Here is a 56,350-nt window from a genome sequence, read left to right as displayed (position 1 = left end):
GGTCGATCTCGACGGAGATCTACAACCCGACTGGGTTCTGAATGAATCTGGATTCGCGTGTTCGAGTGCTGCATCTCTTTATTGCGGAACTGGTGGATGCATGTCGCACTTCTTGATTGAAGAGGAAGTTCACTCCTTGCTCAATCGAGGCTGGACGGTTGTCGAATTCGGGCGTCAACGCATTGTCCTTGCAGATGTCCACGGAACTAATTGTGACGGAATAAACCCGACGCCTTGCGCAACAGCCAGTGTTTGGGATGCGGAAGCAAAGACGTGGCGCTCGTCTGCTGGTGATTGGGAGTAAACTGTAATTGGGCACCGCATATAAGCCTGAGAGCCTGTATGTTCGGGTTCCTCAGTGGCATGCAAACCTGTTGGCAAACTTCCAAGCTTTTCTTTTATGAAATCAATGTCAGAAACGCAGCGTTATGAGCGCACCCACATCCGGTCTCGGAAATTGCAACGTCTTGTTACGAAGGTCCGCTTTGGGCTGATTGTGGTCCTTTAGAGCAAGAATGCGGATGGCTGCAAAGTCCCGCACAGCAGACGCTCACGAGTAATTTGCAAATGACCGCATCGAGCCCAAAGCGGACTGAAATGTGCTCACCAAAAATGAAGTGCGGCGATAGACATTCTCTTGAGCGGTCTAACCCATCACTAAATGCATTCACCGCCATCGATAACCAAGGCTTGCCCCGTCATAAAAGCGGATTCATCTGAAGCTAAATAGACGATCCCATGGCCAATCTCTTCAACTGTCGCCCACCGACTCATAGGGATCGCCTGCTCGATGTAGCTTTCCAGTTTGGCACGGCCACCCATCTGCTTTTCGAAGCCTGCATTGAAGGGGGTGTCTACAAATCCTGGACAAAGGGCATTGAAACGGATTGCATGGACAGCGTAGTCGGCTGCCATCTGCCGGACCATCGCAACAGCTGCGTGCTTTGTAGTCGCATAGGCGATCATGCCCCGGTCGTATTGAACCCCAGAATTGGAGGCCGTGACGATCACGCTGCCTCCACCTTGTGATTTCATATGGGGGACGGCTGCGCGCGCGGCAATGAAGTGAGCGCGGACATTCAATGCCCAAGAAGCATCCATTCCATCTGGTTCCACTTCTTCCAGCGTTCCTTCGATCTGCAACCCAGCATGAGAGTGCAACACGTCAAGCCGACCGAAGTTTTTTACTGCTTCGTCTATGGCTTTGGTAAGGGCACCGTCATCGGTCACATCAAGCTGTATGGCAGATGCTTGATTCCCCTGCGCAACGATCGCGGCCACAGTGGCTTCAGCAAGTGTTGCATCGCGATCCGTTACCACAACATGCGCACCCTCTTGTGCCATTGCCATTGAACCCGCCCGACCAATTCCTGATCCCGCGCCCGTCACGAGCGCGACTTTACCTGCAAGCCGCATTTCACTTGGCTCCTTTATTTAACTATTCGATTTTGAGGCGCCTCGGCGCAAAAGCAGTTGCGCTGCAACGAGCAACAAGAGCGACGCGCCCATAACCATAGTGCCGATGGCATTGATCTCGGGCGTTACGCCGCGCCGGATGGATGAGAATATGTAGATAGGCAGGGTTGTTTCTGAGCCAGCTACGAAGAACGCTATGATGAAATCATCAAATGAGAAAGTGAAGCTGAGCAGGAAGCCCGCCAAAATTGCCGGTGCTATCAACGGCAGGGTCACCTGCCGAAAGGTGCCCCAGGGCGTCGCAAAGAGGTCAGCCGATGCTTCCATGAGGGCACGGTCCATACCCGATAGCCTTGCACGTACGATGATTATGACCAGCGCCATTGTGAACATGGTGTGTGCGGCGACAAGCGTGGGCATCCCCATGGAAAGTTGCGGGGGATTTGCTCCATCGGGCCATAGGCTCGCAAGAAGCGGGTTTAGCCAGCCAAATACGGTGACCAGGGCAATGAGTGTCGCGATACCGATGACGATACCTGGTATCATTATCGCAATATAAATCATCGCATCGAATAAAGTTCGGAGCCATCCCTTAACCCCTTGTAAAGCGATGGCCGCCATGGTTCCGAGTGTGGATGCGAGGCAAGCAGTTATGAATGCCGCAAGCAGACTGGTCTCGAGCGCGTCCATAACAAATGGGTTGTTGAGCGCTTTGCCATACCATCGGGTCGAGAACCCCATGAACTGGCTTGCGTGTCGTCCGGCATTAAAGCTGAAAAGCGCGATGATGCCGATTGGAATATAGAGAAAAAGGTAGACGCAAATCGCGTATAAGCGCATCGGACCCTCACATCAGCGAGACATCTTCGCGCTGGCCACCCAGGCGCGAGATGAATTTCATGTAAATTGAGACAGTGACAAGCATTACGACAACCAGCGTCATTGCGACCGCCGATCCGTACGCCCAGTTTCGAGACTGCAGGAACAGGTCCACCAGCGCATTTCCGACGAAAAACACTTTTCCGCCACCTAAGATCGCTGGGATCAGAAACTCGCCCATGAGCAGGATGAAGACCAGCATGCAGCCAGTTGCGATACCTGGTACTGACAAAGGAAGTGTCACCTGACGGAACGTACGCCATGGGGTAGAGCCGAGATCAGCTGAGGCTTCCAGAAGGCGTTTATCCAGTTTGTCCAAGCTTACAAAAATTGGGAAAACCATCAAAGGTAGATACCCATAGACAATTCCCACAAGCACAGCGAATGGCGTATTTATCAGGCGGACATCGTCGATGCCGATCGACTCCAGTAGAGCGGGCAAGCCACGCCCCCCAAGGATGAAAATCCATGCGTATGATCGGATCAGGATCGATGTCCAGAACGGCACGATCACCAGGATCAACAGCGAAGTTCTCCACTTTGGTGAACAACGCACCGCAAGAAAGTAGGCGAGCGGGTAGGCAATTACCAACGCAGCGATAGTCCCCAGAGGTGCAAGGATCAAGGTGTTCTTAAACGCCGTCCATCGCGCAGGAAGGTTGGCATATTGTTCCAAAGTGAACGCTGGAACATAGCCTCCGGCGGCACCCCGTTCGCCAAAGGAAAAGACGAAGACGACCAGTAGTGGAAGGGCAAGCATTACCAAAAGCCATATTCCTGCCGGTGCCAGCAACAGTGCTTTTCTGCCTCGTTCGGTCATATTGTCCTCGTCTTTTCCGATATTGCGGCCTTGCCGCTTAGGCCGACTTGAAGCGGGCGAGCAACTCGGCACGGTTTGGATCGGTTAGCGTAGCCGCCGCGCCAAACTCGAGCGCATTCAGAAGGTCAGCTGCCGGATAAAGGATCGGATCTTCCAGCAATTCCTTCGGCAGCAACGCATTGGTGCGAGCATCAGCCGATGGATAGCCATGAGCGAGGACTTCCTTCGCATTAACTTCCGGGTTCAGCAGGAAGTCGATCAAGGCATAAGCGGCATCCATATGGGGTGCGCCCTTAGGAATAGCGTAGTAGTCGGACCAGAGTTCACCGCCCTCGGCTCCCAGAACGTAGGCGATTTCAGGCATGTCGACATTCATCTGCTTGCCGTCACCTGTCCAGCACATCGTCATCCACGCGTCACCGTTACGCATCGGTGGCTGATAATCCGACGAGATTGCAAACAGATGCGGTTTAGCATCCAGCAACAATTTCTCGGCATCCGCCAGTTCCTTCTCATCGACCGAGTTGAAGGAGTAGCCGAAGTATTTCAGGGCATTACCGATGGTGGTGAGTTGGTAATCATGCACCATTGTCCGACCTGAGTAACCTTCCATAGTAAGGTCCCAGAACTCTTTCCAAGTGGTTGGAGTCGGAGCGCCGTCAAGCTTACTAGTATTCACTGCAAAGCCGGTCGTGCCCCAGTTTTTCGGCACCGCGTAAAGCTGGCCATCGACAGAGCCGGCATCTGAAAAGCGCTGTTCGAATGAACCTGCGTCGTAGTTTGGCAGTTTGGACGTATCGAGCGGGATGATCAGATCTTCACCCACATACGTAGTGATCGTGTAGTTGGTTGGAACGAAAACGTCCCAGCCAGACCCTCCAGCCTGTAGTTTTGCCAACATCTCTTCGTTCGAGCCAAAAACATTTACCTGAACATGGGCGCCAGTGGCTTCCGTGAAGGCTTCGAAGTTCATCTCGTCATGGTAGTTCGGCCATGTGGCGAGGATCACTCGGTCGCCAATGTCCCCGGCAGCAAATGCCGGGCGTGGACGCAACCCAGGAATGGCCGTGCCCAGAACGGCCGTTGCCATCCCAAGACCTGTCACGCCTAAGAAATGTCGCCGTGTAACCGAACCCTTTTGGTACCGGCGAAGCTCTTCCATGAACTTTTGCTTGGAAATAGTCCCATTATCCTTAGTCATTGTGAACCTCTCTGTTGTTGGATTGCGGGATTTGTTATTTTTCCAGGATCAGCAGTGCGCCTTCGCCCCATGAAACAAAGGCCTGCTCTCCTGCATTGAACGTCCCCTCGCTCAATTCCGCTTGCCTTGGCACAAGTACGTGGAAATCACCCAGTGCTTCGTTGCGCGCAAGGTATTCTGTGTGCTCCCCAAGGAAGATCCGATTTTGAATGGTAACTGGCAGAGCGATTTCAGCTGTGGGTAGCGCGCGGGTCAGCGTGATCTGTTCAGGACGGATACTAACGCACACTTCCTGCCCTGCATCTATTGGAATCTCCGGAGTTCCGTGCACCTTTTGGCCACTCGCTAAACGCACAGTGATTTGGTCGGCTACTGCGTCAGTTACAGTTGCATCAAAGAAATTTGAGGTGCCTACAAATCCAGCCACGTAGCGGCTGCGGGGCATGTCATAGAGTTCGCGTGGGCTGCCAACCTGCACAATACTGCCGCCTTCCATCACACAAATTCGGTCGGACATTGAAAGCGCTTCTTCTTGGTCGTGCGTGACGAGGACAAAAGTTATTCCCAGTTGTCGTTGCAGGTTCTGCAGTTCAAACTGCATTTCTTTTCGAAGCTTTCGATCCAGAGCAGCCATTGGTTCATCAAGCAGCAAAAGCTTGGGCTCGTTTACGATCGCACGCGCCAAAGCGACGCGTTGCTGCTGACCACCAGACATCTCCCAGATGCGACGTGGGCCAAACCCACCAAGACGGACAGTTTCCAGCGCTTGCTCAACCTTTGTCGCGATTGTTTGTTTGTCTACGCGTGGTCGTCGTTGGCGCAGGCCGTACGCGATGTTGTCGAACACGCTTAGGTGAGGAAAAAGAGCGTAGTGCTGAAACACCATGTTGACTGGGCGATGGTGCGCATCCAAGTCGTTGACGACTTCGCCATCGAGCAACACCTGACCTTCGGTTGGTTTCTCGAAACCCGCCAGCATCCTAAGTGCAGTGGTTTTGCCGCAACCAGATGGGCCTAAGAACGACAGGAACTCTCCTTTCCCAATGGAAAGATTCAGGTCTTTGGCGGCGACCACATTCCCGAAGGTCTTGGTCACTCCTCTGAGTTCCGCAATCGTCTGCATGGTGACGCTCATGTCAAAGCTCATATACTGCTGTTTTCCTTTTGCTTGATTTTTTGGCATTTGCTGGCATACCACTCAAACAAGGAAAAAGTAACAATAACTCGGATTAACTGTATATACCACAATTAGGGTATAGAGGTGCTTTTCGAAAATCTGGAGCGGCGTGTGTACGATTGGATGGAAGAGGCCGGCAGGGTCGTAGAGAAGATCGGAACCCCAGAATTTCCATGTGCTTTGGCAGATGGCTTACGGCAGGTCGCACCATTTGATTTTACGGTGGTGTTTGGCCATGTCGGAACCGAAGCACCAATAGACCTTCACGACGATTTTCCCAAAAGCAAACGGCGTATTTTTGTTGAGGATTACCAAGCAGGGCCCTACGTACTTGATCCATTTTTTTTGGCCGCGACAAAACCGATAACACCGGGTCTGTACCGCATGCGCGATATCGCACCGGACAGGTTCTATCAGGGCGAATACTATCGCAGCTATTACAAAAGGACTGGGTTAGCAGAGGAGATTGGCTACTTTATCGATATCCCAAGCACTGGGATGGTTGTGGTCTCGCTCATGCGATCAGCGAAGCCTTTTTCAGCCAAGGAAATTCGTCATTTGCACGCTCTATGGCCGCTCGTTCGGGCAGCCTGTTGCAAACATTGGAGTGACTTTCCAACGATGGCCCGCGGCGCCGCAGCGAATGGCGTTAGTCGTCGCGTTGATCTAGCATTCCAGGCATTTGGCGATGGCGTTCTGACGCCACGAGAACGAGAAGTCGTTGAGTTCACATTGAAGGGCCATTCGGCAGAAGCTGTTGGCACAATTCTCGGCATCTCTCCAGGCACAGTCCGCATCCACAGACGCAACATTTACGCGAAACTTAGGATCAACTCGCAGGGTGAGCTTTTTTCAAAATTCATTGAAAAGGCTCTTTAAAAGGTTCCTTGAACACCCACTTTATCCGTTTTGCCGACCTTGCTACCTTGTGACCCGGAAAGCACCAAACATTTGGACGGCACTGTCTGATAGCCAAGGAACCCAAAGTGAGAGGATTGGGACGCCCGGGACCCGTGTCGGGCTAAATTAATACCCGAAAACGCTTTCGGGCCATTGTCTATCTAACCGGATCAGCCGTTTTAAAAATGGCGTCAAGATTCGAAAGGCAAAATTTCATGGACGCACCAGTTATCCAGTTGATTTTTATGTTCATCTTGCTGGTTGTCGTGATCTGGCTTTATATCCTGCCGATCACGATGGCGGGACGGCGCAACCGATCTAGTTTTATCTGGTTCCTGATCGGTTTGGTTGGATCACCCCTTTTGGCTATCCTTTTGCTGCTGGCTCTGGGTGACGCACCCGAGCAACCAACAACCTAATTTTGCGGACGATACCGTCTGACACCCAAAAGGGCTTAACCGGAGGGTATCTAGACGCTCGTGAGCCATAAAGGACTGCTCAGCATGCAACGAGGGTGCCAATTGAGACCCTATACTTCCGAAAGTGAAGACTACTAGTCCTTCTCACTCTCCACAACCGTGTACTGTAAACCCAAGGATGGCCGATTTGTTTGGAGAACCATAGACCGCTTTGCCCGTATTGCTGCCGCTCGCGACATTTCAGCGAGCGTCTGTCTCGAGCCCAAACCGACACTTTAGGTTCAGTGATTTAGAGGTCATTGCGATGCACCCTTCCATCCTTCATGACAAAACGGATGACCGACGGGAATAACCTAGATTCGGTTAGGATTTACACAATCCAGAATTTTCTGAGCAGCTAACTGAACCGACTTTCTCAACTGCATGATCTCTGAGTTCGCAGCCAGCCGGGCCTTCATCTCCGCGTCCCCAAGGAGTTGGTTAATCGAATTATCCAACTGCTCCGGTGTCCAATCCCATCGATTTACCCTGAGTCCGACACTGGTCTCAACTGCCCGCTGGGCGTTATCGTGTCCGTCCCAGCAATAGGGAAGGATCAGCGACGGGACCCCGAAATACAGCGCTTCGCAAAAGCTGTTGTTGCCGCCGTGGTGAATAAACAGATCGCATTGTTCAACCACGGAAGGCTGCGGGAACCATTCCTGCAGATGAACATTGTCTGGGACTCTGGAATAGGCGTCGATTTGGGCCCCGACATTGACCAGAAACCTCATGTCCATTGTCTTGAATACGTCGAACAGGCTCTCAAAGAATGGGACATCCATGGCACCCAGACTGCCAAAACTCACGTACACCAGAGGCCCGTCGTTACGGGGCATTTGAGGTACACGGTAAGGACCTTCCTGGCGAACGCAGCCTTCGAGAAAGGTGAATTGTCCAGAGTCCAGTACCTGATAACGATCATGGCGAATGATAGATGGCGCTAAAAGAAGGTTTTGATGCGGTGATGTTTCTAGGAACTCACCTTCAGGCAATAGCTCAAGCCCCTTATCCAGGCGAAATTTGTTGTAGCGAGCATGAATTGGGCCAAGGGTCTCCAGGTACTGGTCTCGGAATGCCGCACACCCGGCGGCGTCAGATGCCGGCAGACCGGACAGGTACGGCGGTAGGCAGTTGTCTGGCAACTCGGTTTCCGCGCAAGAAATAACCCTGACCCATGGGCGCTCGGATCGTACGATGGCCGGGAACATGATGACGTTGTCGAGGACGACGACATCTGGGTTGGTCCGCTCTAGCGCCGTTTCCAACCCCTGTTCGACCGATTCCGCTGTCTCGACGATTGCGTTCCAAACGGGCTCTACATAGGTGATCAGTTGGTCAGTTGGATGCATGTTAAAATGCGGCAGATGATGGCTCAGGAATTCCTGCCAGTAGGTCTGGGTTTCCTCTTCTGTCAACTCTGATTGAACAGGGACGGCGAACTCGTCAAAACCGTAATCTGCGAATACGCCACCAAAGCCACCGTGGGTCAGGAAAACGGGGTGTGCACCCATTGCGCGAAGTTCCTGAGCGATCCCCACACAATTCAGTGCAGCCCCAAAACTAGCTTCGGGGAAAAACGCGATTACGGGTGCTTCCTTGCGGTTCATCATTCACTCACCGGATTGACCCGCAGGTTGCTTGGACTAGCGCCGGAGCACCACGATTGGCGACGCTGGGCCTTTGGTGCATTGAAAGCCGCAAGTGCACCCTCATCTGATCCGCCGCAAGATCGAAATGATCTTGTTCGATGAAATCAAGTATACGCAGATGTTCATCGAGCGCCTGCCTCATCCGAAAGTCGATCATACCGAATGATCCGCCCGGCAGGTGGCGCAACCCATGATGGGCCATGAGAGCAGAAGCTAGATACTGGTTTCCGGACGATCGAGCGATGAGCTTGTGAAAGGCAAGATCCGCGTCTTGAAAATCCTGGCTATTGAAAGAGTTTTCCGACTGCGCCAGAAGCGCTTCGGTCTGGCTGCGGACCAGATCGGCGCGCTTGGTGTCCAACTTGAAACCGTCGGACAGAATGGCCTGCGGTTCCAGTATCAGACGAAATTCGTAGCTCTCTATTCGTCCGGAGCGGTCTCCCGGCATGCGCGTGAAAACCCAGGATTGACCTTCGGCTTTCTGAATCACGCCTTGGGCCAGGAGGGCTTCGAGCGCACGCTGTGCAGCGCTGCGGGAAACCGAATATCTGCGGATCAGGTCTGTGACATTGATGGCACCGTCCAGGCGTCGGGCGCCGCGATCTCGTAGGATGGCACCAGCGAGATCCACACCTGCTCCGACCGCATGCTGGTTGAGTATCGAATGCCCCTTTTCGGGTTCGCATTCTAGGACAAACCCGCCTTCTGCCGCTTTGCGTGCCATCCCCTCCTTTTCCAGCAGCCTCAATGCGGATCTAACCGGAGTGCGAGAGACGCTGCACGAATCAGCAAGGGTTTTTTCCACCAGTCTGTCGCCCTGATGCAAATCGAGATCCATCGCAACATCCAGTATTTTTTGAGCAAGTTTCAAGTATTTGCTTGGTGGCATAAGAAGACGGCTTTCGTCATACCTAGTTAATATACAATAAAAACGGTATCTTAAATGGCTTCTCCGGGCCATACAAAAATGATTAAAAAAAATGTTGAGTTTTATTTCATCAAAAAATACCGTGATTGCATCATATATCTCGCCCCAGAAGCGAGCGCGGATGTCAAGGGAGGAAGACATGACCAACAAGTTCACCAATTCGTTCCGTTTGCCATTTGCTTGGCTCACCACCGGGGCGGCCTGCGCACTCAGCTTATTCGCCGGAGCGGCCCAAGCAGAAAAAATCGTGATCTCGAACTGGGACGGCTACATGCCGCCGGACCTGCTGGAGAATTTCACCAAGGAAACAGGTATCGAGGCCGAGCTCTCGGTGCATGGCACTAACGAAGAAATCATGGGCAAGGTCGTAGCCGGTGGAGGCAAGGGCTACGACGTTCTTTTCGTCTCGTCGCCTTTTGCCGAGGCGTTAAACAACCTGGGGCTGGTGGCTGCAATCGACCACGACAAGGTTCCGAATGCCTCTAACCTGTATGACGAAGCTAAAGAACTAGCCCATGATCCGGGCAACAACTATTCAATGCCATACGCTTGGGGCACGACGGGCTTATGCTACCGGTCTGACCTGATGGCAGAGCCAACTTCGTGGAACGATCTGCTCAAACCCTCTGAAGACCTTAAAGGCAAAGTGACAATGCTCTCGACGGATCGCTGGCTGATGGGGGCTGCTGCGCTAGCCCTCGGAAAGTCGCTTAACGATACGTCGGATGAGACGTTGGCGGCTGCAAAGGACCTGCTGGTTGCGGCGAAGCAGGATCTGCTGGCCTACGATGACGCAACTTTTTATCTGAAGTTGGTATCGGGCGAGGCAACGATGGTTCACGCCTGGGATGGCTGGTGCAACTACGGCATCGGTGAAAACGCGGACATCAAGTACACGATACCATCAGAAGGATCGGATCTGTGGGTAGATGCGCTAGTCATCGCGGATGCATCTGAAAACAAAGATGCGGCGCATGCCTTTGTGAACTATGTCTTGGGCGCGGACGTCGGTGTCTGGGTTGCCAGCAATATCCTTTACAAAACGCCGAACAAGGCTGCGATGGAGGCGCTGGACCCGTCCTTGATCGAAACCTTCCCGAACATGGGAATGTCGCCTGCAGACCTTACCAAGTACGAGCAGTTGCGCGATCTCGGCAATGGCCAGAAACCCTTTGCACGGACCGTGACCGAAATCATGGCCGCACAGTAAGTGATCAAACCCTGAGCAAAACCCGACCCGAACAAAGGGTCGGGCCTGTACGACATCACTCCACAGATTGCCAAGTATATGACCAATCGACTGAAATCGGTGATCTTGCTGGGGCCGGGCCTGGGCTGGCTTGCGCTTCTTATGGTGGTGCCGTGTGGCCTTATTTTTACCTATGCGTTCTTTGAACGCGGTATCTATGGCGGCATCGACCACGTCTTTACGTTTGAAAATTTTGTGCGGGCCGCCGATCCTCTTTACCTCGGGATCTTCTTACGCTCGGCCAAGATCGCGTTTCTGGCCACGATAATCGCGATCCTGATCGCCTATCCGGCGGCCTATGCCATCACGCTGGCGCCGCGCCGTTGGCAGACCGGTTTGCTGATCTTGGTGATCTTGCCGTTCTGGTCCAACTACCTAATCCGCACTTACGCCTGGATCGTGATGCTTAACCGCGAGGGCTTGATCAATAATACTCTCCAGGGGGCAGGCTTGATCGATGAGCCGCTGTCTCTGCTTTATAACAATTTCGCGGTGATCGTTGGGCTTGTCTACAACTACACCCCCTTTGTGGTTCTGGCGATCTATTCGTCGCTGAACCGCATAAATGTCGAAACCATAGAAGCCTCGGAAGATCTTGGAGCGCCCGCTTGGACCACTTTCTACCGGGTGATACTGCCACAGACCGTTCCCGGGATTGCGGCAGGTGGTGTCTTTGTTTTTGTATTGTCGATCGGCAATTTCATTACGCCCGATTTGCTTGGCGGCGGGCGACTTCAGATGGTTGGAAACCTGATCTATGACCAGTTCCTGAGCGCCCGCGACTGGCCGTTCGGAGCAACGCTGTCGATGTTCCTGATTGCGATTATGATGGGGCTTTTGTTCGCACAGGCGGTATTGGCCAATCGCGCAGCGGGACAGAGAGGGCAGGACTGATGCGGGACCGATCCAACATGGGCCTGAAGCTGCACCTGGTTTTGTTTTACACCTTTCTCTATGTGCCGATCCTTGTGCTCATGGCGTTAAGCTTTAACCGGGCCGGACTTCCAACTGTATGGACCGGGTTTTCGTTGGAATGGTACGGCAAGTTGTTTACCGCGGATCCAATACTGTCGGCGGCGCGCAACACGCTAATCGTGGCCTTAATCTCGACCATTCTGGCGACAATAATCGGCACGCTTTTGGCGGTCGGTGTCGAGACACGGCGTAATTCTTCAGTTCTAGACGCGGTTCTGTTCGCACCGATGATCATCCCCGACATAGTTCTGGCCATCGCGCTCTTGTCCTTTTTCACCCTACTCAACATGACGTTGGGGCTTCATTCGATCATCCTCAGCCATGTCGTATTTAACATAGCCTTTGTTGTCGCCGTGGTGCGTACGCGGATGCGCAATTTCGACCATTCGATACTTGAGGCCAGTGCCGATCTTGGGGCCAGCGAATTCACCACCTTTCGCCGCATCCTGCTGCCCGCCATCGCGCCGGGGGTTATCGCCGGGGCGCTGTTGTCTTTCACCCTGTCTGTGGACGAATTCATTATTGCCTTCTTTACCGCCGGTGCTGGGCAATCCTCGACCACGTTGCCGATGCAGATTTACGCAATGATCCGATTTGGCGTCACGCCGGAAATCAATGCGATGGCTACCATCGTCATGTTCGTTTCATTCACGCTGGTCTTCTTCGCACAGCGTACCGACAAAGAGGTTTTCAGCCGATGAACCAAGGGGTTCAACTCAGGAATATAACCAAGCGATACGGTTTGGTGACCGCGATCGACAATGTTTCACTGGATATTCGCGATAACGAGTTCTTTGCACTTTTGGGCCCATCGGGCTGCGGCAAGACCACACTATTGCGGACGCTGGCGGGATTCGAAACGCCACAGGAAGGACAGGTAATCGTTGCCGGGCAGAACGTGACAAACATACGTCCCAGCAGGCGGCCCCTGAACCTGATGTTCCAATCCTATGCCTTGTTTCCGCACATGAGCGTCGAAAAAAACATCGCCTATGGGTTAGAAATGGAGAAATTGCCTAAGGACGAAATTGCCACGAGAGTGGCCGAGGTTCTGGAAAGTGCGAAACTTTCGGGATTTGCCGGGCGCAAGCCGGATCAGCTTTCTGGTGGGCAGCGACAGCGGGTTGCTTTGGCGCGCGCGCTGGTCAAAAGGCCAAAAGTCCTGTTGCTGGATGAGCCCCTTTCAGCTCTGGACAAGAAACTACGAGAAGAGATGCAGCTGGAGCTCAAACGGTTGCAACACGAGGTGGGGATTACATTTCTAATTGTGACCCATGACCAGGAAGAGGCCTTGGTCATGGCCGACCGGATCGCGGTCTTGCATGATGGTAAGCTGGCGCAGGTCGGTACTCCTCACGAGCTCTACGAACACCCCGGATCGCGCTTTGTTGCAGATTTTATAGGCGTGATGAACTTTCTGGATGGTAACGCCGTCGACGGCGGTGTCGATGTCCACGGGGCGGGAATGCTGAGGGGCGTTTCCGAGCTGCGCGGTGCTGCCACGATTGCTGTGCGCCCGGAACGGGTCAGCCTGATGCAGACCGCCCCTCGAGATGGGCGCAACTGCCTTCCAGGCACTGTCGAAGAAGTCGCCTATCACGGATCAGACCTGGGTGTGCATGTGCGCGTTCGCGGTGGGAGGAGCACCCTTTCCGCCCGCGTTCCCGCCAGCCAAGCCGACCGTGAAAATATCCAGCCGGGTCAGGATGTCCACTGCGTATGGGACGCGAAACATTCCCGCATCCTTCCCAACTGCTAAGCCAAATCTAACCGGAGACCTACAATGTCACAGAAAACCATCGCCTTCTTCCCCGAAGCTGCCTTTGGCCCTGCGCTGAATTCGGTTGGCATCGCGCAGGCCTGCGAGAAACTGGGCCATAAGGCTGTATTTCTAAGCGATCCCGGCTTTGTCGAGGTATATGAAGGTTATGGGTTTGAGGCGCATCCTGTTGCCCTGTCCGAGCCGATGGAACCCGAGGCGATGGCAAAGTTCTGGGAGGATTTCATCAACGGTCACATCCCAAATTTTCGCAAAGCCCCGATTGACCAAATCGATAACTACGTCAAGGATTGCTGGGAGGCGATCGTCGACAGCGCAAAATGGGCGCAAAAAGATCTGCCCGAGGTATTGGCAAAAATCAAACCAGATATGATCTGCGTGGATAATGTCATTATGTTCCCAGCCATCAAGCAGTTCGGCGTACCGTGGGTGCGGATCATCTCATGTTCCGAAAACGAAATCCCGGACCCGATTGTGCCGCCGCACTTATCGGGCTGTCGGGTGGATGACCGCGAGGGCATGGAGGCCTATGAGGCAAAGTTCCACGATGTGATCAAGCCGATCCACGACGACTACAATGCGTTCCTAGCCAGATGCAACGAAGACCCCTATCCGATTGGAGAGTTTTTCGAAGCGTCGCCCACAATGAACCTTCTGCTTTATCCCGAGCCGGCAAAGTACGAACGGCAGAACCCACTGGACCCAAACCGGTTTCAGTATCTTGAAGGTTGCGTGCGCGAAGAAGAACCCTTTGAGGTGCCAACGTTTAAGTCCAACAATGACAAACCACTTCTCTATGTATCTTTCGGGTCGCTTGGCGCAGGCGACACCGACCTGCTAAATAGGATCATTTCGACCATTTCCAGGTTGCCCTACCGGGCGCTCGTAAATGTCGGGGATTACATTGACGAATACACAGACATTCCCGACAACGTGCACATACAGAGCTGGTATCCCCAGCCTTCGGTAATTCCGCAGGTTGACGCGGTGATACATCATGGCGGTAACAACTCGTTCACAGAGTGCCTATATTTCGGCAAAACAGCAATCATTATGCCCTATGTCTGGGACGGCCACGATAACGCCACCCGTGTTCAGGAAACCGGCCACGGGTTCGGGTTTCACCGATACGACTGGACCGATGATGAATTGTCTATTGCCCTCGACAAATGTATCAACGATCCAGGAATGCAGGCGAAGATGGCGGCAACCTCTGCTCACATGCAGTCACGGCATGGCCCGACCAAGGCAGCTGGCATTCTCGACGAAATCCTGAAAGCCGCGGAATGAGCAGCGCCCCGCATCTTTCGGAAATCTCGACCCGCACCGACCTCACGGACTGGGGGCTACAGCCGGACATGATTGAAGGCCAGTCGCATTCATCGGGTATGCTGGTTCACAAGGGTCCTGACAACCGGCCGGAGATCGGCGCATGGGTCTGCACTCCAGGCCGCTGGCGCCTAACGATACCGCGTGACGAGTTCTGCTATTTTGTGCAGGGCCGCGCGGTCTATCGGTCGGATGCAGGCGAAAGCATCGAAGTTACGCCCGGAACGGCCGTACTATTCCTCGCCGGTTGGGTAGGGGAATGCACGGTCGAGGAAACATTGCGCAACACCTACTACCTAACGGATCGCGAACCTGAAACATGACCACGCCACGTATGCAAAACCCGCTCCAGCAGACTGATCTTGTCGATTGGGGGGTAATCCCGACGATGATTGAAGGGCAATCCCGCACCTCGGGAAAGCTGATCCACAAGGGGCCTGACGGCCAGTCCGAATGCGGCCTTTGGGTCTGCACTCCCGGTAAGTGGGAATGTCACGTCACCAAGGACGAGTTCTGCCACTTTCTGGAAGGCCGCTGTACCTATATCCATGAAAGCGGCGAGGTAATTGAGATTACGCCCGATACGGCGGCCTTTTTTCCGCAGGACTGGAAAGGCGTTTGCACTGTCCACGAGACGGTCAAGAAAGTGTACATGATCCGCTAACGGCGCAATGCCTGTCAAACAAGGGGGCTGCCCAATGCGTGACCCGTTCAAATCTACCTACTACCTCAACCCCAAGCATGTGCCATTGGAGGGTGGTGGGACCACTCTGGTCAACCCGTCTACCTTGCAGCCCGTCGGGGTTTTTGGTGAGCCGTCGCCGCAGATCGTGAACCAGGTCCTGGACCGGGTCAATGCGGCGCAAAGGAGGTGGTCCGCGATGGACTGCAAATCTCGCGCGCGGGTATTGCACCAGATCGCCAACGACATCGAAAGCGGCGACATGACTGAGATCGCCCGCTTGATGACATTGGAAACGGGCAAACCTTACCCTGAATCGATCGGCGAGATTGCGAACATCCCGCCGGTTTTCCGCTACTATGCCGAGATGGCGCGCAATGACGCGGGCAAGATTGCCGGCACGATGCAAACTGGATCTTTTCAGTATCAGACATACGAGCCCTACGGCGTGTCCGTGCATGTGGTTCCGTACAATTTCCCCCTCATTCTTGGCTGCTGGTCGATGGCCGCATCACTTGCGGCAGGTAACGGTGTAGTGTTGAAAGCCTCACCTGCAGGAACTTTGTGCACGATGGCGTTCATGGAGTTTTTTCGGGCGTTGCCCCAAGACCTGATTGCTTGCCTGCCGGGTGGTGCAGACGTGGGCAAACAGCTGATTGCCAGCCCCAAAACCCATGTGGTCGCTTTTACAGGGTCCGTGCCGACAGGTCGTGCAGTCGCAGTGGCCGCAGCGGAGAACCTGAAACCCGCAGTGATCGAGGCTGGGGGAAGCGATCCACTGATCGTCAGTAAACACGCCGACATCGCGGTCGCTGCTGCCGGGGCGGTTACCGCTGCATTTTTGCAGTCGGGCCAGGTTTGCACATCGTCTGAACGGATTTTTGTAGTGGATGACGTGTACGACGATTTTGTCGATGAATTCGTGACCCGAACCCGGAAACTGCGCATCGGCGACGGAATGGGGGTGGCGGAAATCGGACCTTTGGCCTCCAAGGAGGCACGCGACAAGGTCGAGCGTCTGGTGCGCGATGCAACTGAGAAAGGCGCGGTGGTTGAGGTAGGAGGCGGTACCCCGGATCACGTCGGGCCGGGTTGGTTTTTCGAACCAACGATCCTGACCGGCGTGACGACGGACATGGCGCTAACTCAGGAAGAGGTTTTTGGGCCAGTCGCCTCGGTCATTCGGGTGAGCGACTTTGACCAAGCGCTTGAACTGGCAAACGCGTCACAATTCGGTCTTGGCGGATGCCTGTTTACCGGCGACTTGGACGAGGCATTTCAAGGGGTGAACAAGCTACAGGTGGGGATGGTCTGGGTCAACAACCCGCTCGTGGACAACGATGCCTTGCCTTTTGGCGGCGTCAAGAATTCTGGGCTTGGGCGTACGCTAGGCCTTCAAGGCCTCGAGGCTTTCAGACGACCCAAGATGGTCGTGATTGATCCGAAGGCGAAGGAGGCGGACTGGTGGTATCCATATCCCGACGACTGGTTCTATTCAGATGACGTACAGGGCGGGAGAAAGCACACCGGCTAGGGTGATGATCGGTGCGACCTGATCGACTCTACAACTGAAGATGAGCTAACGGCAGGATTGTCCGCAGCCTTGCCATCCGACACTGGAATTTGAACGTCCGGAATGTGCGGTTTTTGACCTACCGCATATGCGAAAGACCGACTCTCGCTAAACGGCAGGAACGGGCTCAACGAGCCTGTCGAGGCGCTGAATATTAGCCTGAAAAAATCTCTTATTTTCAATGATCCTATCAGGGCAAACACGCGCTGCAACCAAATGTTGAAGTACAAGTTCCAGGGAATGCAAATCCTAAGCCCGAGCGAAAGGCCGCAGCAGTCTGCAAATAAATCGATAGAACTAAAACTCATGCTTCCATCATACTTTTGAGGGAACCAGTCTATCCAGAAGCATCCGGACTTGAGTTCAAGATTAGATTTCTGTGTTCCAGATAGACTTGGAGAGAGGAGTTTTGCAGAAATTCAGAAGCATCATTGGTTGGGCGCGCAAGTCTTGCTTCTATAAACGCAAGAATACACACAACAACAAGCCCGGCTAGTATCCAAAGGTACGCGAAAAGCCCTAGTAGATCTGGGCTGGTAACTTGAACGGCTATCGGAGGGGTGAGAAGAAGAATTGTAAGCATCAAACCTTTTTTCAACTTCTTCTGCTTCTGCAAATAATCCGTAGATATTTCCTCAACCTCATGCTCCAGCCTACGCACCCATGACAAGTACTCGTCTTCTAGTTGGCCACGTAAATAATGGCCGCAACGACAAAACTCTCTAGAAAGATACTCAATCCCTCCGCAGGCCTCACATTCCGTGGCATTCGGGCAACCTCTAGTCGGCCTAACTCCGTTGGAGCTTCCAGGTTGGTACGGTGCATCAAGTTGGGTCTCTTCTAGGATGCTATCTACCTTGCCCAACACGCCCACTTTGCGCGGCCTCAATTGCTCGGCTTTTCGCAAAACTTCGTTCTCTAACATCAAGCGACTAACCTTAAGATGGTGTCAATTCTGGCTATATCGGGCACTTGGTTAAGGCCCTCAATCGTTTCGGGGCTCAGAGCTTCTTTGAAAAGAAAATCTATAGCGTCCCATTTCTTTTCGGGTGCTACAACAAGGCCGCGATTAATTATTCTGTGCTCAACTGCGATTCCAAGTTTACGATAGGCATGCGCCATTTCCGAATGTCGGCGGCTTTTGCCTTCAGCAGTGTCCCCTTCGAGCATCCAGAGCGGATCGACATCGAATTCTTCATAAACCTTCAGAAGTAGGGTGGCGGTTAGGTCGCGTTGGCCACGTTCATAGTACTGATATGCACTTCGACTGATGCTAAGTCGTTGCGCCATTTCTTCTTGTGACAGACGCGCCTCGGTTCGGACAGCCGCAAGGCGCACCCCTAGGTCAGGAACAGTCATGATGTACCTTTTTGTGGTTGCATTGACCACGATTATGGTTATCTCTATTCAATGTAACCGCTGATAGAGGCATTTGGTTCGTTTTAGGTAGCATTATCGTAGTTTTGTTTCGATCTGAACGCAAAACGAAAATTTTGCCTCGATATGTGTGCAGTCATTGAGGAGTTGAAATTGCAAAAAATTCTCGAGACACCAAGGGAATTAGCTGAACGAGTGGGCATCCCCGTTTCCAACGTTCGCTATCTAATCCGCGAAGACATGCTGGATCATATTTATACAGCCCCAGGCCGACGAAACCCCAAGATTCCCAATGGTGCGTGGGAACGATACCTCGATCAATTTACGGTGAAAGCATGCCCCGCAAACCGACCCCGCCCCGCCTTGCACGCGACCGAAAACGCCTCGCCGATGGCAATTGGTACATCTACTGGACCGAAGGGGGACGCAGCCGTGAGCACTCGACTGGCACTGGGGATCGCGACCAGGCTGAACTCTACTTCGCAGAATGGAAGCTAAGGCGCTTCAGGCCGGATCGCGCGGTCGAGCCACACGAATTCTATGTGACTGACGCAGTTTCGCACTATCTGGCGAAGCGATTTGACGACGTTACTGACCCGGAGCGTTTGGCCAATACAGCAAAGCCAATCATCAGGTTTTTTGATGGCTATGCCGTGGGCGATATCAACGATGTGCTCATTAAAGAATACTGCCAGAAACGCCGGAAGAGCCGTCGAGACAAGGGGCTGAAGGACGGCACCTTGCGAAGGGAGCTCAGTTTGCTCTCCACTGCTATCCGGCGTGCCGAGGAAGATCAGCTAATCACGCGCAAAATAACGGTCCGACTACCTCCGAAACCCGAGGGTGGTATCCGATTCCTGACATGTGATGAAGCGCTAAGGCTAATCCGGGTATCGCGGAGCTTCGATACGCCTCTGGAGGATGGCGTGCCGACCGAGTCAAAGACTGAGCACCTGACTCTGTTTCTTAGGATCGGATTGCTGACCGGCCAGCGAAAGGAGGCGATCCTATCCTTGCGCTGGTCTGATATCGATTTTCATAGCAACATCATCTACTGGAACCCCGTTGGACGGCGCCGCACGAAAAAGGAACGCCCGAGTTCTAGGCTGCCTGCGCGTCAGAAGAAGCACCTGCTATGCCGACGAAGGCGGTTTCCGGTAGACGAATTCGTAGTCACCCATCGCGGCAAGTCACTGCAGAACGTCAAACGCGCATTTAGGACTGCCGTTGTGGCGGCAGGCTTGGAGACCGAGGGGGACCGAAAAGTCGTTCCACACACTCTGCGGCACACCTGTGCGACCTGGCTAATGCAAAAGGGGGCGCCCAAGTGGGACGCCTGCGGCTTCCTGGGTATGACCCACGAAACGCTTGAGAAGAACTATGGGCATCATCACCCTGATCACCAGAGAGGAGCGGCGGATGCAATCTGATATCCAGATCATTTCCGGATATAGATCGGTACAAACGTGAACAAAGGAACAGTGAAATGATAGTACATTACAATAATTACAATGGGTTAAAGTCAGGCCCGTTCCTTCGGGAGGCAGGGGTCGGAGGTTCGAACCCTCTCACTCCGACCAATATTTTAAGGGCAGTCTGCCGTTTCAGCTTATGGTCAATTTGCTGGATTCTATGAGCCCTCACACTTTCAGCGATGAGCCGGTATGTATCCACTGCCCTTTTGGTGATTAGATGCCCCCCTGCCGCAAGATGCAAAGCGGCAAATCGAAGTGTCAGAGACCCTCCAGACAACCACTAGTTTCTGCGGCTGGATTTTCCGAAATCACCGATTTACAGACGGACTGTATATATATCACCCGCGATGCAGTGGACGTATTTGGTCCAACTGACTTCGCATTCAAAAAATTTTGGAGTGCCAAAAGGTGCTGCACCAGAGAACGGCCAGGGCGAATGGATGGCGATCAGCGATGCGCTGTCTACAGCCGAGGTTGTGTCGGTGCGATGCATGGGATAAGCAATCCCGCCATCTGCAATTGCGGGACCTACAGCGTGATTGGCCAAAACAATGTTCAACCGCTGAGAAATCTATCCAAGAAAGGCCTTCATGATGCTTGACCTCACCCGCTTTCGTCGTGACTTGCACACACACCCAGAGATCGGCTTTGACCTTGTCAGAACACCCCGCCTGATAGGCGAGCAATTGGAACAAGCTGGTCTGGAGGTCACGCGTGGCATAGGTAAGTCCGGCCTTGTTGCGACGCTGCGCCGAGGTCCTGGGGAAACCGCGTTTGGATTTCGCGCCGACATGGACGCGCTGCCAATAGACGAGGCCAATACGTTTGCGCATCGTTCAGAAACCCCAGGCAAGTTCCATGGATGTGGTCATGATGGGCACAGCACAATGCTGTTGGGTGCGGCCCTAAAGCTTGCGGATGACCCGACGCTTAAGCGAACCATACATTTCATATTCCAGCCCGACGAAGAGAACGGAAATGGAGCCGCCGCGATGATTGCGGATGGACTTTTCGACAGATTTCCCATGTCCGCGATTTTTGGACTGCATAATATGCCTGGTATGCCGCTTGGTCATTTTGCAACGCAATCCGGAGCGTTTTGCGCGTTCGAGGACAATTTTGAGATTCAGATTGCTGGCCAAGGCGGTCATGCTTCGATGCCGGACAAAGGAATTGATCCTATCGTGACGGGCTCGGCGATTGTGCTGCAGCTACAATCGATCGTATCTCGGTCGTTACCGGCAAGTGAACATGCGGTCGTTTCTGTCACTGAATTCCTCACAGATGGAGCACGTAATATCCTGCCAAGCAACGTGGTGTTGCGGGGGGATTGCCGTGGCTTTTCCAGCGAGGTGTCTGCCACTATCGAGACCAGAATGCGTGCTATTGTGGAGGGCGTGTGTGCCGCGCAAGGTGCCGCGGCAACGCTAAAACACTCAACATCTTTCAGACCGCTCGAGAACAACCCTGAAGCCACTGCAACAATCGTCAGCGCTGCGCGCGAGGTAGGTTCGGTAGATGCGGAATTTGGTCAAGTAGGTTTCTCTGAAGATTTTGCCGAGTTTCTGACACACCGCCCCGGCGCGTTCATCCTGATGGGTAACGGACTGGACGGTCCGGCTGCGATGCCCCTGCACAACGCGTCTTATGACTTTAACGACGATGCACTGGATCACGGTGTCGCGTTCTGGGTCAATCTCGCCCATCAGAGCACGTAATTTGATGGCGTCTTTTTAATAAGCCGCCACCCTTGGCTTGTGCTGTTCGACATCCTGACAATTAACGTATTTGGTTACGCTTGCGGATGTTCAGCCCAACCGCCTATTGGCAACGGTCGGACTGTTCATTGGATCACAGGCATTCAGCCAGTGAGTTTGCCAAATTGCGAATGACTTGCGGATAAAGCTCAACCCCGGGATCAAGGTCAGAGCCCAGCGGATCAATTACGGCAGTCTTTGCTTCTGTACCGTCTAAAACAGTTGCAACAATTCCTGGGTTGAATTGCGGCTCAGTCAAAACGCACTCAATACCTTCTTCCCGGATACGCCCCTGAATGTCCGAGATACGCGCCGGGCTGGGATCGGTTGCATCGCCAAGAGAAATTGCGCCAGAAGCACGGAAATCAAAGGCGTCCTCGAAATACTGATAGGCGTCATGGAATACGATAAAACGACCGCCTTGAACTGGTTTCAGTGTTTCAGCTACCTCGTCTGACAATGCTGCCATTTCTTCGCGCGCTGCAGCCGCATTTGCAAAATATGCACCAGCGTTGTCAGGGTCAGCGGCAGAAAGCTGGGCCGCAATGACATTCAGCCAGATTTCTGCATTCGCCGTTGAAAGCCAGGCATGAGGATCATGCTCGCCGTGCCCGTGATCGTCATGATCAGCATGATCGTCGTGGTCATGATCATCGTGATCCGCATGATCATTGTGATCTTCGCTATCGTGATCATCGTGGCCATGATCATCATGTGCGTGCTCTTCTTCATGATCGTGCTCATCGTGCTTTTCGTCTTCCGCATGATCATCATCATGACCATGGTCATCGTGATCCCCATGGTCATGTGCTTCGAATAATGCGTTCTCACGGAAATCAAGCAGAACCGTTCCATCCGATTCCAGAAGCGTTGTGACCGTGGCACCGTCGCTGAGTGTCTCGACAGCGCCTTCCAACCAGGGTGTCAGATCCTCGCCAATCCAGAACACCAGATCAGCCTCTTGCAGCGCAGAGGCTTCCGAGGGACGCAGGTTGTATTCGTGCGGCGATGCGCCCGCTGGGATGACCAGATCAGGTGTTCCAACACCTTCCATAACACGGGCTACCAACGAGTGGACGGGTGCAATGTCGACGGCCACCTTTGGGGCATCCGCCATGGCTGTTCCACCCATTAACGCAGCGGTGATCGATTGTAAGAGCAGCTTTCTGGACATCGGACCCTCAGTGTGATTGTATAACATTGCGAGCGACATACATGATATGGAATAACATGACAAGTGAAGCCACTCCCAATCCTGTTTGCGACGACGCACTTGTTGGGTTTCATAAACACGATCACAAAAATTGCGTTGAGACTGCGCTGACCACAGCCGAAGCTCGGTGCAAAAAAGAAGGGTTGCGGCTAACGCCTGTGCGGCGAAAAGTACTTGAGATGTTGCTGCAGGAGCATCGAGCCTTGGGGGCCTATGCCATTCTTGATGCGCTGCGCGAGGAAGGGTTTGGTTCGCAGCCACCAGTGGCTTACCGTGCGCTTGATTTTCTTGTCCAAAATGGATTTGTTCACAAGATCGAACGTTTGAACGCATTTGTCGCGTGTTCTCATCCCGGAGCAGACCATTCGCCGGCGTTCATGATCTGCCGAAAATGTGACGCTGTGGCCGAAGCGCAGTCTGCACCAGCCAAGGGGATACTCGGCGCAGCTGCACGTGCAACGGGTTTTGAAATAGAGCGAACGGTTGTAGAAGCCGAAGGGCTTTGCCCCAGCTGCACTGAAAAGGCGTAGAAATGAGCTTGATCTCCGTTGAGAATCTCAGCGTACGTTACGGCGCGAATACAGTTCTGCGACATGTAGATATGGTTGTCGAGGCCGGAGAGATAGTAACCATCGTCGGTCCCAACGGATCAGGCAAGACCAGCCTGTTGAGGGCCATCATTGGTGCAACAAAACCAGCCGCAGGACAGGTTTCATTGAAACCAGGATTGAAAATTGGATATGTGCCTCAAAAACTGCACATCGATCCGACACTGCCAATCTCAGTCGAGAGGTTCATGCGGCTGACCGATCGCGTTTCCAAAGTAGCATGCGAAAAAGCGCTCGAAACTGCCGGGGTGCCAGATCTGCTGAAACGACAGATGTCGCAATTGTCAGGTGGGCAATTTCAGCGCGTGCTGCTGGCGCGGGCCCTGATAAACCAACCAGATGTATTGCTATTGGACGAGGCAACGCAGGGACTCGACCAACCGGGATCGGCTGCGTTTTATCACCAGATCGAAGAAGTCAGGCGCGAAACCGGATGCGCCATTCTGATGATCAGCCACGAATTGCACGTGGTCATGAGCGCTTCAGATCGCGTGGTCTGCCTGAACGGACACGTGTGTTGCGAAGGCTCCCCCGCTGTGGTGGCCTCGGCCCCGGAATACCGCGCTCTGTTCGGGACCGGAACAGGCGGTGCGTTGGCCTTATATCGGCATGATCATGACCATGATCACGATCACGATCACTGTGAAACCTCTCAAGAAGCGGCAGAATAATGCTTGATGATTTTATGACACGCGCAACGCTGGCAGGCGTTGGCGTGGCTTTCGCCGCAGCCCCGCTGGGCTGCTTTGTCGTGTGGCGTCGGATGGCGTATTACGGAGATGCCACAGCGCATGCCGCAATCTTGGGGATCGCGCTTTCGCTGACATTTCAGTTGTCAGTCTTTACTGGGGCATTGGCTGTTGCGCTTGCGATGGCGCTTACCGTAACACTGTTGTCCGGGCGCGGGTATGCGATGGATACTCTGCTAGGTGTTATGGCGCATTCCGCCCTTGCATTTGGCCTCGTCGCCGTTTCCTTTCTGTCCGGCGTACGAATTGACCTTATGGCCTACCTCTTCGGCGATATCCTTGCCGTATCGCGTACTGATCTGCTTGTAATCTGGGGCGGCGCCGTCCTTGTCGTAGCGCTGATCGCGTGGCGCTGGTCTCACCTTCTGACGGCCACGTTAAACGAAGAACTGGCATATGCCAGCGGCTTCAACCCCCGACGCGAGCAGTTAATCCTGACATTGGCGCTTGCCGTAACAGTGGCAGTGGCAATCAAGGTGGTGGGTGTTCTTTTAATCGCTGCAATGCTGATCATACCTGCTGCAGCGTCTCGAAGTTTGGCGCGATCACCGGAATCGATGGCATTGATCGCCGCTGCTATTGGCGCATTCTCGGCGGTCACTGGTCTAAGGGCGGCCTATATGTTCGATACACCTGCCGGTCCGTCCATCGTCTGCGTGGCCGCAATTCTATTTGCCTGCCTCAGCGTCGTCGGATTGCAAACACGCAACCGATCCAAACTCAATTAGGTTCGACGCAAGATCTGCGCAGGCGTTTCATTCCTTTAGTCATGACGGACATGATGTATCCGGCACCCGCATTCGATAGAATTGTCCTACCGTAAAGAGAACTTAGTCACAGCCTGCCATTCAGGTCTGATTCAGGGCTATAGATGTCGGATTTGAGAGTATCCAATTCACCAAAATAAAGCGATTCTTTGGAAAAAGGTCTGATTCATGCGATATTCTGGTTTCACCGTCATCAAAGAAGCGCTTAGCGGTCACAAAGGATGGAAACCGGCGTGGCGTGATCCCGAACCCAAACAGAAATATGACATTGTCATCATCGGCGGCGGCGGTCACGGTCTGGCGACGGCCCATTACCTTTCCAAAATGTACGGCTTTCGCAATGTTGCTGTGATCGAGAAAGGCTGGATTGGCGGCGGCAATGTCGGGCGCAATACGACCATCATACGTTCAAATTATCTGCTGGATGGTAATGAACCTTTCTACGAATTCTCATTGAAACTGTGGGAAGGTCTTGAACAGGATCTGAATTATAATGCAATGGTCAGTCAGCGCGGGATTATCAACCTGATCCACTCGGACGCACAGCGCGACGCCTTCACGCGACGCGGCAATGCCATGATCCTAAACGGCGCGGATGCCGAACTGCTGGATGCCGAACAGGTACGCAAGGAGTATCCGTTCCTCAATTTTGACAACGCGCGTTTCCCGATCAAAGGCGGTCTGGCTCAGCGACGCGGCGGCACCGTTCGTCACGATGCCGTAGCATGGGGCTATGCGCGCTCGGCGGATAGTCACGGCGTCGATATCATTCAGAATTGTGAAGTCACCGGATTCCGCATCGAAAACGGCACATGCGTGGGCGTTGAAACTTCGAGAGGATTCATTGGGGCCGGTAAGGTTGGCTGTGCCGTTGCTGGGAATTCGGGGCGTCTGATGGGAATGGCGGGTATGCGACTGCCGATTGAAAGCCACGTTCTGCAAGCGTTTGTCTCCGAGGGTTTGAAGCCGCTTCTGCCGGGCGTCATCACTTTTGGTGCGGGACATTTCTATGTCAGCCAATCCGATAAAGGCGGCTTGGTATTTGGAGGCGATATCGACGGCTACAACTCCTACGCTCAGCGCGGAAACCTGCCAGTAGTTGAAGATGTCTGCGAAGGCGGCATGGCGCTGATGCCAATGATCGGCCGCGCGCGACTGCTGCGCATGTGGGGCGGGATCATGGATATGTCCATGGACGGGTCGCCCATTATCGACCGCACACATATCGACGGGCTCTATTTCAATGGCGGCTGGTGCTATGGCGGCTTCAAGGCCACTCCTGCATCGGGCCATTGTTTCGCGCATCTGCTGGCAAAGGACGAGCCACACCCAACAGCGACCGCCTATCGCTTTGACCGCTTTCGCACCGGTCGGATGATTGACGAAAAAGGTATGGGCAATCAGCCCAATCTGCACTGAGGAAGCCAAAAATGATCATCCAACATCCATTGCTGGGTCCCCGTGACAGTTCAGAGTTCGTGTATCTGGGCGACGCGTCCTTGATAGACCGTCCCGACTGGCAAGCTCAAAACGCAGTCGAGACATTCTATGATTACGCCTATCTGCGCGACAATCCAGCGGGCGAACACCGTGAGCTGTGGTTTCACGAAGGGGGGGATCGATCCTGGCTCGTCGTGACACGCAATACGGTTACGCATGAGATTTCGAAAGTGGAATTGGCCCGTGATGTAGCCCGGATGCAAGGACGTTCCAAATGACCCAAGTCAACCGGCTGAACGGCGGCCAAATCGACCGCACCAGAACTCTGAATTTCAAATTTGACAACCGCAACTTCACGGCGCATCCGGGAGACACTCTGGCATCCGCCCTTCTGGCCAACGGCGTGCGCCTAATTGGGCGATCATTCAAATACCACCGCCCCCGTGGTATTTTGAGCGCCGGGTCTGAAGAGCCCAACGCCTTGGTTGAACTGCGTACGGAAAATCGCAAAGAACCCAACACACGGGCCACGACGATCGAGATGTTTGACGGGCTCGAAGCGCATTCTCAGAACCGATGGCCCAGCCTCAGGTTTGACGCGATGGCGATCAATGATCGGTTTTCAAATTTTTTGACCGCAGGCTTCTACTATAAAACCTTCATGTGGCCCGCCGCATACTGGGAGAAGCTCTATGAACCTGTTATCCGCCGGGCTGCAGGGTTGGGCACCATGTCGATGCAGGAAGACCCTGATGAATATGACAAGGGATTTAGGCACTGCGACCTTCTAATTATCGGCGCGGGTCCAGCAGGATTGATGGCAGCGCTAACCGCCGGTCGTGCGGGGTCCGAAGTGATACTGGCGGATGAGGATTTTGCCCTCGGTGGTCGTTTGAATAGCGAAACTTACTCGCTGAACGACGACATCGCTGCAAACTGGATTACACAGACGGTGGCTGAGTTGTCCGCGATGCCGAATGTCCGCCTGATGCCGCGCACAACCGTTATCGGTGCTTTTGATCATGGAATTTACGGGGCAGTCGAACGGAAAGGCGATCATCTGTCCGCTCCATCCGAGGGCAAACCCCGTCAAATCCTATGGCGTATCTATTCTAGGCGCGCCCTCTTGTGCGCGGGCGCAACCGAGCGCCCGATTGCCTTTGAAAACAATGATCGGCCTGGCATCATGCTGGCCGGAGCGCTGCGCAGTTATGCTAACCGTTTCGCCGCCACCCCCGCGCAACGCGTGGCTATTTTTACCAACAATGACGATGGCCACCGCACCGCAGCCGATCTGCATGCCAAAGGGGTGAAAATCGCGGCCGTTGTTGACGTTCGGCTCGAGGCCCCACTGAACGGTGACTATGAGGTGCTGCGCGGCGCCGAGGTGATCGATACCAAAGGGCGTCTTGGCTTAACTTTCGCCGAGGTCAAATTGGCCGACGGCTCAAACCGGATATTGGATGTTGGTGCGCTTGGTATCTCAGGCGGATGGAACCCGAATGTGCACCTGACCTGCCACCAACGCGGTCGCCCGGTCTGGAATGAGACCCTGTCTGCCTTCGTCCCCGGCGATACGTTGCCTCCGGGCCTGACAGTCGCCGGAGCCGCAAATGGCATCATGTCCACCCATGGTGCCATGAAATCCGGTGCCGAAGCCGCCACCCACGCACTTGACTTGAAAAGCGATGCCATCGCGATACCAACGGCCGAAGATGCTCCGGTCGCTCAGACGCCATTCTGGTATGTCCAAGGCTGTTCGCGGGCATGGCTGGATCAACAGAACGACGTAACTGTCAAAGACGTAAAGCTCAGCCATCAGGAAGGCTTCCAGTCGGTCGAGCATCTCAAACGTTACACCACGCTGGGCATGGCAACCGATCAGGGTAAGACTTCGAACATGGGCGGCTTGGCAATTATGGCCGAGATCGCCGGGAAATCCATTCCGCAAGTCGGCACCACTATCTACCGCCCGCCCTATACGCCAGTGCCAATAGCAACCTTTGCGGGCCGTATGAGGGGGAAGGAATTTCACCCCACCCGTCTGACACCATCACACCACTGGGCCAAAGAGCGCGGTGCCGTGTTTGTGGAAGTCGGCAACTGGTTGCGCGCTCAATGGTTCCCGTTACCGGGAGAAACGCATTGGCGGCAATCCGTTGACCGCGAAGTGCGCCAGACTCGTGCCTCGGTCGGAGTGTGCGATTGCACCACGCTGGGCAAGATTGATGTACAGGGCACTGATGCTGCGGATTTCCTGAACCGGATCTATTGCAATGGTTTTGCCAAGCTAGCCGTCGGCAAAACCCGCTATGGGCTTATGCTGCGTGAAGATGGCATTGCAATGGATGATGGCACCGCAGCACGGCTGGCCGAAGATCATTTTGTGGTTACAACAACAACGGCCAATGCGGTAAAAGTCTACCAGCACATGGAGTTTGTCCGGCAATGCCTATTCCCGGACATGGACGTGCAATTGATCTCGACCACCGAAGCCTGGGCACAATACGCCGTTGCTGGCCCGAATTCACGTAAGTTACTGCAGAAAATAGTGGATCCGGAATTCGATATCTCGAATGACGGTTTCCCCTTTATGGCCTGCGGCAACATTACCGTTTGCGGTGGGTTACGAGCTCGTCTGTTCCGGATATCATTCTCGGGTGAATTGGCATTCGAGATCGCGGTCCCCTCCCGCTATGGCGATGCCCTCATGCGACGATTGATGGTCGAAGGCGAAGAATTCAACGTGGTGCCCTATGGCACTGAAGCACTGGGCGTTATGCGGATCGAAAAAGGTCATGCGGCGGGCAACGAACTAAACGGGACCACCACCGCACTGAACCTTGGCATGGGTCGGATGGTATCAAAGAAGAAAGATAGCATTGGCTCAGTTCTGTCAGAGCGTGAAGGGCTGAACGAGGCTGATGCGTTGAACATGGTCGGCGTCAAACCCGTGAACAGCGCGGATAAGATCACCGCTGGCGCGCATCTCATGGATGCATCTGGTCCGGTCGATGCCGCGCATGATCAGGGCTATGTCACCTCAGCCGCCTTCTCGCCTTCTCTGAACTGCTATATCGGTCTGGGCTTTCTGAAGAACGGAAGTGAACGTCATGGTGAAAAGATGCGCCTTGTGTCGCCGCTAACCGATCTGACCGTCGAGGTCGAGATTGTTTCGTCCCATTTTGTCGACCCTGAGGGAGAACGGCTCCGTGCATGATCTTATCGCGTTAACCGCACTTGGTGGAGCGGACCCGGAAACCTGCACTATTGGCAGCGTAACCTGCAGTGAAGTCCCCGATGTTGCGCTGGCTTCGGTCGCGGCGCGCCTGGGGCGTGAAGGCGAAACTCATTCGGCGTTGGCCGCTTTGATCGGGCAGAAGGCACCTGGCGTCGGTCAGTTTTCAGGACAAACCCTCATAGCCTTTTGGGCAGGGCCCGAACAATGGATTGTCGAGGCTCCCTTTGAAAGTCATGAGGGTCTTGCGGAATTGGTGAAAGATGGCACCAAAGATGCTGCTTCGGTGTCCGAACAGACGGATGCCTGGGCCCGGTTTGATCTAAAAGGTCCCGATGTTCAGTCGGTGCTGGAATTGTTGTGCAATCTGGACTGCAAAAATTTGGCGACAGGCGGCGCAGCACGAACCTCAATTCACCACCTGGCATGCTTCCTCCTGCGCCGGTCAACCGATTTGTTCAGTATATACGCTCCGCGATCTTCAGCCCAATCTCTGCAACATGCGGTTGTCACTGCAATGAAATCCGCACTGTGACACGCAGTTCAGCTTGAGGGCAGCGGAGCATTATCCTCAACTCGAAAGCGGTTAATCCGACGGCGGTCCTCGCTTGGGCTCAAGCCGAAGGCCGCGCGATAATGAGTCACCAACGGTGCGACAGAACTATATCCGACTGCTGCCGCAATTTCAGAGATTGGGTCTTTTGTATACACCACCATCTGCCGCGCCGCCTTCATACGCATCGCGCGAAAATAATGGCTGGGGCTTTGTCCGGTGGCCAGCTTGAATGCGCGTTCGATCTGACGCGGAGTGACACCCGTTTGACGCGCGACCTCGGTGATCGAAATCGGCTGACCGACGCTGCCCGCGAACAACTCGATCGATTTGGTAACAAGTGGCGGCAATCTGTCACCGGAATCCGATTGACGGACATTCGGAACCTGTTGTTTTACACTCGTTCCACGCATCATCGGGTGCTGGAACCAGCAAGCCACTTCATGCGCGACCTCACTACCCAATCGATCTTGGATCAGATGCAGAGCCAGATCAAAGGCTGCGGCTGCCCCTGCCGCGGTATAACGATTGGCACCAGATACAATCACCTCGCGCCGAGCCTCGATATCTGGAAACTCGGCCTCAAAAGCAGCCTCATAGCACCAATGTACGGAAACCGGACACCCAGTCATGACCCCTGAGCGGACCAAAGGGAAAACGCCACCACTGATACCCCCAAGAACTGCTCCATGTCGCGCGAGCGCGCGCAATGCACCATTGCCCTGCTTTGGGTCCCGGAACCCGGCGACGGGACTGCTGAGCATGAAGAGGATATCGATGGATTGACAATCAGATAGAGGCCGGTCGGCCTCGAACCCGACATTGGCGCTGGACCTGACTTTCTGCCCTGCCTCAGAAACCAGATGCCAGCAAAAAGCCTCCTGTCCCGCTATCTCGTTTGCTGCCCGCAGGGGTTCAATCACCGAGGTCAAACACGCCATCGGAAACCCATCAAATAGCAAAATGCCCAACTCGATTGTTTTTTCAGCCAGCATGATATTTTCACTATCAGAATATATTGTTGATATGTTAGCCCGTATGGAAGTTGCGATGCACGGTACATGTTTGCAGAAACAGGCAACTCAAGTATAGCAATAGGCTGAATGTCCAGAACAGAAAATCGCGACACCGAAATGCCTACCAATCTGACGCAAAATCCGCATTCCTTTCGGGCAGGCGAACGAGAGAAGGTGTTAGAAGTTGCGATCGGGCGCGAAGTTCGGGCCTTTCGCAAACAGCAAAACATCACTGTTGCCTACTTGGCCCAATTAACCGGTTTGTCGATCGGCATGTTGTCGAAAATCGAAAACGGCAACACCTCTCCTTCATTGACGACCCTGCAATTGCTGGCAGATGCGTTGTCGGTGCCGCTGACAAGTTTTTCCGACAGTTCGAAGAACGCCGAGAAGCCGTCCACACAAAAGCCGGAGAAGGGGTGGAGCTTGGACGCGAAGGGACACGCGCCAATCACCAATATAACTTACTGGGACACTTGGGTGCGAACGGATCGGGCGTAATCGTGGAGCCGTATTTGATCACGCTCACTGCCAAATCCGACATTTTTCCGACATTTCAACACGGCGGGATCGAAACAATTTACATGCTTGAGGGCGAAGTAGATTATCGCCATGGGGATCAGATCTATCCGCTGAAAGCTGGCGACACACTGTTTTTCGACGCCGACGCTCCACACGGACCAGAAAGATTGGTGAATCTGCCAGCACGTTATATTTCGATCATCAGTTACCCTCAAACAAACTGAACAATGGCATTTTTTAAAAATATCGATGCGTCCTGAGGGCATTTTCGCTATGCCGCAAGAATTGGATCTCCAATCCGACCAGCAAAAATGTTGGTCCGGTTACAACAGCTACGCTGCCTCTGATGATGAAAGAAACTTCGTTATGAACCCGTCAAATTTCAGACGACCTATCAAGTGTCCATCAACCGATATGCCTCCTTGGCATTTCCGCCCATGATCGCGCTTTTTTCCTCGGTATTAAGCTCTGATAGCAAAGAATCTGTTGCCTCGAGCCAACGCGCGTAGGTGCTGGCCAAAGTACAAACTGGCCAATCGCTACCCCATATCAATCGACTTGGGCCAAATGTGTCCAACAAATGAGAAACATAAGGGCGTAAATCATCCACGGACCAATCAGGTTTTGCTTCGGTCACAAGGCCTGACAGCTTGCAATAGGCATCCGTGTCCACAGCCAACGCAGCCATGTCTTCCGCCCAGCCTGATACTATACCATCCCGTATAAAAGGCTTTGAGCAGTGATCAATAACCACCCGCATCTTTGGGTGGCGTGACAGAAGTTCTCGCAAAGGCTTCAGCTGACCAGGTAGTGTCAATGCGTCAAATGTAAGGTCATCCGCTGTTATTGCCTCATAAGCGGGTGTCAGCGCTTCACCAAGCATCCATTCGGGGTCTGGAATATCCTGAATCATTGGTCGGACGCCTACAAATTTCGGGCTCTGCGCCAGATGCCCCAAAGTCACCGCCATTTCCGAGCCTTCGAAATCGACCCAACCGACGACTCCTTTGATAAAGTCTACCTGCTCTGCAAGACCCAACAGGAACTCTGTTTCGGCGACTGTGGGAGCTGCTTGCACCAAAATCGTGCCCCCGATTTCCGCAGACTCCAATAAGGGTTCCAGATCTGGTGGAAGAAAGTCACGATAAATGTCACCTAGATCAGGTGTAAGCCATCCGTAATCTGTGCGCTGTGTCGTCCAGAAATGTTGATGGGCGTCAATTCGCATGAATTATTGACCCCTATATGGATTTGTTTCAGGGATTGGTGCTGCTTCGTGCAATAGACCTCTGGCACGCAAGTCATGCCAAAAGGCACTCGGAATGTCTTCGTCGGCCCACCTCATGGTGTCCTCCAGTTCACTCGTGTCTCGCAGACCTGGGATGACAGAAACGACCGCTGGATGGGCCAAGGGAAACTGTAATGCCGCAGCAGAAAGCGAGACATTATGGTCCCGTGCGCTATCGTGCAATCGCGCGATCTTTGAGGCGACATCCACCGGAATTGCTTCATAATTCCATGTATCGCCACCCACGAGAGCGCCGGAATTGTAAGGCCCACCTACAATGATCGACGTTTCGGCGGCCATACACTCGGGCAGAAGTTTATCCAGTGCCATTTGCTCCAAAAGCGTATAGCGGCCCGCAAGGAGGAATATATCCCAATCTCCTACCGCAAAGGCCTCGCGGCATATCGCGATTTCGTTGACCCCAAGTCCAATGGCCTTGATTGCTCCACTGCTGCGAAGTTCGTCCAGTGCACGGTAGCCTCCATCACATAAATCTTTGAAGTGCTTATTATTTTCTTCGGCCCCGTGCGTGAATTCGCCGATATCATGCACAAATAGAATATCAATCCGATCCAGCCCCAACCTTTGCAAACTGTCTTCAAATGATCGCATGATCGCGTCATAGCCATAGTCAAACCTTGGAGTGAACGGCAGCGGGTCTGGCCAACCCAGCCCGGCAGGGTCGTCATGCATCCCGAATTCAAGAAGACGCCCCACCTTCGTTGACAGGATATAATCCCGCCCACGCAACGCATCCCCTATCGCGCGCTCAGACCGACCAAAACCGTAGAATGGAGCGGTATCATAGTACCGATATCCACATCCCCAGGTATTGGCCAGCATATCCATTGCGGCGTTGTTGTCATTTGCACGCAACAACCCGCCAAGTGGCGCGCCGCCAAATCCTAGCACGGGCAGATTCAAGCGCCCATTCAACAAACTGCGTGTCGGAAACCGCGAATTGCTCATAGACCGTGATCATCCTGTATCGCATTGCCGAGGAAGTAATTTGTCAGTTGTTCTGCTATTTCGGCAAAGACCTGTTCGGTTTCATCTATCGTCGCCGTTCTCAGATTGTCGACACGCTCGAGGTAAGGACAGCTCAACGCCGCTACGATTTCACCTGAAGGGTTAAAAATCGGAAAACTCAGGTTCGTTACTCCGATCGTAGTATCTGAAACACCCCGATAGAATCCCGATTGCCGAATTACTCTCAATTCTTCAAAAAACTTTTCTCTGTCCAATGGCGGCTCACCCACTGCGAGCCGATGCTGTTCCAATAATTCTTCAATCTCATCGTCCGGTCGAAACGCTGCCAGAACCCTGCCCGTGCCAGTGTTCCACAACCCAATAACCGAACCGGTTCGAATGGCCAGTCCCCAGTGCCCCGGCGCCTCGACCGACGAAACGATGACGATATTGCCTCCACTTTCCATACCAATCTGGCAGGATTGCCAGACCCGCTTGGTAACGCGCCGCAGCAGGGGTGTCGCAACCTCTAACAAGCGAGCAATCGGGGAATATCGTTGGGCCGTAGCAAATAGTTTCAGGCTAAGGCTGTATCCATCACCGGATTGAGTCTTTGACACATACCCATGCTGCACAAGTGTGGCGAGCATTCGGAAGATTTCATTCTTTGAACGCCCTAAGGCGCGCGCGATTTCCGTCTGGGTCAAAGGTTCCTGGCTGGTCGAAAGAAGCTCCAAAATCTCCAGACCCTTTTCCAGGGCAGGCGCACGATATTTGGCTTCGGCCTGGGCAGGCGCGGAATTCGATTGTTCTTTCATGCATTCAGTCTTTGCTGATCACTCTCCAAAAAACAAGTGTTGATTTTTATTTGAAACCAAGTTTTATATTTAAGCGCAATTGGAGTTTCTATCAGAGCTCTGGTGTTGCAAAAATGGGAGGAGAAACAGTGAAGTCCGTACTTTTCAACAGCTTGGTTGCTTGTACCGCGCTTGTCGCCGTATCAGAATCGGCTGCGGCGCAAGATTATGGAAGCTTTCCAGGCGTAACGATCGACGCCAAACTCATCGGCGGCCAACAGTACGAGGCGCTATATGGGCGCATCGCGGACTGGGAGGCATTGACCGGAGCGAAGGTCAATATCCTTTCAAAAAAGAGCCACTTTGAAATCGACCGCGAAATCAAATCTGACATGGCAGCCGGCACGACCGATTGGTGCGTCGGCTCAAACCACAGCTCATTTGCCCCACAATATGAGGGGCTCTATACCGATTTGAATGCCTTGGTTTCATCGGATATTGTAGCCGAGTTCGTTCCCGGCAACATCGGTGCCGCAACAGTTGGCGGTGAGTTGCTGATGCTGCCACGCGCCCAGTTCGACGTGTCGGTGCTCTATTATCTCAAATCGAATTACACCGATCCGGAAAAGGCGGCCGAATTCAAAGCTGAATACGGTTATGACCTGGCGGTGCCGGAAACATGGGAGCAGGTCAAAGATCAGGCAATCTTCTTTGCTGACCCGCCTAACTTCTATGGCACCCAGTACGCTGGCAAGGATGAAGGCGTCGTCGGACGTTTCTATGAAATGCTGATCGCCGAGGGCGGTCAATACTTGAACGATGACTATTCACCTGCGTTCAACTCCGAGGAAGGCGTTCGCGCGTTGCAATGGTTTGTTGATCTGTATCAGACCAATGCCGTACCAGCGGGCACCACATCCTATGTCTGGGACGATCTCGGGCAAGGCTTTGCTTCCGGCACGATCGCTCTAAATCTGGATTGGCCAGGCTGGGCAGGATTCTTCAATGACCCTGAATCATCGAAAGCTGCGGGCAATGTAGGCGTTGCGGTGCAACCCATGGGTTCTGCGAAACGCACGGGCTGGGCGGGCCTGCACGGTTTCTCGGTAACGAACGACTGCGCGAACAAGGAGGCGGCGGCTTCATTTGTGATGTATCTTACAAGTGAAGAAAGCCAACTGGCCGAGTCCTCAGGTGGCTCACTTCCAACCCGCACAGCAGTCTGGAACGCAAATCTGGAAACAGCAGCCAACGGTGACGATGCCTTCCGCGCCGAAGCACTTGCGGCCTTTGCTGAAGGGGCCAAGCATTCATTCGCCGTTCCCCCGATCCCGGAATGGGGGGAAACTACGAATATTGTGTTCCCTGAACTGCAAGCAGCTATTGTAGGTGACAAAACTGCTCAGCAAGCGTTGGATGACGCAGCTGCAGAGGTTGACGAACTGATGCAAGATGCAGGCTACTACTGAGCTTCCCTGTAACAATCAGGCGGGGCGTAGTCCCCGCCTGACCTGAATTCAGACAGATTGAGGGTCGAAATGCGCCGCCGCATTCCCGAGTGGTTTGTTCTGCTAATTCCTGCGTTCTTAGTTATCGCGGCAGTTGTGCTCATCCCGCTTATCTTTTCGCTATACTCCAGCTTCACGCCCTACAAATTGACACGGCCATCAACGCTTTGGACGTGGATCGGCGAAAGAAATTATGAACGTATCCTAACAGATTGGAAATTCTGGGCCGCCTTCGGGCGTACCATCCTATTTCTGACCATTGCATTGAACCTCGAGCTCGTCTTTGGTCTTGTAATTGCGCTGATGGTTAACAAGGTAACCTGGGGTCAGAGAACGCTGAGAACGGTTCTGATGTTCCCGATGATGTTCTCGCCCATTCTTGTGGGCTTTCAGTTCAAGTTCATCTTCAACGACAATGTCGGCCTGGTTAACAATGTCCTGCAATCTCTTGGATCCGACGCTGCGTTGCCGTGGTTGGTTGACGGAAAACTGGCAATGTTCTCGATCCTTTTTGCCGAGATCTGGATGAGCACATCCGTCTTTGCAATACTCATCCTCGCTGGGTTGTTCGCAATGCCGCGTGATCCGCTGGAAGCGGCTAAGGTTGACGGTTGTACGCCATGGCAGAGCTTCCGACACATTACCCTGCCGTTCCTGATGCCATTTATCTATATCGCGATGACAATCCGATCTTTGGATGTGGCGCGGGCCTATGACATCGTGCAGATCATGACCGGAGGTGGCCCCGCGCGCCGGACTGAGCTTCTTTGGACATTAATGAGCCGCACGGGCTATGTGGATGCGAAGATGGGTCTGGCCAATGCTATGGGCTATGTCTCGATCCTGCTTTCGATCGCCTTCACGATCTATTTCTTCCGCAAACTCAGCGCGGCGCGTGCTGAACTGGGAATGGGGGCGTAATCGATGGATCGCAACCAAGCTCATCGAAACCGCCGCCGCATGCTAAAGGGCCTGCATTTCGTCGGCCTCTTTCTCGTGATGTCCATAATCTGCATTCCCGGGCTCTGGATCATCCTGAACAGCTTCCGGCCCACGGTCGAAATCATGGCGAAACCACCGGTGTGGAACCCGAGCTTCACGCTTGACCACTATCGAGCAATGTTCGGAGGCGCAGGTCAGGGCGGGGTCCCTGTCTTCTCGTATCTTTGGAACTCGATCGTGATCTCGGTTACTTCGACGGGAATTGCAGTTCTTATAGGAATGTCTGGCGGTTATGCATTTGCGCGTTACAAATTCTCCGGAAAGTCAGGTTATTTCGTTGGCCTCATGCTGTTTCGAGCAGTTCCCGGAGTGGCCCTTTCCCTGCCCTTGTTCATCGTATTTGCCAAGGTTGGAATCATCGACACCCATTTCGGGCTGATCCTCGTATATGTCGCAATGAACGTGCCTTTTACCATTTGGTTGACCGACGGGTTCTTCCGGCAAATCCCCAAAGAGCTGCACGAGGCGGCCGAGATCGATGGGTGCACCCGTTGGCAGGCCTTCTGGAAAGTCGAGTTTCCGGTGGCCCGCTCGGGTGTTGCCTCGGCTGCGATCTTTGCCTTCCTGACCTCGTGGAACGAGTTTGCGCTAGCGTCGCAACTGACTCGGTCAGTGGGCTCAAAGACCATGCCGGTCGGCTTGCTGGATTTCACTGCCGAATTCACCATCAACTGGGGCGGCATGTGTGCCTTAGCGGTTCTTATGATCCTACCCGCGCTGATCCTTACCTTTATCGTCCAGAAACACCTGATAGCCGGCCTGACCTTCGGCGGCGTCAAAGGATAATAGAATGACAGAAGTTACCCTTTCCAATGTGATCAAACGCTATGGGGAACATCAGGCGGTTCACGGCATTGATCTTGAAATTCGTGACGGTGAATTTGTGGTGTTGGTCGGGCCGTCGGGTTGTGGCAAATCCACGACGCTGCGGATGATCGCCGGGCTTGAAGATATTTCAGGTGGCGAGGTCACGATCGGCGGGCGGGTCGTGAACGATCTGCCCCCACGCGAGCGTAACATCTCGATGGTGTTTCAGAATTATGCCCTTTATCCACATATGAGCGTCCGCGAGAACCTAGGTTTTTCGCTGCATATCGCAAAACGCCCTGAAAGCGAGATTACATCAGCGGTTAACGAAGCGGCTGCAATTCTTGGCCTAGAAGAGTTGATGGACCGCAAACCAGCCGCTCTGTCCGGTGGTCAACGCCAGCGTGTCGCCATGGGTCGTGCCATCGTTCGGCATCCGGACGTATTTTTGTTTGACGAGCCTCTCTCCAACCTCGATGCAAAGCTGCGCACGCAAATGCGCGTGGAAATCAAAAAACTGCATCAGAAAGTCGGGAATACGATCATCTACGTGACCCATGATCAGGTCGAAGCCATGACGCTTGCTGATCGGATCGTTCTGATGCGTGATGGCCATATCGTACAGGTTGGCACGCCGTTAGAGTTGTTTAACGCGCCCGTGAACACCTTTGTTGCGACATTCATCGGGTCACCACCGATGAATTTGCTGGATGGGGTGGTAACAGAAAACAGAACTGTTCGGCTTATCGATGGTCAGGAACTCCCGATACCTTCGTCGCCGCGGGAAAGTGTGCAGCCGGGCCAGAAGGTCAAATATGGTTTCAGGGCAGATAATCTGAGCCCTGTGGGTCACGGCGTATCTGACGAGGGCGAGACTGCGGACATCGCCCTCAGGATCGATCTTTCAGAACCTCTTGGAACGGAGACTTTGTTATTTGCGACGCTCGCGAGCACTGAAATCCAATGTAAGATGCTGAACCCGCGCCCCGTTACGTCAGGCGAAACAATGACCTGCCGATTGGCGCTTGAAAAAGCACACATCTTCGACGCTCAAACCACCCAAGTGATCCGGAGCAACTGAAATGGCGAAAATTACCCATGTAGAGATCAAGATGATCGATCTGGTGCCAAAGGTTAAACGGGTCGATGCGATCCAGTCCTTTGTAAGTCAGGAAACCCCGATTGTCATTGTGCATGACAGCGACGGCGCGAAAGGGGTCGGTTACACCTACACGATCGGCACCGGTGGACCCTCGGTCGTTGCCCTGCTGGAAAGAACGCTTGCGCCCGCCTTGATAGGAAAAGATTCCGAGCGTTTTGAACAGATCTGGCGTGAGCTTCTATACCTCACTCATGCAACAGCGGTCGGCGCAATTACATCGCTAGCACTGGCTGCGATCGATACGGCACTTTGGGACTTGAACTGCTGCAAGAAGGGCATGCCCTTGTGGAAGGCCGCCGGGGGGGCGAAAGACAAAATGCGCCTCTACACGACAGAAGGTGGTTGGCTACATTATTCAACATCAGAACTTGTTGAAAACGCGCTCGCGGCAAAGGAGGAAGGTTTCAAAGGTTCCAAAATCAAAGTCGGCTCGGAACTAATTGCGCAGGATCGAGCCAGATTGGAGGCAGTGCGTAAGGCCGTGGGCAATGACTTCGAAATTATGACCGACGGGAACCAGAGCTTTAGCCTGTCGGAATCAATCCGCTGTGCACGCATGCTGGAAGAACTGAACATTGCGTGGTTTGAAGAACCCATCAAAGCGGATGATGTCTCGGCACATGTTGAACTTGCCCGACATACCAGCGTTCCTATAGCGGTTGGTGAAAGCATGTACTCGATCAGCCAATTCAAGGACTACATGCAAACGGGCGCAGCTTCGATCATTCAGGTGGATGTCGCCCGGATCGGGGGCATCACCCCGTGGCTGAAAACAGCACACATGGCCGAAGCGTTCAACATCGCCGTTTGCCCCCATTTTCTGATGGAACTTCATCTTCCTTTGGTATGTGCTGTGTCAAACGCCACCTGGCTTGAGCATATCCCCCAATTGGACAGTGTGACCAAATCTGGCATGCAAATGATAGACGGGCACGGCATTCCATCCGAGGCTCCCGGGCTGGGAATCGATTGGGATTGGGATGCCATCAAGGCCATGGAGCTGATCTCGCACAACGTCAAAGACGCAGCGTGAGAGGAGTTCGACACGTGCAACGGATGGGAATGATGATCGGGATCAAACCCGAGATGATAGATGAGTACAAACGCCTACACGCCAACGCCTGGCCTGAGGTTCTGAAACAGATCCAGCACAGCAATATCCGCAATTACACCATATTCCTGCGAGAACCGGAAAATGTTCTTTTTGGATACTGGGAGTATCACGGTACGGACTTTGCTGCAGATATGGCCGAGATGGCCAAGGACCCCAAAACTCAGGAATGGTGGACCCAAACCGATCCCTGTCAGTCACCGCTTGCCTCGCGAAAAGAAGGTGAGCAATGGGCAATGATGGAACAAGTATTTCATACGGATTGAATGATGAAAAAGTACAGACCTACGAACCGTTTGGAAGGAAAGCGCATCCTGATTACCGCGGCTGGCCAGGGTATCGGCCGCGCATCAGCCGAGCTGTTTGCTTCCGAAGGCGCAAACGTTATCGCGAGCGATATCAATGACGCGACGCTGGCCGAATTGAGTGAAATAGAAGGAATTGATCCACTCAAACTCGATGTCACCGATGGCGCGGCAGTTACGGCTGCTGTAGCTGATATGCCCGCTCTTGACGTGCTGTTTAACTGCGCCGGTTACGTTGCGAGTGGATCGGTTCTTGATTGTTCCGAACAGGATTGGGATTTCAGCTTCGACCTGAATGTCAAAGCCATGTATCGTTTGATCCAACTGGTCCTGCCCAACATGATCGAAAATGGTGGCGGATCGATAATCAATATGTCTTCGGTTGCGTCTTCGTTGAAAGGCGTACCGAACCGCTTTGCCTATTGTGCATCGAAAGCTGCCGTGATCGGCATCACCAAATCAGTCGCTGCCGATTTTGTTACAAAAGGGATCCGCTGTAACGCCATTTGCCCTGGCACGGTTGACAGCCCCAGCCTGCACGATCGGTTGCGAGCGACTGGGGACTACGAACAAGCAATGACAGATTTCATAGCACGACAACCGATGGGCCGGATCGGCTCAGCCGACGAGATCGCCGATCTCGCACTGTATCTTGCTAGCGACACCAGCAAATACACATCCGGTCAGCCATTTGCCATAGATGGCGGCTGGACCATCTGATCGAAGAGGATAACGATATGAAACTATTACGTTTTGGCCCCGCCGGCGCCGAGAAACCTGGCTTGCTGGACGACAACGGTGCCATTCGTGACCTGTCCCATTGGATCAGCGACATTTCTGGCGATGCGTTAAATGATGAAGGCTTGAACAAAATTCGCGCCCTTGATCATGAGACACTTCCGCTGGTGGACGGTGATCCAAGACTGGGCCCTTGCGTTGGAAATGTCGGGAAATTCATCTGCATTGGCCTGAACTACGCAGATCACGCCGCCGAAAGTGGCATGTCTTTGCCCGACGAACCCGTGGTTTTCTTCAAAGCGACCTCAGCTATTGTCGGACCCGATGACATAATCGAAATCCCGCGCGGTTCGATCAAAACCGATTGGGAGGTCGAATTGGGCGTCGTTATCGGGAAACAAGCCAAATATGTTTCTGAAGAAGAAGCACTGGAATACGTAGCAGGATACTGCGTCGTAAATGACCTGTCGGAACGCGACTTTCAATTGCATCGGTCAGGTCAATGGGTCAAAGGCAAATCGGCAGATACTTTTGGCCCGATCGGACCTTGGCTGGTAACCAAAGACGAAATCGCCAACCCGCAAGATTTGCCGATGTATCTCGAAGTCAACGGCCATCGTTTTCAAGACGGCTCCACTAATACAATGCATTTTGGGGTTGCGACCATTGTTTCGCATCTTTCGCAGTTCATGTCGTTGCAACCCGGTGATTTGATTTCAACCGGTACACCTCCGGGCGTGGGCATGGGGCAAATACCCGAAACGTATCTCAAGCCGGGTGACAGTATTGAACTGGGAATTCAGGGCCTTGGCGTCCAGCGACAACAGGTCATTTCTGGGTAGCCGTTAGGCAAATCAACATGGCACAAACTGACTTGTATACAGCCCGAGGTGATTTAGTAGGCCGCTTGTCGGCTCCTGAGATTGGACCACAAATTGTTGTTCTGAGGGACGGCGAGGATTACGATATCACGTCCCGCGACATTTCAACGATACAGTGTCTGTTCGAACTACCAGTTCCCTCTGTGTACGCCGCCACGATCTCGGGTAATGCGAGTGCAAACCTTGCCAATCTTGGGACTGTGGGTCTGTCTGCCAATAGTCGCCTGACCAAAAGTCATTTGCCTGCCCTCAATGATCTGCATTCGATCAAGGCCGCAGCCGATACTTTTGCCAGATCCAAGCCGGGATGCATTTTTCCTGAGGACGTAATTGAGTGAACTGCAATGCAGAATAACGAAGCTGACGCCGCTGGCCATAGGCCACACCGAAACGTTTTGCGCTTGAATGACCGGGACAATGTGGTCATTGCTCTGCGCGACATTGCTGCTGGTGAAGCCGTGCCGGAAATCTCTGAACCGCTCCCAAGCGCTGTTCCCAAAGGTCACAAGATCGCCATCCGATCAATCGCAGCTGGCGAATACGTCTACCGCTATGGTCAAATCATTGGCCAGGCGACAAAAGACATCGCGATTGGGGAACATGTTCATGTGCAGAACCTTGGAATGGGCGCACATGAACAAGACTATGCGTTTTCGTCTGAGACCAAGCCACTGCCCGCCTTAGCCGATGCACGACAATTTATGGGGTATCACCGGTCTGACGGAACGGTTGGCACGCGCAATTATGTAGGCTTGATTACAACGGTCAATTGCTCGGGATCAGTCGCGAGATTCATCGCAGAGGCCGCCGAAAGAAACGGGATGCTGGACGCCTACCCAAACGTCGATGGGGTCGTGCCCATCGTGCATGGCACCGGATGTGGGATGTCTGCAACCAATGAGGGCTATCAAGCACTGTTTCGAACATTGTCCGGCTATGCTCAACATCCGAACTTTGCCGGTATCCTGCTGATCGGGCTTGGCTGCGAAGTCATGCAGCTTTCGGAACTGGTTGGGGGAAAACCGATCCGCACTGATGGGGCTTTGCGCTACATGACTATCCAGAACGAGGGTGGCACGCGCAAAACTATGAGGCGCGGATTGAAAGAACTGCAGGGAATATTGGAACTCGCCAATCGTGTGACACGTGCGCCCGCCCCGGTGTCACAAATCACGGTCGGGCTTCAATGTGGCGGGTCAGATGGGTATTCTGGAATTACTGCAAATCCAGCCCTGGGATATGCGTCGGACCTGCTGGTTCGACACGGCGGCACAACGATTCTATCCGAGACATCCGAGATTTACGGGGCTGAGCATTTGCTGACACGTCGCGCCGAAACGGTTGAAATCGGAGAGAAACTGATCAAGCGGATCAAATGGTGGGAGGACTACACGGCGCGGAATGGCGGCGAGATGGACAACAATCCCAGTCCCGGCAATAAACGGGGTGGCCTTACAACAATTCTGGAGAAATCTTTGGGCGCAACGGCCAAGAGCGGCACCGCTCCGTTGCGCGACGTCTATGAATTTGGCGAGAAAATCGACAAAAAAGGATTTGTATTCATGGACAGCCCAGGTTTCGATCCTTGCTCGGTCACCGGGCAAGTGGCTTCGGGAGCGAACATAGTTGTATTCACGACCGGCAGGGGATCTGTTTCGGGTTACAAACCAACCCCTTGCATCAAACTTGCGACAAACTCGGAAATGTTCGCCCGTATGTCAGAGGATATGGACCTGAACTGCGGCGACATTGTCAGCCATAATGTCTCAATCACCCAGAAAGGCGAAGAGATACTTGATATGATTATCCGCGTCGCGAGCGGGGAAAAAACCAAAAGCGAAGAACTGGGTTTTGGTGGAGCAGAGTTTGTACCATGGCAGATCGGTGCAGTGATGTAATCAGAGCAACCAGAGTTGTATACCAAATGAAAGAGAGCCAAGGGCGTTGGCTCACGTTCAACGGCTCAATTCTACACGGTGATCATGCATCAAATTCCACCCGGTCAAGACGGTGTAGATCAAAGGCTTTGTTTAATTAGTTAGACGTACAGGCGTCTGTGGCGGGCTTCGGGCAATTCTATTTTGCATGGAATGCGGGCAAGCTCCGCGCCGTTGCCTGCCTGCACCTGACGAAAAAGGATGCCTGATCCGAATGAACCCTGCGTTTTGTGCGGACCGTAGGCTTTGGGCGCATCTCGCCACTTTAATCCATTGCGGTTGATGAAAATAATCCCGCCTAGTACCCTTCTATCATCGCCCCATAGCCTGCCGTGCGACTTCGGGTTGAAAGCGGAAAACTTGGCCATCTGCTCATCGGTCAGTTGGAAATGGTCGCTTATATCACCACTCCATTTCCGAGCCGTGAATCATACAGCGCGTTGAAAATCAATGCATCCTGACCCTAATAGCTTCGGCAAAATTCAGGTGGTCAGGAAGCTTTTAGTAGTGAGCGATACACTTGAACTATAGCCTTCGCCTCGCTCTCAATTCTAAAATTCTGTTGGACATGGCATCTGGCAGCACGGCCTTTGACCGTTAGTCTGTCGCGGTCTGAAAGCATTTCTCTAAGCGCGTCAGCCAAAGCCTCGGCATTGTCCTTCTCCACCAGCCGTCCAGTCTCACCATCTTCAATTTGGGCATTAAAGGCGCCTACCCCATCGCAAGCAATGACGGGAACACCTGAAGCCATTGCTTCCAAAGGAGTCAGTCCAAATCCTTCGTGCCGAGCAGGCGCAACAAACAAGTCCAGTGCACGGTACAATTCGACGAGTTCGCTCCATGGGCGTTCACCTAAGAAGTGCACACGCTCCGCCAAGCCGGCTGATTGCAATTTTGTCTCTTGCTGTTGTTTAAACTCGATAAACTCTTTTGTTGTGCGACCTGTGAATACAATTTCGACATTTGGAAATGCAGGCAGCACTTCAATGGCTGCGTCCACCAATAGGTCGACACCTTTTTGGGGGCGAATACGTCCGAAGCAACCAACCAATGTACAGTGCGGAAGTCCAAGTTTGTTTCTTAGAGCTCTTTTATCATCCTCAGGATGGAACAAGTTGGTGTTTACACCATGCATAATTACTGTTGCGGGATGATCTAGGAACGATGCAGCCTGAGGAGTTGTTGCGATCAGCGCATCCATTTTTGATATCAGCCATTTGGTGTAAGCAGAATGATTGCGTTGGGCTGCTGACGTAAAGAGCAGTTTGAAGTTTCGCCGGAAGATTGTTGTTAACACCAAGCCCATCAGCATTTCGGCATTTCGACGCGCGTGCCAGACCCGCTTAACATCGCGAGACAAAAATAATGTTCTCCAGAGCCTTATATGTGGGACGTCCTTCGGAAGACCCGGTCCGGTCGCACAAATGCCGATCATCTCTTTTTGAATTGGCAGTAAGCGGACAATGGTTGTTGTCACCCCCGAAAGACTTCGCTTCAGATTGGGCGCAATGACCTCAAGATTATGCACTCTACGCTCCTGCCTGAATCTGCTTCAGAGATGGTTGCAATATTTTGGGCAATAAAGCGATTCATTAGGTCGATGACAAGAGCGAGCGAGCGGCGCCTCGTATCTATTTGACACAGCCGTAAAAAGCCCCACAGGACGAGATATTTTTTATTGTCAGCTATCGTCAGTTTTTTGGGTTCTGTCGCAAAATTCGCCCCTGCCTGTCAGATCGAACACAGTTTTGGTTACGCATGCTGACATGACAGGAGCAGACCGTGACTATCTTTTTTTAAGGCGCGCATTTTCCGAAAGACGTGATCCTGCACGCGGTTTTCTTCTACCTGCGCTACAGTGTTTCATACTGGGATCTAGAAGAAACCATGGCGGAACGCGGCGTCGACCATGATAACACAACGCTAAACCGCTGTGTCGGTCGGTATGCAGGCCTCATTGCTGAAACAGCGCGGTATGAAAAGCGTCCCGCAGACCGTTCGTGGCGCATGGATGTAACATTTTTAAAAGTGAGGGGCGGGCGGGTTTCTCTTTACCGAGCAATCGAAAAACACGGTAAGATTCTGGATTTCATATTGTCCGAGCGCCGGAACAACGCCGCGGCGACGAAGTTTTTCGCCCGCACGCTCGCGGTGAACAGGTTACCACGCAAGATCGCCATCGACAAAAGTGGTGCCAAAACAACTGGCATCAAGGCGATCAACAAGATGCTCAAGAGCTTTGGTTGGGGTTTGCTCCGGCAGGGGGCAGACCCCCACTTGGTAAGGATCGGTGCCAGAACCTTCACCGAAGTGTTCAACGCAATTGGGGAAATTTGCGATTTGTACGATCCAACTGAGTGCTGGTTCTAATTCAAGGCTGCCAGTTATACCTCAGGTTAATCCCGAAACGCTTTAATACCGACAGCGCGGCACGCCGTCTGCACGTCGCTGCCATCCGCAAGCTTCAACTCAATCGCACACAGCAGCTTCAAGATGTCTTCGTCTGAGTGTCGCTTTCTCGCCATCTCAACTCCTCCATTCTCAGCAACATTAATGGCCCAGGTTTAGGGGGCTAGGATAAACTGCATCGTTGCAATTTTGACCGCGGGGCAGTTGGTCTTTCGTTTGCTTATCCAATCAGTGTCATTTGGAAAGTGCCGGCAACACATTGCGAGCTACGCCCAGCTTGAGAACACCTCAGGTGTCTACTAAGGTCAAAGAAGTGTTAAACACTAGCTGAAGTATTGTGATTATTAATGTTGAAAGATGAACGTCTGATGCTGACGGAGATTAAGCGCTGGAACGCATTGCTGGTTGCCTTTTTATTTCTTGTATCGACACTGCTCTTGTTACGCCGTCTTGTTTACTTGTCCCAAGCTGGCGGTGGTGAATTTCAGCATGCTGACTGGTTGGTGAACTACTCCAGCGGAATAGTTCGTAGGGGCATATCGGGCGAACTCTTCCTGTTTATTTCCGAACTGTCACATGTAAATCCACTGATTCTGGTCAGCACAGTTCAGGCTGTTTTGACGGTGTTGATAATTTCGGTCCTTTTTGCAAAAGGTCTGTCACTGAAAATGCCCGATGTGGTCGTGCTCTTGTTGGTTAGCCCGGCACTTGTGCTGTTCTGGGTCAACGATACCACCGCAGCTTACCGAAAAGAACTATTGGGGTTGGCCGCGTTCCTGCCATTGCTTTTTCCCCGAAGCAGCGGTTCGGTGGGTGTGGCGACTGTCGTGACCCTCTATGGCCTGTCGGTTTTCTTCCACGAAGCCAATTTGTTTTTAGTTCCAGGGCTAAGCGCGGCGCTTTATTTCCGTCTTGGAAAACAAAAGTCGATAGGGCCGATTGCGATCTTGTGGCTGATCTCGCTGGCGGCTGCTGTTTTTTCGGTGATCTATGTCAGTGTCCCGGATACCGATGCCATGTGCTCGCGCTTGCTGAACGCTGGGTTAATTGATCGATTGTGTGGTGGAATATTTCCATGGCTGGTAGACGGATTTGGCGGCACGACTTCAGCGGTGAAGGTTATCGTTCTGGTTCGTGTGAACCTTGCAGTCGTAGCGCTGATGATCGCGCTGCTGCTGTTGCCCTGTCTGTGGATCGCGACCCGAGTTCTGAATGGGTGGTTCGAATGGGCGTTGTTTCTAGTCAGCGCCGGAACCCCTTTCATGCTGTATCCGATCGCTACTGACTGGAGCCGTTGGTTGTCGATGCAGGTATTCGTTTTGACATTTCTGTTGTTGGTTTTGGCGGAAACACGCAAAGCCATAAACTTGCCAGCGCACAGGGCAACGTATGTTGTGGTTTTGAGTTTCAGTCTACTTGTAGGAATTAGTCATATAGCGCCAGAACCAATCGAAGGTTTCGTTTTCCAATTCGTACATGCCGTAGGAGTCGTCTTAGGATGAGCCAGCTATCACCTGAGTATCAACTGTTATTGTATTGCGGACAGTAGGCGCAGGTTCGATTGATTGTAACAACGCGAAGGGTTTCAGTAGACGGCCACAAGTATTTTTTTATGCATTTGTTGGCGGCTAGGGTAGAATCGGCAAGCATTTCTATTGTGGGATGACTCGATGCGTGGTCGCAAAGTACTGTTTGTTGAAGAAAAACAGCCAAATATGGCCCGTGTATCCGAGCTGCTGCAAGCCTGCGCCAACCAAAGCCAATGGGCGAACCAGGGACCTCTATATCACGAGCTGCGCGCGCTTTGCATTGATCATGTTGGGTTACCCGAAACCTGGGATGTCGTTCCATTGGCCAATGGTGGTATGGCTTTAGAAGCGCTGGCAGCCCTGCAATCGTACCGCGCAGGCCGCCGCATGAAATGGGTTGCTTCGGCATATACATTCCAAAACCTTGGACGGGGACGTTTCGATGATGTCCTGTTTCTCGACTGTGATGACAGAGGCCTCTTGGATCTGCACGCGCTCGAGGCGTTAGATCCGGTCACTTACGATGGTATCATCGTGACCAACCCACTTGGTCTATACCAGGACTTTTCGGATTATTCAGCGCTAGCGCGTCGCCTGCGCAAACGGCTGCTGTTGGATAACGCGTCGGGGTTTCACACAAATCTTCCGAATGTGCCATGGCAGGCGATCAGCCTTCATCACACAAAACCCTATGGTTTCGGCGAGGGCGGTTTGGCGATCCTCCCAAAAGATCAGGCGGCCCATCTGGTCGAATTGACCAGCTATGGCTTCGATTTGGCCGACAGTGCCTTTTGGGTGGGCAATTGTAAGATATCAGACGTCGCCTGCGCCTTTTTGATCGACCGTATCGAAAGCGCTGGAACCTGGGGACCACCTTCGATTGAACAACGTGATCGGGTGATTTCGATCGTGACAGGTCTGGGTTTGAAGCCGCTGCATACGCCGGTTGCGAATATTCCAATGACCAGCATTCCCTTTCTGGCATCCGATCATGTACCTTATGAGCAGATGGCGCTTACCCGCCATCTGACTTTCCAGAAATACTATGTACCGGCAGCCCCCCGACCCAATGCTGTTGATATCTTCAACCGCGTCGTGAATATCCCTTGCCATAAGGATGTGGCCAAAGTGAACGACGACGAGATACGTAACGATATCCAGAGAGTCTTGGCCCAATCTCGTCCAACGGAAAGTTGTCTAGGTATTGCCAGATGAACTTGACTTGGGATGTTTTGATAGCTCGGGTAGCCTCTGGTGTTAGCTGATCGTAATTTGGGCGACCACTTTCGAAAAAGATATGGACAAGGATATCCATACCTGCGGCCATCAAGACTTCTTTCCCATCTAACATTTCGCTTTGTCGGCGAAATCCCGTTTAAAATTGTTCCGCAATGTCGTGCACCTGCGGGCGCGAGAAATCAGTAAACAAGCGTGCCAGGACAAAGGTATCGACATCTTGAGCGCATCCCCAGTGAGCTATTGTGTTTTGCTCATCGTGTTTGATTAAGCACGACGAGAGCTTCAAAATGCAAGTGCGAGGTAGCAAGAGATGCAATTAAACTGCGAACTGGTACACGATTACGAAGCTAGTAGTTGAAGGATGGTGTAGCGGACGCACAAGCGTTCTGTTCCGCCTCTAGACTGGCGAGTGAAATCTGGATAGCTGTTCCATCACCCCCCTTGCAATGAGTTCAGAGACCGATAAGGTATTCTATTTGTATTCCTAGTGGTCCATCTCGCCGATGAGGGATTAGCAGTTGGTCACTATAGTTTCGACAAAATACCGGACATGATTTCTTGATTTACCCTAGCAAGCCAAATGAACTCATCCTGTTGCCGGTGTTGAAGGCCCACCGCGGTCCTGGCGGAGGGCTAGTTCTAACACAAAAGTACCTCGATGGGGCAGCCGAATACGCAAAGCACTGGGACGGTGAAGTAACAACTCTTGCTGAAGTTTCTCCAACCGCCTCTTCCGACATGGATCATGTCGAAGTTCACCCTGACCAAAACCTGCGTACTCGGGTTGAAGAACGACCCAAAGCACTGGCTGATTTGATTCAGCGTATAACTGGAGCGGGGGCCGTCGTTGGTTTTCTTGACCCGAGTCAAGCAGAACTGACGCGCCAGTGTTTTTCTCGTGGGATACCCGTGATTCATGTGTGTGAGTATACATTGAAAACCGAATTTCAGATTATTGACGCTACGCGGGTGAACTTTTTAAGAAAACTGCGCCGAAAAATATGGATCTGGAATGCAGAGCGTACCCGAAGGGAACTGCTCGGTTTCGTGGCCGGACTGCAATGCAACGGTGTGCCAATACATGATGCGTACAGACCCAACCGGCCTGATGCGTTTGTGTTTTTTGACAATCGGGTCCGCAGATCAGACGTTGCAAGTGACGACGACCTTGCAAGGAAGGCGGAAGTATTGCGCTCCGCAAAACCACTTCGACTGATCTTTGGCGGGCGCTTTGTTCCGATGAAAGGGGTACTGCATCTACCGCGCGTTGCGCGCGGACTTGTCGACCGTGGTATCAACTTCCAGTTTAGCATCTATGGATCAGGGCCGGAGGAAGCCCGTCTTGTCGACGCCATAAGGCGAAATGGCGTCGAAGACTGGGTCACAATCCACCAACCTATGGATTTTCTATCTGGTTGGGTTCCATTGCTCAAACGCGAGGCAGATTTGTTCGTCAGTTGTCACCCACAAGGTGACCCCTCAAGCACGTATTCAGAGGTAATGTCCTGCGGCGTGCCTATCGTCGGATTTGCAAACGAAGCTTTCATGGGCATAGCATCACATGCTGGCAGTGGGTTTGTCAGACCTTTAGGTGATGCCGAAAGTATGGCGGAGCAGATCGCAGTACTTGATCGCAATCGCGAAATGCTGATTGAATCCGCATATCGTGGCCGAAACTTTGCTCGCGAACATTGCTTCGAGATGACTTTCAAGCGTCGCGCGCACCACTTCGCCGAGGCAGCAAAATCGTGGCGACGTAGCAGAACTCGCTAGGCTCCAGACTCATTGATTTACAGCCAGAATAGGACTGTAGCAGCGAGAGCGATAGCCGAGAGGAAAACCTTTGGGCATCTGTCATATCGGGTGGCGACGCGCCGCCAATCCTTCAGGCGTCCGAACATGATCTCAATGCGGTTGCATCGTTTGTAGCGGCGCTTGTCGTATCGGACCGGCTTGTCGCGTGACCTTCGACCTGGGATACAGGGCTTTATTCCCCTGTCATTAAGGGCTTCGCGGAACCAGTCGGCGTCATAGCCTCGATCTCCCAGCAGCCAGTCAGCCGATGGCCGACTGTTCACCAGAGCCCTGGTGCCCGTGTAATCGTTCACCTGCCCAGCGGATATGAAGAAGCGGATGGGGCGTCCCAGACTGTCAGTAACAGCGTCCAGTTTCGTATTCATACCACCCTTGGTGCGCCCTATCAGCCTGGCACGCCCCGTTTTACAACCGCACGCTGGAAGCCGTGCAGTGCGCTTTGAGGTATGTTGCGTCAATCATGATCGTCTTATGATCGGTTCCCTGCGCGGCCAGCCCGTTCATGATCCGAGCGAACACACCCATATCGCTCCATCGTTTCCAGCGATTGTACAGTGTCTTTGGCGGCCCATATTCGCGCGGCGCATCGGACCAACGTAACCCATTGCGATTGATGAAGATAATTCCACTCAGAACGCGTCGATCATCAACCTTCGGCTTACCATGGCGCTTTGGAAAGTAAGACTGAAGCCGCGCCATCTGCTCGTCAGTCAACCAGAATAGATTGCTCATGTTATACCCCTGAAGCTCACGGGTATGAATCACGCAGGCGGGATGACGGCAACCAAATTATTAGGTCCAGAACCTAACAATCAACTTGGACCAGTCAGATGAGGCTGCTCACGACCAGTTAATGCCCTTCGGGGCTCTATTCAACGAACTAGGAACAAATCGTTGACAAATTATTGATGTATTAAAAATCTTGTAGTCCAAATGTGATGGTGAGCTAAGATCATTTTTCAGTCTGATACTGTCAGTAAGATATAGGTTAAAGATGAAAACTGAGAAACATGGCACATTGCTTTTGTACGCCCCTGCCCCCCTTTATTCCCAAAATGACACTCTGTTTGCAGAGGATCAGGCTTTGAATGGTTTGAGACTTTGGGCGAAATCTTTTGAGCGCGTCATGGTGATGATGCCGCTTATAAAAGGGACCCCACCTTAAGGTTGGAGTTCGATAGAAATCAGCAAGCATTTGCTTGATCGGGTTGAGATTATCCCAATGCCGGAGGTCTTTCGTCCGGATCAGTTTTATAGACAATTACGCGCAACCAGACGCCGAATAGCAGGGTATATCGCTCAAGCCGACTATCTCTCTTTCGCTATTGGCGGTCTGTTCGGTGATTGGGGATTAGTATCTTGAAGCGTTGCGGTTCAAATGAACAGACCGCATGCAGTTTGGACAGATAGTGTACACTCGCAAGTTGTGTGGAGGACACGAAACGAAGGAAACTGGCGTAGGCGCCTAATGGCGCGTGTGACTTACCTTCCGATGGTGGCGTACGAGAGGAAAGCAATACGCCAAGCGAACCTCGGCCTTTTTCACGGGCGTGACACGTTCGAAACCTACAAACAATATTCGGTCAACCCGCAGATTGTGCACGATATTCATTATAGCGCTGAAGACCATATCACAGAGACAACACTAAACCGTAAGATTGAGGACGCCCAAAGTGGTCCGATTAAAATAGTCTATACGGGCCGAGCTGAAGATTTAAAAGGGCCTCTGGACTGGATAGAAGTTCTGGAAAATCTCGCCTCGGATGGGACAGATTTTCAGGCTACGTGGCTGGGCGGCGGATCGCAGATGTCGCGGATGAAAGAGCGTATTGCCCGGAGCGGGCTGTCGGACAGGGTTCGAACGCCTGGGTTTGTCTCAGATAGAGAAGAGGTCTTAAAGGCAATTCAAGAGGCACATATTTTCCTATCTTGCCACAAAACACCCGAGTCCCCCCGTTGCCTGATCGAAGCTCTTATTTCAGGCACGCCATTGATTGGATATAATAGCGTATACGCTCGAGATCTCGTGGATGTCCATCAGGGTGGAAAATTCGCTAAAATCGGAGAAATTGATAAGCTATCAAGTCTTATCAAAGAGCTCGAAATAGATCGTACCTTCCTCGCGGACCTCATCACCAAAGCAAAACTGGATGGCGAGCCATTCGACGATGAAGCAGTTTTTATTCATCGCAGCGATTTGATCAAAAAACACCTACCCGTTAATCCATGAAGCGTATTCACGATTGGGATTTGGATCACTTTCTCCTTTCTATACAATTCTGAAAAGCCCACCATTTTTCCAATGATGGGCCTTTATAATCACAAAAGCAGAGAAATTGTATCTGCGTTTAGCTCACAGAGATCAGATATCGAAGACCTCAATGGTGACGGTTGCTTCGTTCAACTGCCCGGAGGAATCCGCAACCCAGTAATCGAAGCTATCCGTTCCCTCATAGCCGAGATCTGGCTGATACAGCAAACTGCCATCTTCCTGCACGTATACGTCACCATGCTCAGGGTCAGTGAAACCGCTGACATTCAGCACCGCATCTTCTGCATCAGAGTCATTGGCCAGCACGTCAACCAGGATTCCCTTACTCACGTTGGTGGAGAAATTGTCATCCCGTGCAACCGGAGCTGATCCACCCAGATTGATCACACCATTATATCTGGCACCGTTTGCGGCATTGTTGATCATCCAGTCGTTGGCCAGCTCTTCATGGGTCATTTCCAGCGTCACAACGTGAGTGATCCGGGTCAATTCACCAGTGGCTCGGTCAGCAAGGAAATCGTCGATCAGAATGACATTTCGGCCATCTGGCGTGGAATAATACCCCTCTTCCGAGATGATGTGGATGATATGATTATAGAAATCAAGCTCCAGTGGATCCTGAGACAACACACGATCGCGGGTTCCGATCGAGTCCGTCTTGATCCCGTCGAAACTGAAGCTCTCACCCGCTGCAAGGCTGGTGTCGCCATTGTGGATAAACTCCATCCGACCGGGTGTGAGGTCTTCTGACGTCAGCAATTGATGCTGGTTCGGATTGAAACCATATAGATCAGTCCGATTATTGATACCTTCATAATCAATAATGACATGGGCGATGTCTTCATCCGGAACACTCCAGTGCGGATCCCATTCCATGTCGACACCTCTGTCAAAGCCTTCGACACGCAAACCGTTGAACACCATATCGGTAGTGTTGCCACCCAGAACCACCCCATTATGATGGACATCGCCAATCCGCTCAGTCGTGTTGATCAAATCAAAGTCTATCAGCGTGTAATGCGCGGTATAGCTCAGGTGTACACCTGTTGCGGTTTCCCAATTCAAGAACCCGTCAAACACCGATCGGATTTCATGCGTCTCCTGCCAAGGCATGTCTTTGATAACTATGATACCTGTATTTGTTCCAAAGGCTTCATTGTCACGGAAACCCTGAATCGGAGCATAGTTGTTCAGAATCTCATCTTGACCATACGCGATCTCAGGGTGATCCAGGTTTGCGGAGTCAGGATGCTCTTTGCTGTTGCGATGCATCCAGACGAAGCCGTTATTGGTGTTCGCCGCGACATTCTCTGCGGCCTCCACCAAACGCCCGGCAAAAAAGAAACCGTCACCGGTATGGCCGGTATCTTGGGCTTCGACACGTTGTTGATCCTTGACTGACCAGTCACCCCAGCTCGTACCCTCGACGTTGATCGCCATATTTCTGAGCCAAATACCGGTTTCATCCCCGGCTTCTGCCGCGAAGGCTGCACCAAAAATGTCGAAGGCGACGTTGTCGGTGAAATTCGCATTACTGGAGTGGTGCACAAAACCCCAACCCGGAGAGCCATCAACAACGTTCCCGACAGCCATTGCCGGATCATCTGGCTCCGACGTACCGGTTCTGTGGAAATGAAGCGAATAGCGTCCCTGAATATTGCTGTCTGGCTCTACGACCGCCAGATCCGCTGTGCTCTGAACGGCGAGGAAAGATTTATCGGTGCGACCAAGATCCTCGAACGCTGCGTAACGCACATCGACATCATCGTTATGCATAAACATCACGTGCCCGCGATGATGAGTTTCGGTGGCGTCACCATCCTCGCTCGAGATCGTGATGTTGCGTGACATGTTCGAGACGTAAGCGAACAGATCTTCGCGCGGAGTATCGTGATCATACTCCAAAGGAGGTTCAAAGATAATCTGGTTGCCGTTGATCGCCGTGATCGTCAGTTCCTCGTCCTGAGGCTCGATATAGAGCTGTGCCGTGTTGGTATGGCCCATCTGGTGCGTGCCAGTAAGTACAATTTTGTCGCCCACTTGCCAGCCATCGGGCACCTCAGACAGAGACAAACTAGTATCTCCAGTCATCGGTGCTTCAGAGACATTCAAAAACGCGTCTTTCTCAGCGCCATAAATCTCAACCTGGCCGTGCGAAATCACCCCGCGCGACAGCAAGGATGGATCCCAGTTGACGTCGATATCACCATTGTTGGCAATGACAATGTCGACATTCACATTCGCCGCAATCGGATTCTCGGCGGTGCCAATTTCAAGCCGGCCCGATGTATCAACCACCAATGTGTCGACAACCATGCGGCTATCAATATCGGTTGCGAATGAAAGCTCACCATCGACACGAACCGTGAACAACGAAGCATCACTTTCGCCATTATAACGGACCGCAATGTTTTTCGGGATCAGAACATTGGCCCCTGCATCCGGTATTCTACCTTCGTACCATGTATTGGGATCGAACCAGTCACCATCAGACACCGCCACATGCGTTGCCTCCGAGCGCGGAACAAGGTCCAGCAATTGGCCGTGTTCCACCATCATGCTCGTGTCATCGCCATGCGCATGCGCATTCGGTTCAGCCATCACCGCTTCAACGAAAGCATCATACTCTTCCGGGCTTGTCGGTTCCGGGATCGTACCCGGAATGTTGGCACCGCCGTGGTCCACTTCGTCGTCGCTACCGTGACCGCCATGGTCACTGTGGTCGGTTCCGTCGGTGGTATCGTCGGTGGTATCAGTGCCATCCGTGGTGTCGGTACCGTCGTGACCGCTATGATCCGTACCATCGGTGGTATCGGTCCCGTCTGTCGTGTCAGTACCGTCATCACC

At 52.9% G+C, this 56,350-nt stretch carries 50 protein-coding genes and 3 pseudogenes (1 of these 53 running past the window's edge); 35 read left to right on the top strand and 18 right to left on the bottom strand.

Going from position 1 to position 56,350, the window contains the following annotated elements; translation table 11 throughout:
- Positions 1-657: 657 nt before the first annotated feature.
- From ACRZ91_RS19605 to ACRZ91_RS19585, 5 genes are read right to left on the bottom strand one after another with little or no spacing between them, the layout of a single operon-like run.
- Entirely contained in the window at positions 658-1,416 is a 759-nt protein-coding gene (locus ACRZ91_RS19605; protein WP_480907981.1) for an SDR family NAD(P)-dependent oxidoreductase, read from the bottom strand.
- Between the two features lie 18 nt (positions 1,417-1,434).
- A complete protein-coding gene (locus tag ACRZ91_RS19600) occupies positions 1,435-2,256 on the bottom strand; it encodes an ABC transporter permease (RefSeq protein ID WP_171176822.1) in 822 nt (273 codons plus the stop codon).
- A 7-nt stretch (positions 2,257-2,263) separates the two neighbouring features.
- The gene (locus ACRZ91_RS19595) at positions 2,264-3,115 is read right to left on the bottom strand and encodes an ABC transporter permease (protein ID WP_142638982.1); all 852 of its coding nucleotides are present in this window, start codon (positions 3,113-3,115) and stop codon (positions 2,264-2,266) included.
- 37 nt (positions 3,116-3,152) lie between these two features.
- Positions 3,153-4,316, bottom strand: coding sequence for an ABC transporter substrate-binding protein (locus ACRZ91_RS19590; RefSeq protein ID WP_010442234.1), 1,164 nt, complete (start codon positions 4,314-4,316; stop codon positions 3,153-3,155).
- Positions 4,317-4,350: 34 nt separating this feature from the next.
- A complete protein-coding gene (locus ACRZ91_RS19585) occupies positions 4,351-5,451 on the bottom strand; it encodes an ABC transporter ATP-binding protein (protein WP_480907978.1) in 1,101 nt (366 codons plus the stop codon).
- A 165-nt stretch (positions 5,452-5,616) separates the two neighbouring features.
- Here ACRZ91_RS19585 and ACRZ91_RS19580 point away from each other — a divergent pair, with 165 nt between their 5' ends.
- Complete coding sequence (locus tag ACRZ91_RS19580) at positions 5,617-6,372, top strand: helix-turn-helix transcriptional regulator (RefSeq protein WP_170463244.1); 756 nt, start codon at positions 5,617-5,619, stop codon at positions 6,370-6,372.
- Positions 6,373-6,608: 236 nt separating this feature from the next.
- Positions 6,609-6,812 carry a hypothetical protein gene (locus tag ACRZ91_RS19575; RefSeq protein WP_170666102.1) on the top strand — a complete coding sequence of 68 codons (204 nt, stop codon included), beginning with the start codon at positions 6,609-6,611 and terminating at the stop codon, positions 6,810-6,812.
- A 353-nt stretch (positions 6,813-7,165) separates the two neighbouring features.
- Here ACRZ91_RS19575 and ACRZ91_RS19570 read toward each other — a convergent pair whose 3' ends face one another.
- Positions 7,166-8,464 (bottom strand): nucleotide disphospho-sugar-binding domain-containing protein, encoded by a 1,299-nt coding sequence (locus ACRZ91_RS19570; protein WP_480907976.1) that lies wholly within the window; start codon positions 8,462-8,464, stop codon positions 7,166-7,168.
- A 4-nt stretch (positions 8,465-8,468) separates the two neighbouring features.
- Complete coding sequence (locus ACRZ91_RS19565) at positions 8,469-9,587, bottom strand: GntR family transcriptional regulator (protein WP_480907974.1); 1,119 nt, start codon at positions 9,585-9,587, stop codon at positions 8,469-8,471.
- On the opposite strand from ACRZ91_RS19565, the gene ACRZ91_RS19560 reads away from it, so the two are divergent.
- From ACRZ91_RS19560 to ACRZ91_RS19525, 8 genes are all read left to right on the top strand, one after another.
- Entirely contained in the window at positions 9,571-10,641 is a 1,071-nt protein-coding gene (locus tag ACRZ91_RS19560) for a polyamine ABC transporter substrate-binding protein (RefSeq protein ID WP_170463246.1), read from the top strand. The two genes, ACRZ91_RS19565 and ACRZ91_RS19560, sit on opposite strands and share 17 nt — an antisense overlap.
- A gap of 78 nt (positions 10,642-10,719) precedes the next feature.
- Positions 10,720-11,574, top strand: a complete 855-nt coding sequence (locus tag ACRZ91_RS19555) for an ABC transporter permease (protein ID WP_170463247.1) — start codon at positions 10,720-10,722, stop codon at positions 11,572-11,574.
- Positions 11,574-12,356, top strand: coding sequence for an ABC transporter permease (locus ACRZ91_RS19550; protein WP_480907972.1), 783 nt, complete (start codon positions 11,574-11,576; stop codon positions 12,354-12,356). Before ACRZ91_RS19555 ends, ACRZ91_RS19550 begins: the two co-directional genes overlap by 1 nt.
- A 44-nt stretch (positions 12,357-12,400) precedes the next feature.
- Positions 12,401-13,414 carry an ABC transporter ATP-binding protein gene (locus tag ACRZ91_RS19545; RefSeq protein ID WP_480484407.1) on the top strand — a complete coding sequence of 338 codons (1,014 nt, stop codon included), beginning with the start codon at positions 12,401-12,403 and terminating at the stop codon, positions 13,412-13,414.
- A 24-nt stretch (positions 13,415-13,438) separates the two neighbouring features.
- The gene (locus tag ACRZ91_RS19540; RefSeq protein ID WP_480907971.1) at positions 13,439-14,725 is read left to right on the top strand and encodes a glycosyltransferase; all 1,287 of its coding nucleotides are present in this window, start codon (positions 13,439-13,441) and stop codon (positions 14,723-14,725) included.
- Positions 14,722-15,087 carry a cupin domain-containing protein gene (locus tag ACRZ91_RS19535; protein ID WP_170463251.1) on the top strand — a complete coding sequence of 122 codons (366 nt, stop codon included), beginning with the start codon at positions 14,722-14,724 and terminating at the stop codon, positions 15,085-15,087. Before ACRZ91_RS19540 ends, ACRZ91_RS19535 begins: the two co-directional genes overlap by 4 nt.
- A complete protein-coding gene (locus ACRZ91_RS19530) occupies positions 15,084-15,428 on the top strand; it encodes a cupin domain-containing protein (protein WP_170463252.1) in 345 nt (114 codons plus the stop codon). The genes ACRZ91_RS19535 and ACRZ91_RS19530 overlap by 4 nt, the downstream gene beginning before the upstream one ends.
- A gap of 34 nt (positions 15,429-15,462) precedes the next feature.
- A complete protein-coding gene (locus ACRZ91_RS19525; RefSeq protein WP_170463253.1) occupies positions 15,463-16,980 on the top strand; it encodes an aldehyde dehydrogenase family protein in 1,518 nt (505 codons plus the stop codon).
- Positions 16,981-17,943: 963 nt separating this feature from the next.
- On the opposite strand, the gene ACRZ91_RS19520 is transcribed toward ACRZ91_RS19525, so the two are convergent.
- Positions 17,944-18,378 (bottom strand): helix-turn-helix domain-containing protein, encoded by a 435-nt coding sequence (locus ACRZ91_RS19520; RefSeq protein WP_131726293.1) that lies wholly within the window; start codon positions 18,376-18,378, stop codon positions 17,944-17,946.
- A gap of 353 nt (positions 18,379-18,731) precedes the next feature.
- Between ACRZ91_RS19520 and ACRZ91_RS19515 the strand changes: the two genes are divergently transcribed.
- Together ACRZ91_RS19515 and ACRZ91_RS19510 are read left to right on the top strand one after the other, a co-directional pair.
- Positions 18,732-19,826: a tyrosine-type recombinase/integrase gene (locus ACRZ91_RS19515; protein WP_480907969.1), complete on the top strand. Its 1,095-nt coding sequence runs from the start codon at positions 18,732-18,734 to the stop codon at positions 19,824-19,826.
- Between the two features lie 635 nt (positions 19,827-20,461).
- Entirely contained in the window at positions 20,462-21,589 is a 1,128-nt protein-coding gene (locus ACRZ91_RS19510; protein WP_480907967.1) for an amidohydrolase, read from the top strand.
- 133 nt (positions 21,590-21,722) lie between these two features.
- Here ACRZ91_RS19510 and ACRZ91_RS19505 read toward each other — a convergent pair whose 3' ends face one another.
- A complete protein-coding gene (locus ACRZ91_RS19505; protein WP_480907965.1) occupies positions 21,723-22,802 on the bottom strand; it encodes a zinc ABC transporter substrate-binding protein in 1,080 nt (359 codons plus the stop codon).
- Positions 22,803-22,858: 56 nt separating this feature from the next.
- Between ACRZ91_RS19505 and ACRZ91_RS19500 the strand changes: the two genes are divergently transcribed.
- The 7 genes from ACRZ91_RS19500 to ACRZ91_RS19470 all read left to right on the top strand — a co-directional run bounded on the left by ACRZ91_RS19500 (position 22,859) and on the right by ACRZ91_RS19470 (position 30,178).
- The gene (locus ACRZ91_RS19500; protein WP_170545968.1) at positions 22,859-23,371 is read left to right on the top strand and encodes a Fur family transcriptional regulator; all 513 of its coding nucleotides are present in this window, start codon (positions 22,859-22,861) and stop codon (positions 23,369-23,371) included.
- Between the two features lie 2 nt (positions 23,372-23,373).
- Positions 23,374-24,120 (top strand): metal ABC transporter ATP-binding protein, encoded by a 747-nt coding sequence (locus ACRZ91_RS19495; protein WP_480907963.1) that lies wholly within the window; start codon positions 23,374-23,376, stop codon positions 24,118-24,120.
- The gene (locus ACRZ91_RS19490; protein ID WP_480907961.1) at positions 24,120-24,926 is read left to right on the top strand and encodes an iron chelate uptake ABC transporter family permease subunit; all 807 of its coding nucleotides are present in this window, start codon (positions 24,120-24,122) and stop codon (positions 24,924-24,926) included. Before ACRZ91_RS19495 ends, ACRZ91_RS19490 begins: the two co-directional genes overlap by 1 nt.
- A gap of 207 nt (positions 24,927-25,133) precedes the next feature.
- Positions 25,134-26,384, top strand: a complete 1,251-nt coding sequence (locus ACRZ91_RS19485; RefSeq protein ID WP_480907959.1) for a sarcosine oxidase subunit beta family protein — start codon at positions 25,134-25,136, stop codon at positions 26,382-26,384.
- Positions 26,385-26,395: 11 nt separating this feature from the next.
- Positions 26,396-26,683 (top strand): sarcosine oxidase subunit delta, encoded by a 288-nt coding sequence (locus ACRZ91_RS19480; protein ID WP_260026591.1) that lies wholly within the window; start codon positions 26,396-26,398, stop codon positions 26,681-26,683.
- The gene (locus ACRZ91_RS19475; protein WP_480907957.1) at positions 26,680-29,625 is read left to right on the top strand and encodes a sarcosine oxidase subunit alpha family protein; all 2,946 of its coding nucleotides are present in this window, start codon (positions 26,680-26,682) and stop codon (positions 29,623-29,625) included. Before ACRZ91_RS19480 ends, ACRZ91_RS19475 begins: the two co-directional genes overlap by 4 nt.
- Positions 29,618-30,178: a sarcosine oxidase subunit gamma gene (locus ACRZ91_RS19470; protein WP_480907955.1), complete on the top strand. Its 561-nt coding sequence runs from the start codon at positions 29,618-29,620 to the stop codon at positions 30,176-30,178. The genes ACRZ91_RS19475 and ACRZ91_RS19470 overlap by 8 nt, the downstream gene beginning before the upstream one ends.
- 8 nt (positions 30,179-30,186) lie before the next feature.
- On the opposite strand, the gene ACRZ91_RS19465 is transcribed toward ACRZ91_RS19470, so the two are convergent.
- On the bottom strand, positions 30,187-31,191 hold the full coding sequence (locus ACRZ91_RS19465) for a GlxA family transcriptional regulator (RefSeq protein WP_480907953.1): 1,005 nt from the start codon (positions 31,189-31,191) through the stop codon (positions 30,187-30,189).
- Positions 31,192-31,329: 138 nt separating this feature from the next.
- Between ACRZ91_RS19465 and ACRZ91_RS19460 the strand changes: the two are divergent.
- Positions 31,330-31,958 (top strand): annotated as a pseudogene (locus ACRZ91_RS19460) (helix-turn-helix domain-containing protein).
- 170 nt (positions 31,959-32,128) lie between these two features.
- Here the strand turns inward: ACRZ91_RS19460 and ACRZ91_RS19455 are convergent.
- From ACRZ91_RS19455 to ACRZ91_RS19445, 3 genes are read right to left on the bottom strand one after another with little or no spacing between them, the layout of a single operon-like run.
- On the bottom strand, positions 32,129-32,962 hold the full coding sequence (locus ACRZ91_RS19455) for an amidohydrolase family protein (protein WP_480907951.1): 834 nt from the start codon (positions 32,960-32,962) through the stop codon (positions 32,129-32,131).
- A gap of 3 nt (positions 32,963-32,965) precedes the next feature.
- Positions 32,966-33,991 carry an aldo/keto reductase gene (locus ACRZ91_RS19450; protein WP_480907949.1) on the bottom strand — a complete coding sequence of 342 codons (1,026 nt, stop codon included), beginning with the start codon at positions 33,989-33,991 and terminating at the stop codon, positions 32,966-32,968.
- Positions 33,988-34,809 carry an IclR family transcriptional regulator gene (locus ACRZ91_RS19445; protein ID WP_480907948.1) on the bottom strand — a complete coding sequence of 274 codons (822 nt, stop codon included), beginning with the start codon at positions 34,807-34,809 and terminating at the stop codon, positions 33,988-33,990. The genes ACRZ91_RS19450 and ACRZ91_RS19445 overlap by 4 nt, the downstream gene beginning before the upstream one ends.
- 128 nt (positions 34,810-34,937) lie before the next feature.
- On the opposite strand from ACRZ91_RS19445, the gene ACRZ91_RS19440 reads away from it, so the two are divergent.
- From ACRZ91_RS19440 to ACRZ91_RS19395, 10 genes are all read left to right on the top strand, one after another.
- Positions 34,938-36,257 (top strand): extracellular solute-binding protein, encoded by a 1,320-nt coding sequence (locus tag ACRZ91_RS19440; RefSeq protein ID WP_480907946.1) that lies wholly within the window; start codon positions 34,938-34,940, stop codon positions 36,255-36,257.
- 69 nt (positions 36,258-36,326) lie between these two features.
- A complete protein-coding gene (locus tag ACRZ91_RS19435; RefSeq protein ID WP_480907944.1) occupies positions 36,327-37,217 on the top strand; it encodes a carbohydrate ABC transporter permease in 891 nt (296 codons plus the stop codon).
- 3 nt (positions 37,218-37,220) lie between these two features.
- Complete coding sequence (locus ACRZ91_RS19430; protein ID WP_010441261.1) at positions 37,221-38,084, top strand: carbohydrate ABC transporter permease; 864 nt, start codon at positions 37,221-37,223, stop codon at positions 38,082-38,084.
- 4 nt (positions 38,085-38,088) lie between these two features.
- Positions 38,089-39,186 (top strand): ABC transporter ATP-binding protein, encoded by a 1,098-nt coding sequence (locus ACRZ91_RS19425; protein ID WP_480907941.1) that lies wholly within the window; start codon positions 38,089-38,091, stop codon positions 39,184-39,186.
- A 1-nt stretch (position 39,187) separates the two neighbouring features.
- Positions 39,188-40,300: a mandelate racemase/muconate lactonizing enzyme family protein gene (locus ACRZ91_RS19420; RefSeq protein WP_480907940.1), complete on the top strand. Its 1,113-nt coding sequence runs from the start codon at positions 39,188-39,190 to the stop codon at positions 40,298-40,300.
- 23 nt (positions 40,301-40,323) lie between these two features.
- Positions 40,324-40,644 carry an L-rhamnose mutarotase gene (locus ACRZ91_RS19415; protein WP_480907982.1) on the top strand — a complete coding sequence of 107 codons (321 nt, stop codon included), beginning with the start codon at positions 40,324-40,326 and terminating at the stop codon, positions 40,642-40,644.
- Entirely contained in the window at positions 40,645-41,403 is a 759-nt protein-coding gene (locus tag ACRZ91_RS19410; protein WP_480907938.1) for an SDR family oxidoreductase, read from the top strand.
- A gap of 17 nt (positions 41,404-41,420) precedes the next feature.
- Positions 41,421-42,263 (top strand): fumarylacetoacetate hydrolase family protein, encoded by an 843-nt coding sequence (locus ACRZ91_RS19405; RefSeq protein ID WP_480907936.1) that lies wholly within the window; start codon positions 41,421-41,423, stop codon positions 42,261-42,263.
- A gap of 17 nt (positions 42,264-42,280) precedes the next feature.
- Positions 42,281-42,640, top strand: a complete 360-nt coding sequence (locus tag ACRZ91_RS19400) for a hypothetical protein (RefSeq protein WP_480907934.1) — start codon at positions 42,281-42,283, stop codon at positions 42,638-42,640.
- 6 nt (positions 42,641-42,646) lie between these two features.
- A complete protein-coding gene (locus tag ACRZ91_RS19395; protein WP_480907932.1) occupies positions 42,647-44,200 on the top strand; it encodes a UxaA family hydrolase in 1,554 nt (517 codons plus the stop codon).
- A 263-nt stretch (positions 44,201-44,463) separates the two neighbouring features.
- Here ACRZ91_RS19395 and ACRZ91_RS19390 read toward each other — a convergent pair.
- Together ACRZ91_RS19390 and ACRZ91_RS19385 are read right to left on the bottom strand one after the other, a co-directional pair.
- A pseudogene (locus tag ACRZ91_RS19390) lies at positions 44,464-44,640 on the bottom strand (transposase); the annotation flags it as partial.
- 89 nt (positions 44,641-44,729) lie between these two features.
- The gene (locus tag ACRZ91_RS19385; protein WP_480907930.1) at positions 44,730-45,767 is read right to left on the bottom strand and encodes a glycosyltransferase family 4 protein; all 1,038 of its coding nucleotides are present in this window, start codon (positions 45,765-45,767) and stop codon (positions 44,730-44,732) included.
- Positions 45,768-46,039: 272 nt separating this feature from the next.
- On the opposite strand from ACRZ91_RS19385, the pseudogene ACRZ91_RS19380 reads away from it, so the two are divergent.
- Positions 46,040-46,483 (top strand): annotated as a pseudogene (locus ACRZ91_RS19380) (IS6 family transposase); the annotation flags it as partial.
- 152 nt (positions 46,484-46,635) lie between these two features.
- Here the strand turns inward: ACRZ91_RS19380 and ACRZ91_RS19375 are convergent.
- Positions 46,636-46,764 carry a hypothetical protein gene (locus ACRZ91_RS19375; protein ID WP_480907929.1) on the bottom strand — a complete coding sequence of 43 codons (129 nt, stop codon included), beginning with the start codon at positions 46,762-46,764 and terminating at the stop codon, positions 46,636-46,638.
- A gap of 252 nt (positions 46,765-47,016) precedes the next feature.
- Here ACRZ91_RS19375 and ACRZ91_RS19370 point away from each other — a divergent pair, with 252 nt between their 5' ends.
- From ACRZ91_RS19370 to ACRZ91_RS19360, 3 genes are all read left to right on the top strand, one after another.
- Complete coding sequence (locus ACRZ91_RS19370; protein ID WP_480907927.1) at positions 47,017-48,150, top strand: hypothetical protein; 1,134 nt, start codon at positions 47,017-47,019, stop codon at positions 48,148-48,150.
- 168 nt (positions 48,151-48,318) lie between these two features.
- Positions 48,319-49,392, top strand: coding sequence for a DegT/DnrJ/EryC1/StrS family aminotransferase (locus ACRZ91_RS19365; protein ID WP_480907925.1), 1,074 nt, complete (start codon positions 48,319-48,321; stop codon positions 49,390-49,392).
- Positions 49,393-49,974: 582 nt separating this feature from the next.
- Positions 49,975-51,189, top strand: coding sequence for a glycosyltransferase (locus ACRZ91_RS19360; protein WP_480907923.1), 1,215 nt, complete (start codon positions 49,975-49,977; stop codon positions 51,187-51,189).
- Positions 51,190-51,206: 17 nt separating this feature from the next.
- Here ACRZ91_RS19360 and ACRZ91_RS19355 read toward each other — a convergent pair.
- Positions 51,207-51,963, bottom strand: a protein-coding gene (locus tag ACRZ91_RS19355; RefSeq protein WP_480907921.1) for an IS5 family transposase whose coding sequence is annotated in 2 segments (ribosomal slippage) — positions 51,207-51,639 and positions 51,638-51,963 — 759 coding nt in all. Because the reading frame shifts where the segments join, the coding sequence is not laid out codon by codon here.
- 736 nt (positions 51,964-52,699) lie between these two features.
- On the opposite strand from ACRZ91_RS19355, the gene ACRZ91_RS19350 reads away from it, so the two are divergent.
- Entirely contained in the window at positions 52,700-53,461 is a 762-nt protein-coding gene (locus ACRZ91_RS19350; RefSeq protein ID WP_480907919.1) for a glycosyltransferase, read from the top strand.
- 132 nt (positions 53,462-53,593) lie between these two features.
- Here ACRZ91_RS19350 and ACRZ91_RS19345 read toward each other — a convergent pair whose 3' ends face one another.
- Positions 53,594-56,350: the 3' portion of a PA14 domain-containing protein gene (locus tag ACRZ91_RS19345; protein ID WP_480907917.1), read on the bottom strand. It continues 2,193 nt past the right edge of the window; only the last 2,757 of its 4,950 coding nucleotides appear in the window; the start codon falls outside the window, past its right edge; it ends in the stop codon at positions 53,594-53,596.

The sequence above is a fragment of the Ruegeria sp. O11 genome (assembly GCF_056535285.1).
This window is presented reverse-complemented; position numbering and strand designations above follow the sequence as displayed.

Excerpts from the sequence above, each read along its gene's own strand:
- ACRZ91_RS19605 (WP_480907981.1), bottom strand. The coding sequence starts at position 1,416 with ATGCGGCTTGCAGGTAAAGTCGCGCTCGTGACGGGCGCGGGATCAGGA.
- ACRZ91_RS19445 (WP_480907948.1), bottom strand. The coding sequence starts at position 34,809 with ATGAAAGAACAATCGAATTCCGCGCCTGCCCAGGCCGAAGCCAAATAT.
- ACRZ91_RS19500 (WP_170545968.1), top strand. The coding sequence starts at position 22,859 with ATGACAAGTGAAGCCACTCCCAATCCTGTTTGCGACGACGCACTTGTT.
- ACRZ91_RS19505 (WP_480907965.1), bottom strand. The coding sequence starts at position 22,802 with ATGTCCAGAAAGCTGCTCTTACAATCGATCACCGCTGCGTTAATGGGT.
- ACRZ91_RS19370 (WP_480907927.1), top strand. The coding sequence starts at position 47,017 with ATGCTGACGGAGATTAAGCGCTGGAACGCATTGCTGGTTGCCTTTTTA.
- ACRZ91_RS19540 (WP_480907971.1), top strand. The coding sequence starts at position 13,439 with ATGTCACAGAAAACCATCGCCTTCTTCCCCGAAGCTGCCTTTGGCCCT.
- ACRZ91_RS19600 (WP_171176822.1), bottom strand. The coding sequence starts at position 2,256 with ATGCGCTTATACGCGATTTGCGTCTACCTTTTTCTCTATATTCCAATC.
- ACRZ91_RS19550 (WP_480907972.1), top strand. The coding sequence starts at position 11,574 with ATGCGGGACCGATCCAACATGGGCCTGAAGCTGCACCTGGTTTTGTTT.
- ACRZ91_RS19585 (WP_480907978.1), bottom strand. The coding sequence starts at position 5,451 with ATGAGCGTCACCATGCAGACGATTGCGGAACTCAGAGGAGTGACCAAG.
- ACRZ91_RS19405 (WP_480907936.1), top strand. The coding sequence starts at position 41,421 with ATGAAACTATTACGTTTTGGCCCCGCCGGCGCCGAGAAACCTGGCTTG.
- ACRZ91_RS19485 (WP_480907959.1), top strand. The coding sequence starts at position 25,134 with ATGCGATATTCTGGTTTCACCGTCATCAAAGAAGCGCTTAGCGGTCAC.
- ACRZ91_RS19455 (WP_480907951.1), bottom strand. The coding sequence starts at position 32,962 with ATGCGAATTGACGCCCATCAACATTTCTGGACGACACAGCGCACAGAT.
- ACRZ91_RS19365 (WP_480907925.1), top strand. The coding sequence starts at position 48,319 with ATGCGTGGTCGCAAAGTACTGTTTGTTGAAGAAAAACAGCCAAATATG.
- ACRZ91_RS19530 (WP_170463252.1), top strand. The coding sequence starts at position 15,084 with ATGACCACGCCACGTATGCAAAACCCGCTCCAGCAGACTGATCTTGTC.
- ACRZ91_RS19575 (WP_170666102.1), top strand. The coding sequence starts at position 6,609 with ATGGACGCACCAGTTATCCAGTTGATTTTTATGTTCATCTTGCTGGTT.
- ACRZ91_RS19375 (WP_480907929.1), bottom strand. The coding sequence starts at position 46,764 with ATGGCGAGAAAGCGACACTCAGACGAAGACATCTTGAAGCTGCTGTGT.
- ACRZ91_RS19580 (WP_170463244.1), top strand. The coding sequence starts at position 5,617 with ATGGAAGAGGCCGGCAGGGTCGTAGAGAAGATCGGAACCCCAGAATTT.
- ACRZ91_RS19425 (WP_480907941.1), top strand. The coding sequence starts at position 38,089 with ATGACAGAAGTTACCCTTTCCAATGTGATCAAACGCTATGGGGAACAT.
- ACRZ91_RS19410 (WP_480907938.1), top strand. The coding sequence starts at position 40,645 with ATGATGAAAAAGTACAGACCTACGAACCGTTTGGAAGGAAAGCGCATC.
- ACRZ91_RS19475 (WP_480907957.1), top strand. The coding sequence starts at position 26,680 with ATGACCCAAGTCAACCGGCTGAACGGCGGCCAAATCGACCGCACCAGA.
- ACRZ91_RS19400 (WP_480907934.1), top strand. The coding sequence starts at position 42,281 with ATGGCACAAACTGACTTGTATACAGCCCGAGGTGATTTAGTAGGCCGC.
- ACRZ91_RS19520 (WP_131726293.1), bottom strand. The coding sequence starts at position 18,378 with ATGACTGTTCCTGACCTAGGGGTGCGCCTTGCGGCTGTCCGAACCGAG.
- ACRZ91_RS19535 (WP_170463251.1), top strand. The coding sequence starts at position 14,722 with ATGAGCAGCGCCCCGCATCTTTCGGAAATCTCGACCCGCACCGACCTC.
- ACRZ91_RS19595 (WP_142638982.1), bottom strand. The coding sequence starts at position 3,115 with ATGACCGAACGAGGCAGAAAAGCACTGTTGCTGGCACCGGCAGGAATA.
- ACRZ91_RS19555 (WP_170463247.1), top strand. The coding sequence starts at position 10,720 with ATGACCAATCGACTGAAATCGGTGATCTTGCTGGGGCCGGGCCTGGGC.
- ACRZ91_RS19590 (WP_010442234.1), bottom strand. The coding sequence starts at position 4,316 with ATGACTAAGGATAATGGGACTATTTCCAAGCAAAAGTTCATGGAAGAG.
- ACRZ91_RS19415 (WP_480907982.1), top strand. The coding sequence starts at position 40,324 with ATGGGAATGATGATCGGGATCAAACCCGAGATGATAGATGAGTACAAA.
- ACRZ91_RS19435 (WP_480907944.1), top strand. The coding sequence starts at position 36,327 with ATGCGCCGCCGCATTCCCGAGTGGTTTGTTCTGCTAATTCCTGCGTTC.
- ACRZ91_RS19525 (WP_170463253.1), top strand. The coding sequence starts at position 15,463 with ATGCGTGACCCGTTCAAATCTACCTACTACCTCAACCCCAAGCATGTG.
- ACRZ91_RS19350 (WP_480907919.1), top strand. The coding sequence starts at position 52,700 with ATGGCGCGTGTGACTTACCTTCCGATGGTGGCGTACGAGAGGAAAGCA.
- ACRZ91_RS19560 (WP_170463246.1), top strand. The coding sequence starts at position 9,571 with ATGACCAACAAGTTCACCAATTCGTTCCGTTTGCCATTTGCTTGGCTC.
- ACRZ91_RS19430 (WP_010441261.1), top strand. The coding sequence starts at position 37,221 with ATGGATCGCAACCAAGCTCATCGAAACCGCCGCCGCATGCTAAAGGGC.
- ACRZ91_RS19570 (WP_480907976.1), bottom strand. The coding sequence starts at position 8,464 with ATGATGAACCGCAAGGAAGCACCCGTAATCGCGTTTTTCCCCGAAGCT.
- ACRZ91_RS19395 (WP_480907932.1), top strand. The coding sequence starts at position 42,647 with ATGCAGAATAACGAAGCTGACGCCGCTGGCCATAGGCCACACCGAAAC.
- ACRZ91_RS19490 (WP_480907961.1), top strand. The coding sequence starts at position 24,120 with ATGCTTGATGATTTTATGACACGCGCAACGCTGGCAGGCGTTGGCGTG.
- ACRZ91_RS19480 (WP_260026591.1), top strand. The coding sequence starts at position 26,396 with ATGATCATCCAACATCCATTGCTGGGTCCCCGTGACAGTTCAGAGTTC.
- ACRZ91_RS19510 (WP_480907967.1), top strand. The coding sequence starts at position 20,462 with ATGATGCTTGACCTCACCCGCTTTCGTCGTGACTTGCACACACACCCA.
- ACRZ91_RS19515 (WP_480907969.1), top strand. The coding sequence starts at position 18,732 with ATGCCCCGCAAACCGACCCCGCCCCGCCTTGCACGCGACCGAAAACGC.
- ACRZ91_RS19450 (WP_480907949.1), bottom strand. The coding sequence starts at position 33,991 with ATGAGCAATTCGCGGTTTCCGACACGCAGTTTGTTGAATGGGCGCTTG.
- ACRZ91_RS19495 (WP_480907963.1), top strand. The coding sequence starts at position 23,374 with ATGAGCTTGATCTCCGTTGAGAATCTCAGCGTACGTTACGGCGCGAAT.
- ACRZ91_RS19420 (WP_480907940.1), top strand. The coding sequence starts at position 39,188 with ATGGCGAAAATTACCCATGTAGAGATCAAGATGATCGATCTGGTGCCA.
- ACRZ91_RS19465 (WP_480907953.1), bottom strand. The coding sequence starts at position 31,191 with ATGCTGGCTGAAAAAACAATCGAGTTGGGCATTTTGCTATTTGATGGG.